Source organism: Aeromicrobium flavum (assembly GCF_007992115.1).
GTDB lineage: Bacteria > Actinomycetota > Actinomycetes > Propionibacteriales > Nocardioidaceae > Aeromicrobium > Aeromicrobium flavum.
Genome location: NZ_BJZQ01000012.1, coordinates 1 through 53,916, shown reverse-complemented (window position 1 = coordinate 53,916; position 53,916 = coordinate 1). Strand labels below are relative to the sequence as shown.

The 53,916-nt window shown below is 72.3% G+C and carries 61 protein-coding genes (1 of these 61 only partly in view); 6 read left to right on the top strand and 55 right to left on the bottom strand.

Annotation, left to right across the window (positions count from 1 at the left end; all coding sequences use genetic code 11):
- The 8 genes in view from AFL01nite_RS11290 to AFL01nite_RS11255 are tightly spaced (at most 54 nt apart) and all read right to left on the bottom strand, a layout consistent with a single transcriptional unit that may run on beyond the window.
- Positions 1-733: the 5' portion of a GNAT family N-acetyltransferase gene (locus AFL01nite_RS11290; RefSeq protein WP_146827781.1), read on the bottom strand. The gene continues 134 nt to the left of window position 1, outside the view; the window shows 733 of its 867 coding nt (coding positions 1-733); the start codon lies at positions 731-733; the stop codon falls past the left edge of the window.
- A 42-nt stretch (positions 734-775) separates the two neighbouring features.
- Positions 776-1,906 carry a flavodoxin-dependent (E)-4-hydroxy-3-methylbut-2-enyl-diphosphate synthase gene (ispG, locus tag AFL01nite_RS11285; RefSeq protein ID WP_146827841.1) on the bottom strand — a complete coding sequence of 377 codons (1,131 nt, stop codon included), beginning with the start codon at positions 1,904-1,906 and terminating at the stop codon, positions 776-778.
- A gap of 17 nt (positions 1,907-1,923) precedes the next feature.
- Positions 1,924-3,225 carry a M50 family metallopeptidase gene (locus tag AFL01nite_RS11280; RefSeq protein ID WP_146827780.1) on the bottom strand — a complete coding sequence of 434 codons (1,302 nt, stop codon included), beginning with the start codon at positions 3,223-3,225 and terminating at the stop codon, positions 1,924-1,926.
- Positions 3,222-4,442 (bottom strand): 1-deoxy-D-xylulose-5-phosphate reductoisomerase, encoded by a 1,221-nt coding sequence (gene dxr / locus AFL01nite_RS11275; protein WP_222593505.1) that lies wholly within the window; start codon positions 4,440-4,442, stop codon positions 3,222-3,224. Before dxr ends, AFL01nite_RS11280 begins: the two co-directional genes overlap by 4 nt.
- Before the next feature lie 54 nt (positions 4,443-4,496).
- A complete protein-coding gene (locus AFL01nite_RS11270; RefSeq protein WP_146827778.1) occupies positions 4,497-4,955 on the bottom strand; it encodes an AMP-binding protein in 459 nt (152 codons plus the stop codon).
- Positions 4,955-5,680, bottom strand: a complete 726-nt coding sequence (locus tag AFL01nite_RS11265) for an enoyl-CoA hydratase (protein WP_146827777.1) — start codon at positions 5,678-5,680, stop codon at positions 4,955-4,957. The genes AFL01nite_RS11270 and AFL01nite_RS11265 overlap by 1 nt, the downstream gene beginning before the upstream one ends.
- Before the next feature lie 43 nt (positions 5,681-5,723).
- On the bottom strand, positions 5,724-6,551 hold the full coding sequence (locus AFL01nite_RS11260; protein WP_146827776.1) for an ABC transporter permease: 828 nt from the start codon (positions 6,549-6,551) through the stop codon (positions 5,724-5,726).
- Complete coding sequence (locus AFL01nite_RS11255) at positions 6,548-7,459, bottom strand: ABC transporter ATP-binding protein (protein ID WP_186813924.1); 912 nt, start codon at positions 7,457-7,459, stop codon at positions 6,548-6,550. The genes AFL01nite_RS11260 and AFL01nite_RS11255 overlap by 4 nt, the downstream gene beginning before the upstream one ends.
- A gap of 130 nt (positions 7,460-7,589) precedes the next feature.
- On the opposite strand from AFL01nite_RS11255, the gene AFL01nite_RS11250 reads away from it, so the two are divergent.
- Together AFL01nite_RS11250 and AFL01nite_RS11245 are read left to right on the top strand one after the other, a co-directional pair.
- The gene (locus AFL01nite_RS11250; protein ID WP_246119692.1) at positions 7,590-8,747 is read left to right on the top strand and encodes a sensor histidine kinase; all 1,158 of its coding nucleotides are present in this window, start codon (positions 7,590-7,592) and stop codon (positions 8,745-8,747) included.
- Positions 8,735-9,394, top strand: a complete 660-nt coding sequence (locus AFL01nite_RS11245) for a response regulator (RefSeq protein WP_146827773.1) — start codon at positions 8,735-8,737, stop codon at positions 9,392-9,394. The genes AFL01nite_RS11250 and AFL01nite_RS11245 overlap by 13 nt, the downstream gene beginning before the upstream one ends.
- A gap of 118 nt (positions 9,395-9,512) precedes the next feature.
- Here AFL01nite_RS11245 and rlmN read toward each other — a convergent pair whose 3' ends face one another.
- From rlmN to rpsB, 9 genes are all read right to left on the bottom strand, one after another.
- Positions 9,513-10,658 carry a dual-specificity RNA methyltransferase RlmN gene (gene rlmN, locus AFL01nite_RS11240; protein WP_146827772.1) on the bottom strand — a complete coding sequence of 382 codons (1,146 nt, stop codon included), beginning with the start codon at positions 10,656-10,658 and terminating at the stop codon, positions 9,513-9,515.
- A 53-nt stretch (positions 10,659-10,711) separates the two neighbouring features.
- Entirely contained in the window at positions 10,712-11,704 is a 993-nt protein-coding gene (locus AFL01nite_RS11235) for a zinc-binding metallopeptidase family protein (RefSeq protein WP_146827771.1), read from the bottom strand.
- A 50-nt stretch (positions 11,705-11,754) separates the two neighbouring features.
- Positions 11,755-12,630, bottom strand: coding sequence for a transglutaminase family protein (locus tag AFL01nite_RS11230; protein WP_146827770.1), 876 nt, complete (start codon positions 12,628-12,630; stop codon positions 11,755-11,757).
- Positions 12,627-15,098, bottom strand: coding sequence for a circularly permuted type 2 ATP-grasp protein (locus AFL01nite_RS11225; protein WP_146827769.1), 2,472 nt, complete (start codon positions 15,096-15,098; stop codon positions 12,627-12,629). Before AFL01nite_RS11225 ends, AFL01nite_RS11230 begins: the two co-directional genes overlap by 4 nt.
- Positions 15,099-15,102: 4 nt before the next feature.
- Entirely contained in the window at positions 15,103-15,951 is an 849-nt protein-coding gene (locus AFL01nite_RS11220; protein WP_246119691.1) for a phosphatidate cytidylyltransferase, read from the bottom strand.
- On the bottom strand, positions 15,941-16,462 hold the full coding sequence (frr, locus tag AFL01nite_RS11215) for a ribosome recycling factor (protein WP_371862827.1): 522 nt from the start codon (positions 16,460-16,462) through the stop codon (positions 15,941-15,943). The genes AFL01nite_RS11220 and frr overlap by 11 nt, the downstream gene beginning before the upstream one ends.
- Positions 16,463-16,532: 70 nt before the next feature.
- On the bottom strand, positions 16,533-17,237 hold the full coding sequence (gene pyrH / locus AFL01nite_RS11210; RefSeq protein WP_146827767.1) for a UMP kinase: 705 nt from the start codon (positions 17,235-17,237) through the stop codon (positions 16,533-16,535).
- A 114-nt stretch (positions 17,238-17,351) separates the two neighbouring features.
- The gene (tsf, locus tag AFL01nite_RS11205) at positions 17,352-18,167 is read right to left on the bottom strand and encodes a translation elongation factor Ts (protein WP_146827766.1); all 816 of its coding nucleotides are present in this window, start codon (positions 18,165-18,167) and stop codon (positions 17,352-17,354) included.
- A gap of 66 nt (positions 18,168-18,233) precedes the next feature.
- Positions 18,234-19,187 (bottom strand): 30S ribosomal protein S2, encoded by a 954-nt coding sequence (gene rpsB / locus AFL01nite_RS11200; RefSeq protein ID WP_146827765.1) that lies wholly within the window; start codon positions 19,185-19,187, stop codon positions 18,234-18,236.
- Positions 19,188-19,500: 313 nt separating this feature from the next.
- Between rpsB and AFL01nite_RS11195 the strand changes: the two genes are divergently transcribed.
- Positions 19,501-20,382 (top strand): peptidoglycan DD-metalloendopeptidase family protein, encoded by an 882-nt coding sequence (locus AFL01nite_RS11195; protein WP_146827764.1) that lies wholly within the window; start codon positions 19,501-19,503, stop codon positions 20,380-20,382.
- A gap of 3 nt (positions 20,383-20,385) precedes the next feature.
- Here AFL01nite_RS11195 and AFL01nite_RS11190 read toward each other — a convergent pair whose 3' ends face one another.
- Genes AFL01nite_RS11190 through AFL01nite_RS11170 form a run of 5 tightly spaced genes read right to left on the bottom strand, consistent with a single transcriptional unit; the run spans position 20,386 to position 24,302 of the window.
- Positions 20,386-21,303 (bottom strand): tyrosine recombinase XerC, encoded by a 918-nt coding sequence (locus AFL01nite_RS11190; RefSeq protein WP_146827763.1) that lies wholly within the window; start codon positions 21,301-21,303, stop codon positions 20,386-20,388.
- A 44-nt stretch (positions 21,304-21,347) separates the two neighbouring features.
- Positions 21,348-22,382, bottom strand: coding sequence for a sulfate/molybdate ABC transporter ATP-binding protein (locus AFL01nite_RS11185; protein ID WP_246119690.1), 1,035 nt, complete (start codon positions 22,380-22,382; stop codon positions 21,348-21,350).
- Positions 22,376-23,161 (bottom strand): ABC transporter permease, encoded by a 786-nt coding sequence (locus AFL01nite_RS11180; RefSeq protein WP_146827762.1) that lies wholly within the window; start codon positions 23,159-23,161, stop codon positions 22,376-22,378. Before AFL01nite_RS11180 ends, AFL01nite_RS11185 begins: the two co-directional genes overlap by 7 nt.
- On the bottom strand, positions 23,158-23,901 hold the full coding sequence (gene modA / locus AFL01nite_RS11175) for a molybdate ABC transporter substrate-binding protein (protein ID WP_146827761.1): 744 nt from the start codon (positions 23,899-23,901) through the stop codon (positions 23,158-23,160). Before modA ends, AFL01nite_RS11180 begins: the two co-directional genes overlap by 4 nt.
- Positions 23,898-24,302 carry a TOBE domain-containing protein gene (locus AFL01nite_RS11170; protein WP_146827760.1) on the bottom strand — a complete coding sequence of 135 codons (405 nt, stop codon included), beginning with the start codon at positions 24,300-24,302 and terminating at the stop codon, positions 23,898-23,900. Before AFL01nite_RS11170 ends, modA begins: the two co-directional genes overlap by 4 nt.
- Positions 24,303-24,347: 45 nt before the next feature.
- Here AFL01nite_RS11170 and AFL01nite_RS11165 point away from each other — a divergent pair, with 45 nt between their 5' ends.
- Genes AFL01nite_RS11165 through AFL01nite_RS11155 form a run of 3 tightly spaced genes read left to right on the top strand, consistent with a single transcriptional unit; the run spans position 24,348 to position 26,561 of the window.
- Positions 24,348-25,571: a molybdopterin molybdotransferase MoeA gene (locus tag AFL01nite_RS11165; protein WP_146827759.1), complete on the top strand. Its 1,224-nt coding sequence runs from the start codon at positions 24,348-24,350 to the stop codon at positions 25,569-25,571.
- The gene (gene moaC / locus AFL01nite_RS11160; RefSeq protein WP_146827758.1) at positions 25,568-26,059 is read left to right on the top strand and encodes a cyclic pyranopterin monophosphate synthase MoaC; all 492 of its coding nucleotides are present in this window, start codon (positions 25,568-25,570) and stop codon (positions 26,057-26,059) included. The genes AFL01nite_RS11165 and moaC overlap by 4 nt, the downstream gene beginning before the upstream one ends.
- The gene (locus tag AFL01nite_RS11155; protein WP_146827757.1) at positions 26,052-26,561 is read left to right on the top strand and encodes a MogA/MoaB family molybdenum cofactor biosynthesis protein; all 510 of its coding nucleotides are present in this window, start codon (positions 26,052-26,054) and stop codon (positions 26,559-26,561) included. The genes moaC and AFL01nite_RS11155 overlap by 8 nt, the downstream gene beginning before the upstream one ends.
- Before the next feature lie 17 nt (positions 26,562-26,578).
- Here the strand turns inward: AFL01nite_RS11155 and AFL01nite_RS11150 are convergent, their stop codons facing one another.
- The 33 genes from AFL01nite_RS11150 to AFL01nite_RS10990 form a co-directional block, all read right to left on the bottom strand.
- Positions 26,579-27,250, bottom strand: a complete 672-nt coding sequence (locus AFL01nite_RS11150) for a class I SAM-dependent methyltransferase (protein WP_222593504.1) — start codon at positions 27,248-27,250, stop codon at positions 26,579-26,581.
- Between the two features lie 4 nt (positions 27,251-27,254).
- Positions 27,255-28,373: a DNA-processing protein DprA gene (dprA, locus tag AFL01nite_RS11145; protein ID WP_146827756.1), complete on the bottom strand. Its 1,119-nt coding sequence runs from the start codon at positions 28,371-28,373 to the stop codon at positions 27,255-27,257.
- Entirely contained in the window at positions 28,370-29,947 is a 1,578-nt protein-coding gene (locus AFL01nite_RS11140) for a YifB family Mg chelatase-like AAA ATPase (protein ID WP_186813923.1), read from the bottom strand. Before AFL01nite_RS11140 ends, dprA begins: the two co-directional genes overlap by 4 nt.
- A complete protein-coding gene (locus AFL01nite_RS11135; RefSeq protein WP_146827755.1) occupies positions 29,947-30,309 on the bottom strand; it encodes a YraN family protein in 363 nt (120 codons plus the stop codon). The genes AFL01nite_RS11140 and AFL01nite_RS11135 overlap by 1 nt, the downstream gene beginning before the upstream one ends.
- A gap of 94 nt (positions 30,310-30,403) precedes the next feature.
- Positions 30,404-31,747 carry an MFS transporter gene (locus AFL01nite_RS11130; RefSeq protein ID WP_146827754.1) on the bottom strand — a complete coding sequence of 448 codons (1,344 nt, stop codon included), beginning with the start codon at positions 31,745-31,747 and terminating at the stop codon, positions 30,404-30,406.
- 5 nt (positions 31,748-31,752) lie between these two features.
- Complete coding sequence (locus tag AFL01nite_RS11125; RefSeq protein WP_146827753.1) at positions 31,753-32,061, bottom strand: DUF2469 domain-containing protein; 309 nt, start codon at positions 32,059-32,061, stop codon at positions 31,753-31,755.
- Complete coding sequence (gene rnhB, locus AFL01nite_RS11120) at positions 32,058-32,780, bottom strand: ribonuclease HII (protein ID WP_222593503.1); 723 nt, start codon at positions 32,778-32,780, stop codon at positions 32,058-32,060. The genes AFL01nite_RS11125 and rnhB overlap by 4 nt, the downstream gene beginning before the upstream one ends.
- Complete coding sequence (gene lepB / locus AFL01nite_RS11115; RefSeq protein WP_146827751.1) at positions 32,777-33,433, bottom strand: signal peptidase I; 657 nt, start codon at positions 33,431-33,433, stop codon at positions 32,777-32,779. The genes rnhB and lepB (AFL01nite_RS11115) overlap by 4 nt, the downstream gene beginning before the upstream one ends.
- Positions 33,434-33,483: 50 nt before the next feature.
- Positions 33,484-34,146, bottom strand: coding sequence for a signal peptidase I (gene lepB, locus AFL01nite_RS11110; RefSeq protein ID WP_146827750.1), 663 nt, complete (start codon positions 34,144-34,146; stop codon positions 33,484-33,486).
- A gap of 72 nt (positions 34,147-34,218) precedes the next feature.
- Complete coding sequence (gene rplS, locus AFL01nite_RS11105; protein ID WP_146827749.1) at positions 34,219-34,569, bottom strand: 50S ribosomal protein L19; 351 nt, start codon at positions 34,567-34,569, stop codon at positions 34,219-34,221.
- Positions 34,570-34,747: 178 nt separating this feature from the next.
- Entirely contained in the window at positions 34,748-35,974 is a 1,227-nt protein-coding gene (locus tag AFL01nite_RS11100) for an ammonium transporter (protein ID WP_146827748.1), read from the bottom strand.
- Between the two features lie 116 nt (positions 35,975-36,090).
- Entirely contained in the window at positions 36,091-36,780 is a 690-nt protein-coding gene (gene trmD / locus AFL01nite_RS11095) for a tRNA (guanosine(37)-N1)-methyltransferase TrmD (RefSeq protein ID WP_146827747.1), read from the bottom strand.
- Entirely contained in the window at positions 36,780-37,295 is a 516-nt protein-coding gene (gene rimM, locus AFL01nite_RS11090; RefSeq protein ID WP_146827746.1) for a ribosome maturation factor RimM, read from the bottom strand. The genes trmD and rimM overlap by 1 nt, the downstream gene beginning before the upstream one ends.
- Before the next feature lie 8 nt (positions 37,296-37,303).
- Positions 37,304-37,555, bottom strand: coding sequence for an RNA-binding protein (locus AFL01nite_RS11085; protein ID WP_146827745.1), 252 nt, complete (start codon positions 37,553-37,555; stop codon positions 37,304-37,306).
- Positions 37,556-37,557: 2 nt separating this feature from the next.
- Positions 37,558-38,034: a 30S ribosomal protein S16 gene (gene rpsP / locus AFL01nite_RS11080; RefSeq protein ID WP_146827744.1), complete on the bottom strand. Its 477-nt coding sequence runs from the start codon at positions 38,032-38,034 to the stop codon at positions 37,558-37,560.
- A 184-nt stretch (positions 38,035-38,218) separates the two neighbouring features.
- Positions 38,219-38,878 carry a (d)CMP kinase gene (cmk, locus tag AFL01nite_RS11075; RefSeq protein ID WP_146827743.1) on the bottom strand — a complete coding sequence of 220 codons (660 nt, stop codon included), beginning with the start codon at positions 38,876-38,878 and terminating at the stop codon, positions 38,219-38,221.
- A 10-nt stretch (positions 38,879-38,888) separates the two neighbouring features.
- A complete protein-coding gene (locus AFL01nite_RS11070) occupies positions 38,889-39,953 on the bottom strand; it encodes a prephenate dehydrogenase (RefSeq protein WP_146827742.1) in 1,065 nt (354 codons plus the stop codon).
- The gene (locus tag AFL01nite_RS11065; protein WP_146827741.1) at positions 39,950-40,678 is read right to left on the bottom strand and encodes a pseudouridine synthase; all 729 of its coding nucleotides are present in this window, start codon (positions 40,676-40,678) and stop codon (positions 39,950-39,952) included. The genes AFL01nite_RS11070 and AFL01nite_RS11065 overlap by 4 nt, the downstream gene beginning before the upstream one ends.
- Complete coding sequence (gene scpB, locus AFL01nite_RS11060; protein WP_146827740.1) at positions 40,671-41,360, bottom strand: SMC-Scp complex subunit ScpB; 690 nt, start codon at positions 41,358-41,360, stop codon at positions 40,671-40,673. Before scpB ends, AFL01nite_RS11065 begins: the two co-directional genes overlap by 8 nt.
- Positions 41,347-42,228, bottom strand: coding sequence for a segregation and condensation protein A (locus AFL01nite_RS11055; RefSeq protein ID WP_246119689.1), 882 nt, complete (start codon positions 42,226-42,228; stop codon positions 41,347-41,349). Before AFL01nite_RS11055 ends, scpB begins: the two co-directional genes overlap by 14 nt.
- An 8-nt stretch (positions 42,229-42,236) precedes the next feature.
- Positions 42,237-42,551 carry a hypothetical protein gene (locus AFL01nite_RS11050; protein WP_146827738.1) on the bottom strand — a complete coding sequence of 105 codons (315 nt, stop codon included), beginning with the start codon at positions 42,549-42,551 and terminating at the stop codon, positions 42,237-42,239.
- Positions 42,536-43,387 carry a ParA family protein gene (locus AFL01nite_RS11045; RefSeq protein ID WP_146827737.1) on the bottom strand — a complete coding sequence of 284 codons (852 nt, stop codon included), beginning with the start codon at positions 43,385-43,387 and terminating at the stop codon, positions 42,536-42,538. Before AFL01nite_RS11045 ends, AFL01nite_RS11050 begins: the two co-directional genes overlap by 16 nt.
- A 17-nt stretch (positions 43,388-43,404) precedes the next feature.
- Positions 43,405-44,337 (bottom strand): site-specific tyrosine recombinase XerD, encoded by a 933-nt coding sequence (gene xerD / locus AFL01nite_RS11040; RefSeq protein WP_246119688.1) that lies wholly within the window; start codon positions 44,335-44,337, stop codon positions 43,405-43,407.
- A complete protein-coding gene (locus AFL01nite_RS11035; RefSeq protein ID WP_146827736.1) occupies positions 44,334-44,933 on the bottom strand; it encodes an NUDIX domain-containing protein in 600 nt (199 codons plus the stop codon). Before AFL01nite_RS11035 ends, xerD begins: the two co-directional genes overlap by 4 nt.
- The gene (gene pyrG / locus AFL01nite_RS11030; protein WP_246119687.1) at positions 44,930-46,591 is read right to left on the bottom strand and encodes a CTP synthase; all 1,662 of its coding nucleotides are present in this window, start codon (positions 46,589-46,591) and stop codon (positions 44,930-44,932) included. Before pyrG ends, AFL01nite_RS11035 begins: the two co-directional genes overlap by 4 nt.
- Positions 46,592-46,765: 174 nt before the next feature.
- Positions 46,766-47,632 carry a copper transporter gene (locus AFL01nite_RS11025; protein WP_186813922.1) on the bottom strand — a complete coding sequence of 289 codons (867 nt, stop codon included), beginning with the start codon at positions 47,630-47,632 and terminating at the stop codon, positions 46,766-46,768.
- Complete coding sequence (gene steA, locus AFL01nite_RS11020) at positions 47,629-48,795, bottom strand: putative cytokinetic ring protein SteA (RefSeq protein WP_146827733.1); 1,167 nt, start codon at positions 48,793-48,795, stop codon at positions 47,629-47,631. Before steA ends, AFL01nite_RS11025 begins: the two co-directional genes overlap by 4 nt.
- 88 nt (positions 48,796-48,883) lie before the next feature.
- Positions 48,884-50,551: a DNA repair protein RecN gene (gene recN, locus AFL01nite_RS11015; RefSeq protein WP_146827732.1), complete on the bottom strand. Its 1,668-nt coding sequence runs from the start codon at positions 50,549-50,551 to the stop codon at positions 48,884-48,886.
- Entirely contained in the window at positions 50,551-51,471 is a 921-nt protein-coding gene (locus AFL01nite_RS11010; protein WP_146827731.1) for an NAD kinase, read from the bottom strand. Before AFL01nite_RS11010 ends, recN begins: the two co-directional genes overlap by 1 nt.
- Positions 51,468-52,304: a TlyA family RNA methyltransferase gene (locus AFL01nite_RS11005; protein ID WP_146827730.1), complete on the bottom strand. Its 837-nt coding sequence runs from the start codon at positions 52,302-52,304 to the stop codon at positions 51,468-51,470. The genes AFL01nite_RS11010 and AFL01nite_RS11005 overlap by 4 nt, the downstream gene beginning before the upstream one ends.
- A gap of 4 nt (positions 52,305-52,308) precedes the next feature.
- Entirely contained in the window at positions 52,309-52,488 is a 180-nt protein-coding gene (locus AFL01nite_RS11000) for a hypothetical protein (protein ID WP_146827729.1), read from the bottom strand.
- Positions 52,485-53,480, bottom strand: a complete 996-nt coding sequence (locus tag AFL01nite_RS10995; protein WP_146827728.1) for an HAD-IIA family hydrolase — start codon at positions 53,478-53,480, stop codon at positions 52,485-52,487. The genes AFL01nite_RS11000 and AFL01nite_RS10995 overlap by 4 nt, the downstream gene beginning before the upstream one ends.
- Positions 53,477-53,824 carry a single-stranded DNA-binding protein gene (locus AFL01nite_RS10990; RefSeq protein ID WP_146827727.1) on the bottom strand — a complete coding sequence of 116 codons (348 nt, stop codon included), beginning with the start codon at positions 53,822-53,824 and terminating at the stop codon, positions 53,477-53,479. Before AFL01nite_RS10990 ends, AFL01nite_RS10995 begins: the two co-directional genes overlap by 4 nt.
- Between the last annotated feature and the right edge of the window lie 92 nt (positions 53,825-53,916).

Below are 53,916 nucleotides of genomic sequence, written 5' to 3'. Positions count from 1 at the left end.
CCGAGGCCAGGGCGGGGGCGGCGACGCCGGTGCCGCGCAGGTCGGGGTGCACCCAGACGCCCTGGAGCTGGCACCCGGTGTCGGTCGCGGCGCCGACCTCGGTCTTGAACAGGACGGTGTCGTTCTCGATGATCGCGTAGGACCAGCCCATCGACACGAGCTGCGTGACCCGGGCCCGGTAGCCGCTCGGCGAGCCGACCGACTCGGGGTGGACGCCGACCTCCTCGGTGAACATCGCCACGCACGCGGGGTAGAGGGTGTCGACCTGGTCGATCCGCACCGGCTTGACCCGCGGGTCGAGCGGGACGTCGCTGTCGTGCTTGAGCACCATGAAGGGCTGCGCCGGACGCGGCGACCGCGCCGGGCCCCACGCGTCCTTGACGAGGTCCCACAGCGGCAGCACGGCCCGGGCGGGGCCGACCAGCGAGCTGGGCTTGTGACCGTGTGAGAGCAAGCGGCTGCCGAAGGCCTCGATCGCGGCCGGCGTGGCCTGCGCCGGGACGACGTTGGCGCCGACGTGCAGCAGCGACACCGCCGCACCGTCCTCGAAGTAGCCCCACAGCTCGGCCCCGAACCACCGACGGTCGAGGCGGGTGGAGTCGACCCGGTGGCGCACGAACATGTCGACGAGCGGCTCGCGCTCGAGGACCTCGTGGATGAGCTCGAGGTCGGCCCGCCCCAACGGCCTCACGTACGAGGACGTCGCTGCGGGTGTGTCGCAGACCTCAGTCATGGGAAAAGCGTAACCGGCGGTCCGGTGGGCGACACGGCTCCGTCAGGAGACGGAGACCGAGGCGCCGCCGCCCTCGACCGGCTCCATCGTCTCGGCGATGCGCATGGCCTCTTCGATGAGGGTCTCGACGATCTGGCTCTCGGGCACGGTCTTGATGACCTCGCCCTTGACGAAGATCTGGCCCTTGCCGTTGCCGGACGCGACCCCGAGGTCGGCCTCGCGGGCCTCGCCCGGGCCGTTGACGACGCAGCCCATGACGGCGACGCGCAACGGCACCTCCATCCCCTCGAGGCCGGCGGTGACCTGCTCGGCGAGCGTGTAGACGTCGACCTGCGCGCGGCCGCACGAGGGGCAGGAGACGATCTCCAGCTTGCGCGGTCGCAGGTTCAGCGACTGCAGGATCTGGATGCCGACCTTGACCTCCTCGACCGGCGGGGCCGAGAGGGAGACGCGGATCGTGTCGCCGATGCCCTTGCTGAGCAGTGCGCCGAACGCGGTGGCGCTCTTGATCGTGCCCTGGAACGCCGGGCCGGCCTCGGTGACGCCCAGGTGCAGCGGCCAGTCGCCGCGCTCGGAGAGCATCTCGTAGGCCTTCACCATGACGACGGGGTCGTTGTGCTTGACCGAGATCTTGAAGTCGTGGAAGTCGTGCTCCTCGAACAGCGACGCCTCCCACACGGCCGACTCGACGAGCGCCTCGGGCGTGGCCTTGCCGTACTTCTCCAACAGGCGCTTGTCGAGCGATCCGGCGTTGACTCCGATGCGCAGCGAGACGCCCGCGTCCTTGGCCGCCTTGGCGATCGCGCCGACCTGGTCGTCGAACTTGCGGATGTTGCCCGGGTTGACGCGGACGGCGGCACAGCCGGCGTCGATCGCGGCGAACACGTACTTGGGCTGGAAGTGGATGTCGGCGATGACCGGGATCTGCGACTTGCGCGCGATCGCGGGGAGCGCCTCGGCGTCGTCCTGGCTGGGGCACGCCACGCGCACGATGTCGCAGCCGGCGGCGGTGAGCTCGGCGATCTGCTGCAGCGTCGAGTTGATGTCGGACGTGAGCGTCGTGGTCATCGACTGGACCGAGACCGGGGCGTCGCCGCCGACGTCGATCGAGCCCACCTTGATCTTGCGGGTGGGGCGGCGAGGCGCGAGGACCGGCGGCGGAGCCTCGGGCATTCCGAGGTCGACCCCGGTCACGAGATTCTCACCGGATTGACGATGTCGGCATAGATCAGGACCACACCCATGACTATAAGGAGGACCCCCACGACGTAGGCCACGGGCAGCATCTTGGCGACATCGACGAAGCCCGGATCGGGCCGTCCGCGCAGGCGCGCGAACGTGCGACGGAGCTGCTCCCAGAGGGCCCCGGCGATGTGGCCGCCGTCGAGCGGCAGCAGCGGGATCAGGTTGAACAGCCACAGGAACAGGTTCAGGCTCGCCAGCAGGCTGATGATGCGCTGCGCGCGCTCGCCCCAGGTCGGGTCGTCGTACGTCACGAGCTCGCCCGCCACGCGGCTGGCGCCCACGACGCTGACCGGGCCGTCCGCCTCCCGCTCGGCGCCGAACGCGGCCTGGACGACGCCGACCATGCGCACCGGCAGGTGCACCAGCGCGTTGGCGGTGGCGCCGATCATCTCGCCCATCTGGTCGACCACGAAGAGGGGTCCCTGGCGCTCGGTCACGAACTCCGGCGAGACGCCGAGGAAGCCGACGTTCTCGACCCGCTCGGGGTCGTCGATCGACGCACGCGCCAGTACTGAGGTGTTGACGGTGACCTGCTGGGCGGTGCCGTCGCGCTCGAAGCCGATCGTGGCCTCGCGGTCGCCGTTGCGGCGGATCAGCGTGGTGAGCTCGGTCCAGTCGTCGAGCCGCTCGCCGTTGAACGTGGTGAGCACGTCCCCGGGCTCGAGGCCGGCCTTCCGAGCGGGCGTGATCGGATCGGCGTCCGTGCAGGCGCGCCCGGCCTCGGCGTCGGTGACGGCGCAGTCGGACACCTGCGAGACGGTGGTGGTCGGCGTGGGCACCCCGAACGCCATGAACGAGATCGCGAACAGGACCGTGGCGATCAGCAGGTTCACCGTCGGGCCGCCGGCCATCACGATGACCTTCTGCCACCACGGCCTGCGGTAGAACAGCCGGTCCTCGTCGGCCGGGTCGACGTCCTCGTACTCGGCGGCCCGTGCGTCGGTGGCCATCTGCGTGAACATGCCCGTGTTGGAGGAGCGCACGACGAGGTGCCCGTCGTGGTCGCGCTCCTCGCGCTCGGGCGGCAGCATGCCGACGAGCTTGACGAAGCCACCGAGCGGGATCAGCTTCAGCCCGTACTCGGTCTCGCCCCGCTTGACGGACCACACGGTGCGGCCGAAGCCGACGAAGAACTGGGTGACCTTGACGCCGAACCTCTTGGCCGGCCACATGTGCCCGACCTCGTGCAGCGCGATCGAGACGGCCACGCCGATGAGGAAGACGATCACGCCGAGCGCGTACATCATCGGCTCGTCACCTCCGCGCGCCCGGCGACGACCTCGCGGGCGCGGTCGCGCGCGGCGGCGTCGGCGGCCAGGACCCGCTCGACGGTCAGGTCGCCGGTGGCCCACACCGGATCGACCAGGTGCTCGTCCACGATGGCGGCGACCGTGTCGACGATGCCGAGGAAGTCGAGGTCGCCGGCCATGAAGGCGGCGACGCAGACCTCGTTGGCGGCGTTGAACACCGCCGGGGCCGTGCGGCCGAACGAGCCGGCCCGCCGCGCGACGGAGATCGCCGGGAAGGCGGTCTCGTCGAGCGGGAAGAACTCCCACGCCGTGGGCGAGGTCCAGTCGCAGGCGGGCACCGCGCCGGGGACGCGGCGGGGCCAGGACAGGCCGAGGGCGATCGGCAGCCTCATGTCGGGCGGGGACGCCTGGGCCATGGTCGATCCGTCGACGAACTCGACCATCGAGTGCACGACGGAGGTCGGGTGCACCACGACGTCGATCCGCTCGTACTCGATCCCGAACAGCAGGTGCGCCTCGATGACCTCGAGCCCCTTGTTGACGAGGGTGGCCGAGTTGATCGTGATGACCGGGCCCATGTCCCAGGTGGGGTGGGCCGCGGCCTGCTCGGGCGTCACGTCGCGGAGCTCGTCGCGGGTGCGGCCACGGAACGGGCCGCCGCTGGCGGTCAGCACCAGGCGGCGGACGTCCTCGGGGTCCTCACCGCGCAGGGCCTGCGCCAGGGCGGAGTGCTCGGAGTCGACGGGCACGAGCTGTCCCGGCTTCGCGGCGTCGAGCACCAGGCTGCCGCCGATGATCAGCGACTCCTTGTTGGCCAGCGCGAGCGTGGCACCGGTCTCGAGCGCCGCGAGCGTCGGCAGCAGGCCGACCGCTCCGGTCATGCCGTTGAGCACGGTGTCGGCGGGGACGCGAGCGGCCTCGGCGGCGGCATCGGGCCCGGCGAGGAGTCGCGGCAGCCGGTACTCCCCCGCCGACCAGCCACGGCGCTGCGCCTCGGCGTAGAGGGCCAGCTGAACGTCCTGGGCGGCGGTCGCATTGGCGACGGCGACGACCTCGACGCCGAACTCGAGCGCCTGCGACGCCAAGGTCGACGGATCGGCGCCCCCGGCGGCCAGCGCCACCACGTCGAACCGGTCGGGATTGGCTCGCACCAGGTCGAGCGCCTGCGTGCCGATCGACCCGGTCGAGCCCAGAACGACCACGCGCGAACTCATGGGGCCCATTGTGGCACCGGCCGCCGAACCGCGGACCCTCGCGGCGGAACCGGCTCAGGTCAGCGTGCCACCGTGCAACAGCGTCGCCAGGACGTCGCCGAACCGGCGCTCCATCCGCTCGCCGTAGTCGCCCTCGTCGTGGACGGACGAGGGCGCCGGGTCGACGCGCCCCGCGCGCAGGACCAGGTCGAACTCGTACTCCTCGTCCGCGGCGCGGATCATGACCGGATCGCCCGTGATCGTGAACGACGCGTCGGGGTCGGGCTCGGCGCCCAGGCGGACGATCGCCAGCACGCTGACGACCCAGAGGTGGCGGTCGGGCACGTCCAGGTGCACCGGAGCCCCGGCACGCAGTCCGAGGTCACGCAGGCCGCCGGCCAGCGACGCCGACTCGTGCAGCAGCTGGGCGTACGACAGCGTGCCCGACGCCGTGGACAGCGCGGCCTCGTCGGCCCGGCCGGCGACGACGTGGCGGTCGAGCGCCCGGAACGCGACGCTCTGCGGCCGTCCCATCAGTGCCCCCGGAAGATCGGGTCGCGCTTCTCGGCGCGAGCGGTGGCGGCTTCCTTGACGTCCTCGCTGGCCCAGACGTCGGCGAAGCTCTGCGCGATGCGCTCGTCGTCGGTGCTGCCGTTGAGGACGAGCTTGTTGTGGGCCAGGGTCAGCGGCGCCAGCGTGGCGATCTCGTGCGCCCACGCCACGGCGTCCTCGAGCCTGCCGGCGCGATCGGCCAGGCCGCACGAGAGGGCCTCGTCCCGGTCGATCGTGTCCGCGGCGAGCATCACCCGCCGGGCGCGGCCCGAGCCCGCGAGCTGGGCCAGGGTGCGGATCGTCCACGCGTCGACGGCCATGCCGTTGCGTGCGGTGGGCACCGCGAAGCGAGCACGCTCGTCGACGACGCGCAGGTCGCACGCGATGGCCAGCTGGGTGCCTGCCCCGATCGCCGGGCCGTTGACGGCCGCGATGACCGGGACCGGGACCTCGGCCAGGTGGTGCAGCATCCGGTACAGCGCCTCGATGAACTCGTCGCCGTACACGCCGTCGAGGTCGGCGCCGGCGCAGAAGGCCGATCCGTCCCCGGTGACCACGAGGGCGCGAGCCTCCTGGTCGACGGCGTCGACGACGGCCTCGTGGATCTCGCGGCACAGCGCCAGGTTCAGCGCGTTGCGCCGGTCGGGACGGCCGAGGGTCAGCACGACGACGTCGCCGTCGCGCGCGATGGTCAGCAGGTCGGGCATGTGACCCAACCTAGCGAGCGACCATCGCGCGGACGGCTCGGCCTCACTTCACTTCGGTGCGCTGGATCCGCAGGTAGCCCAGGACGCCCGGCACCACGACCCACAGGAAGATCGTGAACGCGAACCGCACGTACTCGACGGGACCGACGTCCACCGCCTCTCCGAAGAAGTTCTCGCCGCTGATCAGGGGCATCGCCGCGTAGTTGAAGTCCACCCAGGGCAGCAGGTCGCGCGCCCACTCGAAGATGAAGCTCAGGACCGGGTAGACCATGACCGGCAGGATCAGCGCGACCACGTAGAAGACCGCGATCGTGGCGGGCGTGTTGAGCAGCAGGGTCGCGAGGGCGAAGGCCATCCAGAAGAAGACCAGCTGCAGCACGACCGTCCAGAACAGCTGCTTGCCCGAGACGTTCCACACCGCATCGTGGTCGGTGATGAGCCCGTAGACGACGTTGCCCACGGCGCCGAGGGCGACGGCCAGGACGATGGTGCCGACGGCGAGCAGGGTGACCGAGACGAACTTCGCCGCCACCACCCGACCGCGGTTCGGCTGCAGCGTGAACGTCGTCAGGTGCGTGCGTTGGCTCCACTCGCTGCTGACCGTCAGGATCGCGAAGATCGGGACGAGGATCGAGACCGGGATCGTCATGACGTCCGAGAACCCGGAGGCGGTGATCGTGACCTCGTCGTTGAGCGCGACGACGAGCAGCGTGAGACCCATCGCCAGGACGATCAGCAGGCCGGTGATGATGAACAGCCACCGGCCACCGCGGGTGTCGAACATCTTGCGCGTCTCGACGCGGACCTCGCGCCCGAACGGGATCGCCGGTCGGGTCGTGTCGATCGTGGGCTGGTTGGTGAGCGTGCTCATGCCTGGACTCCTTCGGGGGCGATGACGTCGCGCTGGTCCTCGGCGGTCAGCTGGAGGAACATGGCCTCCAGGCCGGCGCCGTCGGCCTCGCGCAGTTCGATGAGGGGCACGCCGGCCGCGGCCGCGGCCAGGCCCACCTGCTCGGGCGTCGCGGTGGAGGTGACGGCGTCGGACGCCTGGCTCGCCTCCAGTCCGGCGGCCTCGAGCGCACGGACGAGAGCGGCGTTGTCGCGCGCCCGGACGCGGCTGCCGGCGGTGCGGAGCAGGTCGTCCTTCGTCCCCATGGCGACGATGCGGCCGTGGCCGATGACGATCAGGTCGTCGGCGATGATCTGGATCTCGTGCAGCAGGTGCGACGAGAGCATCACGGTGCCGCCGCGGTTGGCGTACTCGCGCAGCAGCTGGCGCATCCAGTGGATGCCGGCCGGATCGAGTCCGTTGACCGGCTCGTCGAGGATCAGGACCCGCGGATCGCCCAGCAGCGCGTGGGCGATGCCGAGCCGCTGGCGCATGCCGAGCGAGTAATTGCGCACACGCCGCTTGGACTCCTTGGGCGTCAGGCCCACCAGCGCGAGCATCTCGTCGACGCGCTCGGCGGGGAGCCCCATCGCCCGCGCGCCGATGGTCAGCACCTCGCGGCCCGTGCGGCCGCCGTGCTGGGCCGACGCGTCCAGCAGGACGCCCACCTGCGCGGCGGGGTTCGGGATGTCGGCGTAGGCGACGCCGCCGATCGTGGCGGTGCCGGAGGAGGGACGGGTCAGGCCCGTGATCATCCGCATCGCGGTGGACTTGCCGGCGCCGTTCGGGCCGAGGAAGCCGGTGACGCGACCCGGCTGGCACACGAACGAGACGTCGTCGACGGCGCGGAAGTCGCCGTACGACTTGGAGAGATTTCGGACTTCGATCATGGACTCCACCCTGCCGTGTCCGGCGGCTCCGGCGCTGCATCCGACACGCCAGACCCGATGGCCGAAAGTAGGGGGTGCGTCGGCCGCCGGTCCGATGCCTCCCCGCGTCGAGCGCACCTATCCTGAACCGGTGACGACGCCCGCTCCCCCGATCTCCCGGTGGGGGTACACGTGGCGGATCGGCCTGGTGATGCTGATCTCGGCCATCGCGTGGTCGCCCCTGGTCGAGTACCAGTGGGAGCAGGCCCGCTGGTGGTTCTGGCTCGACCTCCTGCTGGGCGCCGCCAGCTTCGTGGCCGTCTTCTGGCGCCGGCGCTTTCCCGTGGCGGTGGCCCTGTCGACCAATCTCGTCGCCGGGTTCTTCCTGTCGGCGGGCGGACCCGCGACCCTGGCGCTGTTCTCGCTCTCCACGCGGCGCCGCTGGCGGGAGATCCTGCCGGTCAGCGCCGCCAGCGCCCTGTCCGGGGGTGGCTTCATCCTCTTCGGCGACCCCTCGGGCCAGGGCCGCGAGCTGATCCTGGTCGACCTCGCGCTGCTGACGACGATCATCGCGATCACGGTGGGCTGGGGCATGTTCGTCGGCTCGCGACGCGAGCTGCTGGCCACCCTGCGCGACCGGGCCGAGACCGCCGAGTCCGAGCAGGCCGCGCGCGTGGCCCAGGCCCGGATCGCCGAGCGCGCCCGGATCGCGCGCGAGATGCACGACGTGCTCGCCCACCGGATCTCGATCGTGACGATGCACGCCGGCGCCCTGTCCTACCGCGACGACCTCTCCGCCGACGAGGTCAAGGCGACGGCCGCGACGATCGAGCAGAGCTCCCGGCTGGCGCTGGTCGAGCTCCGCGAGGTGCTGGGCGTGCTGCGTGAGGACGCCGGGGACGCCGAGCCCGAGCCGCCGCAGCCCACGGCCGCCGCGATCCCCGACCTGCTGGGGCACTTCCGGGGCACGGGCATGAACCTCGTCGCCGAGCTCCTGGTCGACCCGTCCGCGGTCCCGGGAGGGATCGGCCGCACCGCGTACCGCGTGGTGCAGGAGGGCCTGACCAACGCGGCCAAGCACGCTCCGTACGCGCGCGTGCACCTGGCCGTGTCCGGCGGGCCCGAGGACGGGCTCGTCATCGAGGTGTCGAACCCGCTGCCCGCCGGGCAGGCCCCGTCGAGCCTGCCCCCGTCGGGCCTGGGGCTCGTGGGCCTGGCCGAGCGGGCCGAGCTCGCCGGGGGCCGGTTGCACCACGCGACGCTGTCGGACCACCACGTCCTGAGAGTCTGGTTGCCATGGAACGCGTGACCCGGGTGCTGCTGACCGACGACGACCCTCTGGTGCGGGCGGGGCTGGCCCTGATCCTGGGCGGCTCCCCGCACGTCGAGGTCGTGGCCGAGGCGGCCGACGGGCGCGAGGCGCTGGCCGTCCTGCGCGAGCGGCCCGTCGACCTCGTCCTGATGGACCTGCGCATGCCGGTGATGGACGGCATCGAGGCCACCCGGGCGATCACCGCGGAGCCCGACGCCCCGAAGGTCCTCGTGCTGACGACGTTCGACGCCGACGACCACGTCGTCGCGGCGCTGGCGGCCGGCGCCGCGGGCTTCCTGCTGAAGGACACTCCTCCCCCGCGCATCGTGCAGGCGATCGAGGCGGTGATGGCCGGAGAGCCGATGCTGTCGCCCGCGGTGACCGAGAACCTCATCCGGCAGGTCACGGCGGACACCACCGACCACCGCCGCACCGACGCCGCCCGGCTCGTGGACACCCTGACCGAGCGCGAGCTGGACGTCGCCCGAGCGGTCGGACAGGGCCGCTCCAACGCCGAGATCGCGGGCGAGCTCTTCATGAGCCTGGCCACCGTGAAGGCGCACATCTCGCGCATCTTCGCCAAGCTCGACGCCACCAACCGGGTCCAGGTGGCGATCACCATGCACGACGCCGGCTGCCTCTGAGGCTCGCCTCCGACCAGCCCGTGACAACTTTTGGAACCGGATCCACGTCTGAGCACTCCGTCGACGTGAAACGAGTTCCAAAAGTGGGGTGGGAGAGGCGATTGCGCCCCCGGAGGTCCTACTCGGCGGCGGCCAGCTGGCCGCAGGCGCCGTCGATGTCGGAGCCGCGGGTGTCGCGGACCGTCGTCGGGATGCCCTTGGCCTCGAGGCGGCGGACGAACTCGCGCTCGTCCTCGCGACGCGAGGCGGTCCACATGGAGCCGGGCGTCGGGTTCAGCGGGATGAGGTTGACGTGCACCCAGCCCCAGTCGCCGTAGGAGTTCAGGACGTCGCCGAGCATGTCCGCACGCCACGCCTGGTCGTTGATGTCGCGCATCATCGCGTACTCGATCGAGACGCGGCGCTTCGTCGTCTTCGCGTAGTTCCAGGCGGCCGCGACGGTCTCGGCGACGCTCGAGCGGTTGTTGATCGGCACCAGCTCGTTGCGCAGCTCGTCGTCGGGCGCGTGCAGGCTCAGCGCGAGGGTGACCGGGATGCCCTCCTCGGCCAGCTGCAGCATCCGCGGCACGAGGCCCACGGTGGAGACGGTGATGTTGCGGGCGCTCATGCCCAGCCCGTCGGGAGCGGGAGCCACCATGCGGCGCACGGCGCCGATGACGGCCTTGTAGTTGGCCATCGGCTCACCCATGCCCATGAAGACCACGTTCGACAGCCGGCCCGGGCCGCCGGGGATCGCCCCGGAGGACATCTGGTGGGCGGCGTCGACGACCTGGTCGATGATCTCGGCCGTGCTCATGTTGCGCTGCAGACCGCCCTGGCCGGTGGCGCAGAACGGGCAGGCCATGCCACAGCCGGCCTGGCTGGACACGCAGATCGTGGCGCGGTCGGGGTAGCGCATCAGCACCGACTCGACGAGCGCGTTGTCGAACAGGCGCCACAGGGTCTTGCGGGTCGTGCCCTTGTCGGCCTCGAGCACGCGCACCTGCGACAGCAAGGGCGGCAGCAGCGCGCCCACGATGGCGTCGCGCTCCTTCGCGGGGAGGTCGGTCATCTGCTCGGGGTCGCGCTCGTGCCGCGCGTAGTAGTGGTGCGCGACCTGCTTCACGCGGTACGGCTGGAGTCCCAGCTCCTCGGCGGCCGCCTTGCGCTCGTCACCCGAGAGGTCGGCCAGGTGGCGCGGCGGCTTGCCCCGCCCCTTCGCCGGTGCCATCACGAGGGGCAGCGGCTTCGGATTGACGTCCGCGACATTCACCTCGTTGGCCATGACTCCAGTGTCCCAGACGAGCCCCACCCGCAACGAATCCGCGCGACCGCGGCTCAGAGTGCCTGGTACCGCGGCGACAGCGAGGCGACGAACTCCAGCTTGTCCAGCACGGGACCGGCGATCACGAACGGGTAGAGCGGATCCTTGCCCATCGACCGGTTGATCTGGTTGAGCGCGACCGACAGGGGGATCCACACGCCCGTCACGAGGTCCCGGAACGAACGGAACGCCGCGATGTCGACCGACGTGAGGCCGAACGAGCAGGCCGTGTCGATCGTGTCGGTGATGTGCAGGAAGTGCGCGAAGGACTCCGCGAAGTCCTCGAAGGGGTGCATCGTGGCGTAGGCGCTGATGTAGCGGTCGCGCCATCCTGCGGGCGGCCCCTGCTCGTAGTGCCGGTCGAGCGCCTCGGCATAGTCCTCGCGCTCGTCGCCGAACAGCTCCCGCGCGGCCTCGAGGCGGTCGCCGCGGACGAGGAGCGCCTCGTAGTAGTGGCCCGTCTCGTGCCGGAAGTGGCCGAGCAGGGTGCGGTACGGCTCGTCGAGGTCGCGCCGGAGCCGTTCGCGGTGCACGCTGTCGCCCTCGGCCAGGTCGATCGTGACGATGCCGTTCTGGTGTCCCGTCGTGACCTGCTTGTTCGCGCTCGACAGCAGGTCGAACGCCAGCCCGTTCTCGGGGTCCTCGGCGCGGGTGACGATCGGCAGCTCGAGCGCGTCCAGCTCGACGATCAGCCGGCGCTTCGCCGACTCGGCACCGGGGAACGCGCGCATGCCGGCTGCATCGGCGTCGTTGGGGCGCGTGCGCGTGAGGGAGCAGTTGGAGCACAGCGTCCCCTCGAAGCGGGTGAGCCACGTGCAGGCCGACAGGTCGCGGTTGCTGCACAGCCACCACACGAGACCCTCGGCGTCGACGTACCGGCCCTGCGCGTCGACGGGGACGATCGCCCGCTCCTCACGGGAGAACCCGAGTCGCGCCCCGCACGCGACGCACGTGGAGTTCTCGAAGTAGAGGGGGTTGCCGCACTGACGACACTCGAAGGCACGCACGCTCCCACCCTGTCGCCGCCGGGCGGCTCGCGCCACCTCGGCGGCTCAGATCACACCAGCGGCGCGACGTCGACCTGCACGTCGAGGGTGGACGACTTGGCGTCGGTGTAGATGATGCCCTTGACCGGCGGGACGTCCTTGTAGTCGCGCCCCCGGGCCACGGTGACGTAGCGGTCGTTCGCCCACTGGTCGTTCGTCGGGTCGAGCGCCAGCCAGCTGCCGTCCGGGAGCCACACGGCCGCCCACGCGTGCGACGCGTCCGCACCGACGACACGCTCGCGCCCCGGCGCCGGGGTCGTCGCCAGGTAGCCGCTGATGTAGGCCACCGCGAGCCCGTGCGATCGCAGGCACGACAGCGTCAGGTGGGCGAAGTCCTGGCAGACCCCGGCGCGCTGGGCGAACACGTCGTCGATCCGGCTCGTGACCGTCGTGGCGCCCTTGTCGTACGTGAAGTCGGCGTGGATCCGGTGCATCAGGTCGGTGACCGCCTCGCCGACGGGACGGCCGGGGACGAGCGACTCGGCGGCGTACGCCCGCGCCTGCTCGGTCTGGTCGACCAGGGTCGAGGGCAGGGAGAAGTCGACGGCCCGCCACGCGCCGTCGACGTCGGGTCGGTCGGCCGGGCGCGCCTGCTCCCACGGGGTCGCCAGCACCGCCGGGTCGTGGACGGGCGGGACGACCTCGACCTCGCTCGTCGCGTCGACCACGAGCGTGCGGTGCGGGGACGTCACCTGGAAGTACGTGACCGCGTTGCCGTAGTAGTCCATGTCGCGCGTGGCATCGCCCGGCGTCGGCTCGATCCGGACGTCCACCGACTCGACGTGCTGCGTCGGCGAGGCGCGCGGCACGACGTGCGCGAGCCCGTAGCTGTTCGACACGTCCTCGTCGTACGTGTAGGTGGTGCGGTGCCACACGCGGTACCTCATGCGCCGGCTCCGACGGTCGAGAACGCGAGCGACCGCGGTACGGGTCCGGTGGCGAAGTGGACCTCGCCGACGGCGTCGGACAGCCGCATGAGGTGCTGGGCCGTGGCGTGGGCGAACCGCGCGAGGTTCGGCCGGTGGTCGCCCTCGGTGGCCAACAGGTCCGCGACGTCCAGCCGGTCGAGCTCCTCCAGCAGGTCGTCGACGAGCCGCTCGGGGCGCGTGGAGCCGCTGGAGCCGGGCAGCGTCGCCAGGGACGCGTCGATGGCGCGCAGGTTGAACAGCAACGAGCGCGGGTTGGTCTCGTCGAGCAGCAGCAGGTCCAGCACGGACGCCCCGCGCACCACGCCGCGGTGACGGCGGCGGTGCGTGATCGCGCTCTCGGACGCCTGCAGGACGGCGTGGTGGAGGTCGCGATCGACGTCGAGTCCGCGCCGCGCGGACAGCGTCGGTCCGATCACGTGGCACAGCTGGAGGCTGCGCTCGATCCCCCGGCCGATCTCCATGAGGTGCCAGCCCTCGTCGCGGACCATGTTGCCGGTGACCCCGTGCAGGGCCAGGACGTCGGTGAGCATCCGGCCGGCACTCTCGCCGATCTGCCAGCCGTGGGGGTTGGCCGCCAGCGCGCCCCGGGCGCGGTCCATCGCACCGAACACCCGGAACAGGTCCGGCGACACCTGGTCGCGCACACTCTGCGCGATCTCCTTGAGCCGCGCCACGGTCTGCGCCACCGACCCCGGCCGCCGCGCGTCCAGCAGCAGCGAGCGCAGGTCGCCCTCGAAGTCGGCGCGGTCGTACGCCGACGGACTGAGCGACCGCAGCGTGCCGGCGACGACCGAGAGCGTCTGCCCGCCGCTGGAGTGCGGACGGCCCTGGAAGTCCTCGGCGAGCTCGTGCGTGACGATCGCGAGGCGCAGCAGGTCCTCGACCCGCTCGGCGTAGCGGCCGAGCCAGAAGAGGTCGTCGAGCACGCGCGGCACCTGCGTGACGGGGGCGCGGGCCTGCGAGACCGGCAGCTGGTCCAGCAGGCCCTGGTCGGGCTCGTCCGGCGACTCCTTGAGGACCCACACGTCCTTGCTGACGCCCACCTGGTCGGGCGCGGTGCCGATCGGGGCGGCGGTGGCGAGGCCGCCGATCATGGGGCGGTAGCTGGAGCCGTGACGCAGGGTGAACGCCCGCAGGGTCAGCGCGTGCGGCTGCAGGATGCCGCGGTCGAGGGTCGGCGAGACCGAGACGGTCGCCCGCTCCTGCCCCACGAAGCGGTACGGCTCGGCCACGATCGCGGCCACCAGCGCGTCACGCGCCAGGTCGACCTCGAACGGCGGGTCGATGCGGCGGACGTCCAGCGCGTCGAGTCGGTCGATCACCTGGTCGCGCCCCTCGGGCGTGCCGGCCCAGACCGTCGGCACCCCGGCCAGGCGCAGCGGCTCGTCGAGCAGCTGCTCGCACATCGCCGACATGAAGGGCAGCAGGGCCGGGTTCTCCAGGACACCGGACCCGAGGCCGTTGACGACGGTGACCGAGCCGCGGCGCACCGCCTCGGTCAGGCCCGTCACGCCCAGCTGCGACTCACCGCGCAGCTCCAGCGGATCGCTCCAGTCGGCGTCCACCCGCCGCAGGATCACGTCGACGCGCTCGAGCCGGCCCAGCACCCGCATCCACACCGCGCCGTCGCGGGTCACCAGGTCGCTACCCTCGACCAGCGGGAAGCCCAGGGTCGTCGCGATGAAGGCCTGGTCGTACGCCGTCTCGGACGTCGGGCCCGGGGAGAGCACCACGACACGGGGGTTGTCCCGCCCGTGCGGGGCCGCCTGCGTGAGCGAGACGCGCAGCGCCTGGAAGAACGGGGCCAGGCGGTGCAGGCCCGCCTCGCGGTACGCGACGGGGAGCACGCGCGACAGCACCCGGCGGTTCTCCATCGCGAAGCCGATGCCGGACGGGGCCTGGGCGCGGTCGGCCAGGACCTGCCACTCCCCCGTCGGCGTCCGCCCGAGGTCGGTGCCGGTGATGACGAGCTGGCGCTGGTGGTCGACCCGGGTCCGGGCCACCACGCGCAGGAACCCGCTGTGGCCGAAGACGATGCTCGGCGGCAGCGTGCCGCGCGACAACAGCTCCTGCGGGCCGTAGAGGTCGAGCTGGATCGCGTTCAGCAGCTCGGCGCGCTGCGCGAGGCCCTTCTCGAGCACGGCCCACTCGTCGGCGGCGATGACCAGCGGCACGGGATCCAGGCGCCAGGAGCGCTGCTCGCCACCGGGCGGGGTGTAGACGACCGCCTCGTCGCCGAGCAGACGCGTGATCTCGCCCCCGACCCGGTTGAGCTCGGGAAGGGTGAGGTCGACGGCCTCGGCCGCGAGCCGCTTCCACGCCGTGCGCAGGGTGCCGTCGGGGCTGGCGACCTCGTCGAAGAGGGCCGCCGACTGGCCGAGCGACGGTTGCGTCACCGACGCGGCGTAGTCGCGAAGGACGGTCATGGCGTCAGACCAGCAGGTACATCACCAGGTACGCGACGGGCGCGACGGCGATGAGCGAGTCGAGCCGGTCCATGAGGCCGCCGTGTCCGGGGAGGAGGTCGCCCATGTCCTTGATGCCGAGGTCGCGCTTGATCAGCGACTCGCACAGGTCGCCCAGGGTCGCGAAGCACACGCCCGCGACGCCGAGCACGAGCCCGGCCCACCACGGGCCCTCGAGCGCGTAGACGACGATGAGGACGCCGCACGCGATGCCGGCGAGCAGCGAGCCGGTGAAGCCCTCCCAGGACTTCTTGGGCGAGATCGTCGGCGCCATCGGGTGCTTGCCGAAGAGCACGCCCGCGGCGTAGCCGCCGATGTCGGAGGCGATCGTCACGAGGATGAACGCCACGACGCGCCAGACGCCGTCGTCGACGGCGAGCATGCGCATGACGAACGTGCCCATGAGGAACAGGTACGACAGCAGGAAGATGCCGGCCGTCGCGTCGCGCACGAAGCCGTCGCTGCCCTCGCGCAGCCGCCACGCCATCGTCGCGATGACGGTGAGGGCCATGATCGCGGCCGCGGTGTCCATGTCGTCGTAGAAGCCGACGACGAGCATCGCGACGCCGCCGGTGAGCACCGGCACCAGCGGCACCTTGATGCCCGCCGTGGCGAGGGCGCGGGCGATCTCGAGCGCGGCCACCACGAGGGCGACCGCGGCCACGGCGAGGAACAGGTCCTTCACCCAGAACAGGGACAGCAGGACCATCGCCACGAGGCTGACGCCGACGGTGATCGCGGCGCGAAGGTCGCGTCCGGCGCGGCCGGTCTTCTTCTCCCCGGCCGCGTCGGGAGTCGGGACGTCAGACGTCAAGGAGCTCTGCCTCTTTGAGCTTCAACGCCTCGTCGATCTGGTCGACGTGCTTCTTCGTCACGGCGTCGAGGCGCTTCTCGGCGCCGGTGACGTCGTCCTTGCTGATCTCGGAGTCCTTCTCGGCCTTGTCGAGCGTCTGCTTGGCGCTGCGACGCACGCCGCGCACGGCGATGCGGCCGTCCTCGGCCTTGGACCGGGCGAGCTTGATGTACTCCTTGCGACGCTCCTGCGTCAGCTCGGGGAGCGTCACGCGCAGCACCTTGCCGTCGTCGGACGGGTTGACGCCCAGGTCGGAGTCGCGGATCGCCTTCTCGATGGCCGCCTTCGCGCCGATGTCGAACGGCTGGATGATGACGGTGCGCGCCTCGGGCACCTGGAACCCGGCCAGCTGCTGCAGGGGCGTGGGCGTCCCGTAGTAGTCGGCGGTGATCTGGGCGAACATCGCGGGGTGCGCGCGGCCCGTCCGGATTCCCTCGAATTCGTCGCGAGTGTGCTCGACCGCCTTCTTCATCCGGGTCTCGGCATCGCGCAGTGTCTCGTCGATCACGTCATGCTCCGTTGCATCGTCGGGGTGCCCACGCTCAGGCGTGGACGAGTGTTCCGATCATCTCACCACGCAGGGCACGGGTGACCGCACCCTCGTCGTTCATGTTGAACACCATCATGGGCAGGTTGTTCTCCATGCACAGCGCGAACGCGGCCGCGTCGACGACCTGCAGGTTGCGCTGGAGGGCCTCGGTGAAGGTCAGGCTGTCGAAGCGCGTGGCCTCGGGGTTGCGGCGGGGGTCGGAGTCGTAGACCCCGTCGACGCCGTTCTTGCTCATCAGGACCACGTCGGCCTTGATCTCGAGCGCCCGCTGCGCCGACACCGTGTCGGTCGAGAAGTAGGGCATGCCGGCGCCGGCGCCGAAGATGACGACGCGGCCCTTCTCCATGTGGCGGATGGCGCGGCGCGGGATGTACGGCTCGGCGACCTGCGACATCGCGATCGCGGACTGCACGCGGGTCTCGACGCCCTGCTTCTCGATGAAGTCCTGCAGGGCGAGCGCGTTCATGACGGTGCCCAGCATGCCGATGTAGTCGGCGCGGGCGCGCTCCATGCCGCGCTGGCTCAGCTCGGCCCCGCGGAAGAAGTTGCCGCCGCCGACGACGATCGCGACCTGCACGCCGTCACGGACCGCCTGGGCGACCTGGGCCGCGGCGTCGTTGACGACGTCGGGGTTGATGCCGACCGCCCCTCCACCGAAGACCTCACCGGACAGCTTGAGAAGGACGCGGCGAGCCATGGGACGAGATTATCCGATGCCGCGGACGCCGGTGCACGCACGTCGACACCGGCGCCCATGCACGAGGGCCCCGTGGATCACTCCACGGGGCCCTCGGTGCGATCGGGGTGCGACTCAGGCGCCGACCTCGATGTGGCTGAAGCGCTTGATCGTGATGCCGGCTTCCTCGGCGACCGCCTTGACGGTCTTCTTGTTGTCCGTGACGCTCGACTGCTCGAGCAGCACGTTCTCCTTGAAGAACCCGTTGACGCGACCCTCGACGATCTTGGGCAGCGCCTGCTCGGGCTTGCCCTCCTCCTTGGCCGTGGCCTCGGCGATCTCGCGCTCCTTGGAGACGATCTCGGCCGGAACCTCGTCGCGCGTCAGCCAGCGCGGGCGCATGGCCGCGATCTGCATCGCGACGCCGCGCGCGGCGGCCTCGTTGTCACCCTCGTACTCGACGAGCACGCCGACGGCCGGCGGCAGGTCGCTGGCACGACGGTGCATGTAGGTGGCGACGTTGCCGGTCAGCGAGCTGACCCGGCCCAGTTCGAGCTTCTCGCCGATGACCGCGGCCAGGGCGCTGATCGTCTCGGCGACGGTCTTGCCGTCCTCGAGCTGGACGTTCGCGAACTCCTCCGCGTTGGCCGGCTTGGCGGCGTCGGCGGCGACGGCGAGACGCTCGGCCAGCTCGATGAACTGGTCGTTCTTCGCGACGAAGTCGGTCTCGGAGTTGAGCTCGACGAGCGCCGTGCCGACGCTGGCGACGAGGCCCGACGAGGCCTCACGCTCGGCGCCGCGCTTGGCGGCCTTGGCGGCACCCGAGATCCGCAGGACCTCGACGGCCTTGTCGAAGTCGCCGTCGGCCTCGGTGAGGGCCTTCTTGGCGTCCATCATGCCCGCGCCCGTGGCGTCGCGGAGCTTCTTCACATCGGCAGCGGTGATTGCCATGTTTCAACCTCGGTTCTGGTGTTGCCGGCCCGACGGATCGCGTCGGGCCGGCAGATGGTCAGTGGCTCAGGACTCGGCGGGCGTCTCGGCCGGCGCCTCGGCGGCCGGGGCCTCCGTGGCGGGGGCCTCCGTGGCGGGGGCCTCGGCGGCGTCGGCCGCGGGGGCCTCGGCAGCAGGAGCCTCGGCAGCGTCGGCAGCGGGGGCCTCGGCAGCGGGGGTCTCGGCGGACTGCTCGGCCGCCTTCGAGGCCAGCAGCTCCTTCTCCCAGTCGGCCAGCGGCTCCTCGGCGCCGAGCTCCTCGCCCGGGGTCTCCTCGCCGGTCTTGGCGCCACCACGCGACATGAGGCCGTCGGCCACGGCGTCGGCGATGACGCGCGTCAGCAGGCCCACCGAGCGGATGGCGTCGTCGTTGCCCGGGATCGGGTAGTCGACGTCGTCGGGATCGCAGTTGGTGTCGAGGATCGCGACGATCGGGATGTTGAGCTTCCTCGCCTCGTCGACCGCGAGGTGCTCCTTCTTGGTGTCGACGATCCACACGGCGTTGGGAACGCGGCCCATGTCGCGGATGCCGCCGAGCGTACGGCTGAGCTTGGTGTACTCCCGACGCATCTGCAGGAGTTCCTTCTTGGTGCGGTTCGAGCCGGCGACGTCGTCGAAGTCGACCTCCTCGAGCTCCTTCATGCGCTGCAGGCGCGCGGACATCGTCGTGTAGTTCGTGAGCATGCCGCCGAGCCAGCGCTGGTTCACGAAGGGCATGCCGACGCGCTTGGCCTGCTCCTCGACGGGCTCCTGCGCCTGGCGCTTCGTGCCGACGAAGAGGATCGTGCCGCCGCGGGCGACGGTGCTCTTGACGAACTCGTACGCCGAGTCGATGTAGGACAGCGACTGCTGCAGGTCGATGATGTAGATGCCGTTGCGCTCGGTCATGATGAATCGCTTCATCTTCGGGTTCCAACGACGGGTCTGGTGCCCGAAGTGAACGCCGCTCTCGAGCAGCTGACGCATGGTGACGACGGCCATGGCCGTACTTCCTTTCAAACCAAGTTGACGCACCGCCGGTCGGCGGCGCCCTGGTGTCCGACGCGGGCCAACCCGACGGATCGGGACCCGGGCCGCGCCCCGTTCGGTTCTCACGTCACGGGAGAGGACACGCGAATTTCCGCCCCGGAGGGCAGATGGGACCAGTCTAGTCCACCGCCCCTCCCCCGAGGAAATCGGCATCACCGGAGTCCGAACGGCCGGTGTCCACAGGCCGGGAGGACGCCGGGAGCGTCGTCCACAGGGGCCACGTCGAGGATTCCCGCACCGGTCGCGCGACGGGTTGGCTCGCACCATGTCCCGCGCCCTCCGCCTGCTCGTCGTGACCCTCACCGCCCTGGCCGCCGCGTCCCCGGCCGCCGCCACGCCGTGGACCTGGCCGCTGGGCGACCACCGGATCGCCCGGCCGTTCGACCCGCCCGACTCCGACTACGGGGCGGGACACCGTGGCGTCGACCTGCCCGGACGGCCCGGGCAGACCGTGCGCGCCGTGGCCGCGGGTCGCGTCACGTTCGCGGGCCGGGTGGCCGGGGTGTGGACGATCACGATCACCCACGGCGCCGAGCGGTCGACGTACCAACCCGTCTCCCCCGTCGTCCGGGTCGGTGACGCCGTCACGGCGGGCCAGCCGATCGGCCGCCTGCTGGGTCGCCACCCCTCGTGCCGCCGCACGTGCCTCAACCTCGGCCGCCTCCGCGGCGACGCGTACCTCGATCCCGCCGACCTGCTCGGCTCGACGGGGTCCTACCGGTTGATCGACCCCGACGGGTCGCCACCGGACCCACCCGACCTCGGGGGCGGCGACCTGCCGATCGCAGGCCCGGTCACCTCCGCGTTCGGGATGCGGGTCCACCCGGTCACCGGCGTGCGCAAGCTCCACGACGGCGTCGACATCGGCGCAGCGTGCGGCACGGCCGTGCCGGCGGTGGCCGCGGGCGAGGTCACGCGCGCGGGCACGAACGGGCCGTACGGACTGCAGGTCGAGGTCCGGCACGCCGGCGGCACCCGCACCTCGTACGCCCACCTCGCGTCGGTCTCCGTGCGCCCGGGGGCGTCGGTCGGACGCGGCACGGTCGTGGGCCGGGTCGGCTCCACCGGCAGCTCGACCGGGTGCCACCTGCACTTCATGCGCCTCCTCGACGGGCGGCCCGTGGACCCGCTCGGCTCGGGTGGGTGACGGTCAGGCGCGCGGGTGCGCCTGCGTGTACGCCGCGCGCAGCCGGTCGGCGCTGACGTGGGTGTAGATCTGCGTGGTCCCGAGCGAGGCGTGGCCCAGCAGCTCCTGCACCGAGCGCAGATCGGCGCCGCCCTCGAGCAGGTGGGTGGCCGCCGTGTGGCGCAGCCCGTGCGGGCCGACGTCCGGCGCGTCGGGCACGGCGGCGACGCGCTCGTGCACGATGCGACGCACGACGCGGGCGTCGATCCGTCCGCCGCGCGCGCCGAGGAACAGCGCGGGTCCGCTGCCGGCGACGGCGAGCGCGGGACGACCCCGCTGCAGCCACGCCGTGAGCGCGTCATCGGCGGGCAGGCCGTAGGGGACCATCCGTTCCTTCGAGCCCTTGCCCAGCACCCGCAGCACCCGGCGCGACGTGTCAAGGTCGTCGACGTCCGCACCCACCAGCTCGCCCACGCGGACCCCGGTGGCCCACAGCAGCTCGATGATCGCCAGGTCGCGCAGACCGGTCGGCTCGTCGTCCTCGATGGACGCGACGATCGCGTCGACCACGCCACGCATGTCGCCCTGGTTCAGGGCGGGCGGCAGGGTGCGATGGGCCTTCGGGGCGGCCAGCAGCGCACCGGCGTCGGTCGTCGCACGTCCGGTGCGCTCGAGCCAGGCGCTGAAGACTCTCGCTGCCGTCGACCGGCGCGCCATCGTCGTGCGGGCCCGCCCCCGGGTCTGCAGGTTCGCGAGCCAGCTGCGCAGCGTGCGGATGCTGAGCTCGGCCGGGTCGACGTGCAGCAGCGTCGCGTGCTCGGCCAGGCCCGCCAGGTCGGTCAGGTACGCCCGCACGGTGTGGGCCGAGAGGTCGCGCTCCTGCACCAGGTGCCGCTCGTAGTCGGCCAGCGTGCGGGCCCACGCCTCGGAGAAGTCACCCACTCCCCCACTCTCGCACCGGTCGCCCGTCGATCCCGGGAGGCCGCTCAGGTCGGGTCGAGCCGCACCTCGGTGGCCTTGATGCTGAGCCAGACGTCGCGCCCGGGCTCGAGGTCGAGCTCGGCCGCCGCGGCCGTCGTCACGTCGGCCAGCCAGCCCGAGGCCTCGACCCGACACGTGCCACCCCGGAGCTCGACGGCCGCCACGACGGCCGGCACGACGTTCCGCGGGCTGCCCCCCGGCCGCACCCGATGGACGGCGACGGCGGTGGGCGCGAACGTCGCGGTGGCTCCCGACCCCGGCGACAGCGGCGTCAGCGCGGTGCCGGTCAGCTCACGACCGTCGGCCACCCGCAACCGGTCCGGACCCACCGCCACCCCCTCCACGAGGTTGACGCCCGCCAGGGCCGCACCGAACGCACTCCGCGGGTGGAGCAGGACGTGCCGCGCGGCCCCGAGATGGACGACGCGGCCCGCCTCGACGATCGCGACCTCGTCGGCCAGGGCCAGGGCGTCGAGCGGGTCGTGGGTGACCAGCACCGTCGTCCGGTCGGCGAGCACCTGCCGCAGGACACGCCGCAGCTCGGGGACGGCCTCGACGTCGAGCGCGGCCAGCGGCTCGTCCAGGAGCACGACGTCGGGCTCCACCGCGAGGGCGCGCGCGATGGCCACCCGCTGCGCCTGACCACCCGAGAGCTCCGCGGGGCGCCGATCGGCCCACTGCTGCGCGCCGACCCGCTCCAGCCATCGGTCGGCCGGCGCGGTGTCGGCCCTGCCTCGGGCACGCAGCCCGAACGCCACGTTCTCGCGCACGGTCAGGTGGGGAAAGAGCCGGGGGTCCTGACCCAGCAGGGCCACCGATCGACGATGCGGCGCGACCCACGTGCCGTCGCCGGCGAGCAGCCGCTCGCCCACGCGGACGTGTGCCCCGGCCGGGCGGTGCAGGCCGGCGATCGTCCTCAGCACCGTCGACTTGCCGGCGCCGTTCGGACCGAGGACGGCCAGCGTCGCACCCGCCCGGACCGCGATCTCGAGCGCGACGCCCCGCTCGGGGTCGCGGACCCGCGCTTCGAGCGTCACCACGGCGACCTCCCCGGCCGGTGGACGAGCGCGATCACGGCCACCGCGACGGCGACGAGCAGGAACGACAGGGCGATCGCGGCATCAGGATCGACCTCGCGCTGCAGGTAGATCTCGGTCGGCAGGGAGCGCGTGACGCCCTGGAGGCTGCCGGCGAACGTGACCGTCGCGCCGAACTCGCCGAGTGCGCGCGCGAACGACAGCACCGTGCCGGCGACCAGTCCCGGAGCCACGAGCGGCAGGGTCACCCGGCCCAGCACGCGGCCCGGCGCGGCGCCGAGCGTCGCGGCCACGTCGGCGTACCCGGGGTCCGCGGCGCGCAGGGCGCCCTCGAGCGTGACGACCAGGAACGGCAGCGAGACGAACGCCTGGGCCAGGACGACCGCGACCGTGGTGAACGCGATCTCGATCCCGAGGACCTCCAGGTGCTGCCCGAGCCAGCCCCGCCGGCCGAAGGTGGCGAGCAGGGCGATACCCCCGACGACCGGTGGCAGCACGAGCGGCACGAGCACCACCGCCCGGACCGCCGAAGCCCATCGCGCCGTCGACCGCGCCAGCACGAGCGCGAGCGGGACACCCAGCAGCAGGCACAGGACGGTGCTGGCCGAGGCCGTTCGCAGGCTCAGCCACAGCGCAGCGCGCGACGCCTCGGTGGTGACGAGGGAGCCGAAGTCACGCCAGTCCACGCGCAGCACCAGCCCGACCAGCGGCAGCGCCAGCAGCGCCCATCCGATCAGGGCCGGCGGGACGATCCAGGCCGGGACGTCGGGTCGGGTCCTCACGGTGTCCCGAACCCCGCCGCGTCGAGGGTCGCCCGGGCCTCCCGACCCGAGACGAAGGCCACGAACTCCGCCGCCAGTGCCTCGTCGGCCGGACCGTCGAGGGCGACGACCGGGCACCGGGTGACGACCCGCGCCGGGCCCGGGAGCTCGAGACCCGTCACGCGGTCGCCCGCCGCGAGCACGTCGGTGCGGTAGACGACTCCGGCGTCGGCCTCGCCGCTCGCGACCTTGCCCAGCACGTCCGCGACCGACTGCTCCTCGCTGACGGGCTCGACCTCGATCCCGGCGGTGTCGAGGGCCTCGCGCGCGGCCGCACCGCACGGCACCTGGGGCGCGCACAGGACGACCTTCACCCCGGGCCCGACGAGGTCCTGGAGCGACTTCACGGGACCGTCCCGCCGCGCGGCGACCTGCACCGTGTTGGTGGCGAAGACCACCGCCTCCGCCCGGGCGACGCCCACGTCGGCCACGAGCGACATCGTGCGCTCGTCGGCCGCGGCGAAGACGTCCGCGGGCGCCCCTTCGGCGATCTGGGCGGCGAGGCTGGACGAGCCCCCGAAGGACAGCCGGACGTCGACGCCCGCATGCTCGTCCTCGAACTCGTCGGCCAGCTCGGTGAAGGCCGTCGCGAGCGACGCCGCGGCTAACACCGTCAGCGTGCGCTCCGTGGACGCGGGGCCGGCGCCGCATCCGGAGAGCGCCAGCACCGACGCGAGGATGGCCGCGGCGTGAGCCCTCACGCGCGCGTGCCGGGGATCTCGAGGGCGACGTTCGTCGCCTTGACCACCGCGACCGCGACGACGCCGGGCTCGAGCCCGAGCTCGCGCACCGACTCGGTGCTGACGAGGGAGACGACCCGGTGTGGGCCGCACTGCAGCTCGACCTGGGACATGACCCGGTCGCTGACCACCTCGGTGACGATGCCGACGAACCGGTTCCGCGCCGAGCGCCCCACGGTGGTCGGGTCGGCGACGGACCGCCCCTCGGTCCGCACATACTCGGCCAACGCTCGACCGTCCACGACGGTCCGACCCGAGCCGTCCTTCGTCGACGGCAACCGGCCCGAGCCGATGAGGCGGCGTACGGTGTCGGTGCTGACACCGAGGAAATCCGCGGCGTCCGAGACACGCACCTGAGACATGAAGACGATGTTAACGGCTCAGGTGCGACACCGACAGGAGCGACGATGGGCAGATCGGTCGACGAGCACGTCCACCAGGTGGCCGCAGTGATCCGCGGCGCCGCCCAGCGGCGGGCGCAGGATCCCCCGCTCGAGTGCCGGGTCGTCCCCGGCCTCACGGGCCGGCTCGCGGCGCCGGCGGTGTCGACCCTCGACGTCCCGGGCTTCGACAACAGCCAGATGGACGGCTTCGCCGTGTACGCGGCGGACCTCGACCGGGCCGGCGACCTCCCCGTGACCCTGCCGACCGTCGCGCACGTCGTCGCCGGCGACACCGCTCCGCCCCGGCTCGACCCCGGCACCGCCGCGCCGATCATGACGGGCGCGCCGGTCCCCCCGGGAGCCGACGCCGTCGTCCCGGTGGAGCGGACGCGCCCCGGCGACTTCGGCCCGGTCGCCGGCGGAGGCCTCGTCGAGTTCTCCGGGCCGGTCGCCTCCGGCACCTTCGTCCGCCCGCGCGGCGCCGACGTCCGGACCGGCGAGGCCGTCCTCGAGCCGGGCGCACCCCTGCACGCCGCGGCCGTCGGCGCCCTGACCGTCGCCGGCGTCACCACGGTCGAGGTCGTCCCGCCCCTGCGCGTGGCCATCGTCGCCACGGGTGCCGAGCTGGTCAGCGGGGCCGTCCCCGACTCCAACTCGCGGGCGTTGCTGGCCCACGCCCACGAGCTCGGCCTGGCGGCCACGGCCCACGTCGTCGAGGACGACCCGGCCGCGCTCGAGGACCTGCTGAACCGGCTGGTCACCGATCACGACGTCATCCTGACCACCGGCGGAGTGAGCGCCGGCACGCGCGAGGTGGTCCGCCAGGTCCTGGAGGGACGCCCCGGCGCGTGGTTCGGCCACGTCGCGGTGCAGCCCGGCGGACCGCAGGGCCTGGCCCGGTGGAGCGACGGAGCGCGCGAGGTGCCGGTCGTGTGCCTGCCCGGCAACCCGGTCAGCGTGCTGGTCTCGTTCGAGCTGTTCCTGCGGTCCCCGCTGGCGCAGGCCGCCGGTCGCGTCGCGTGGCGTCCCTCGGGCACCGCCGTCCTGACGGAGCCGCTCACGTCACCGGCAGGCCGGGTGCAGGTACGTCGGGGCCGCATGGAACCCGACGGCCGCGTGAGCCTCGTCGGCGAGGCGGGATCGCACCTGGCCGTGTCCTACGCCCGAGCCGACCTGCTGGTGTTCGTGCCCGAGTCGGTCACGGCGCGCGAGGCCGGCGATACCGTGGAGTGGTGGAGGATCGCATGAGTGACCAGGCGCCGGAGCCCTCGGGCCTGTCGCACTACCGGCCCGACGGCAGCGCGCACATGGTCGACGTGTCCGGCAAGGCCGCGACCCGGCGCCGGGCGACCGCGTCAGGACTGCTGCGGACGCGGACGGACGTCGTCGAGCGCATCATGGCCGGCGACCTGCCCAAGGGCGAGGCACTCGCGACCGCGCGCATCGCCGGGATCCTGGCCGCGAAGCAGACCCCGTTCCTCGTGCCGATGTGCCACCCGCTGCCGCTCTCGTCGATCACGATCGACTTCCACGCCTTCGACGACACCGTGCGGATCGAGGCCACGGTGGCCACGACGGCCCCCACCGGGGTCGAGATGGAGGCGCTCACCGCGGTCTGCGTCGCGGCCCTCACGCTCTTCGACATGGTCAAGGCCGTGGACGCCACGGCGGTGATCGACGCGGTGCGGGTCGAGGCGAAGTCCGGCGGGACCCACGACTGGCAGCGCGATGACTGAGCCTGCCGCCCGTCCCCTCCTCGGCGTCGTCGTGTCGTCCACCCGGGCGGCCGACGGACGGCGTGAGGACCTGACCGGTCCGCGCATCGCCGCGTGGGGGCAGGCGCGCGGGTTCGAGGTGACCGGGCCGCACGTCGTGGCGGACGGCCCCGAGGTGGGCCTGCTGCTGCGCCGGCTGGTGGACAACGGCTGCGCCCTGGTCCTCACCACGGGCGGCACCGGGTTCACCGCCGACGACCACACCCCCGAGCAGACGTCCGCCCTGATCGACCGGCCCGCCCCCGGCGTCGCCGAGGCGATCCGGGCGCGCGGGCTGGGCACGACGCCGCACGCGGCCCTCTCACGCGGGGTCGCCGGGATCTGCGGCGCCACGCTGCTGGTGAACCTCGCCGGGTCGACCGGGGCGGTCCGGGAGGGACTCGAGGTCCTCGACGGGTTCATCGACCACGCCCTGGAGCAGCTCGGCCACGCACGACCCACCGCTCCCCCGCTGCACACCTGAGAGCGGGAGCCCGCGGGTCAGGCGCTGCGCCGGAGCAGCAGGACGCCGTCGCGCAGCACGACCTGCTCGCCGTCCGGAGAGAAGGCGGGCCGGTCGCGCACCTCGGCGATCACCGTCTGCCACGCGTCGGCGGGGAGGTCGAGCATCGCCAGGTCGTCCTGCGGCGAGGGGAACTCGGCGCGTCCCTGCGAGGCGTGCTCGTGGTCGTGGTCATGGGCCCACGGCGGCGCCTCCGCGTGGGCGACGATCAGGAGGTGCCCGCCGTCGACCACGCGGTCGGCCGCGGACCTCAGGATGCGGGCGCGGTCCAGCGCGACGGTCGACTGCAGGAACGACGCGGTCACGAGGTCGAAGCGGAGCTCGCTGCTCCAGCTCTCGAGGTCGGCGGCGATCCAGGTGACCCGCTCGGTGAGCCCGGCTCGGTCGGCGGCGACCTCGGCCCGCGCCAGCGCGGTGGGCGAGATGTCGACTCCCGTCACGTCCCAGCCCCGCTCGGCCAGCCAGAGGGCGTCCCCGCCCTCGCCGGACCCCAGGTCCAGGGCCGTCCCCGGAGCCAGGTCGGCTGCGACGCGGGACAGCGCAGCGTTCACGTGACCGGACCACACACCGTCCCGGGAGCTGTACCGCTCCTCCCAGTGGGCGAAGACCTCGTCGGCCTGTGCGGGGTCCACGCCCGACGACTCGTTCACGTCTTCAACCTACCCGTCCGTCATCGCCGGAGTGGCCGATGTGACGCGACCATCCCCGCTCGCCCGCGGACGCCACGCCGTGACGCGCCAGCTCGCGCAGCGCCCGGTGGACGGCGACCGGACTGAGCCGCAGCGCCGCCGCGATCTGCTCGGCCGGCACGGGCTCCGCGCCGAGCCGCACCCACACCCGGCGGGCTCCCGGGCCGACCTGCGGGAGATCGTCGTCGACCAGGCCGAACGTGTCGGCGACGACGTCGCGTCCGGAGGTGACGAGCAGGGCCTTGCCGTCGCGCACGGCACGATGGGTGCCGCAGGACGCCTGGGACGTGATCGGTCCGGGGACGGCCATCGTCGTCCTCCCCAGCTGGTCGGCCCAGTGCAGCGTGTTGAGCGAGCCGCTGCGCGCGGCCGCCTCGACGACCACCACGCCCACGCTGAGCGCCGCGATGATCCGGTTGCGCACGAGGAACCGGTGCCGCTGCGGCTCAGAACCCGGGGGGAACTCACTGATCACGAGTCCCTCCTCGGCGATGCGGTGGAGCAGGGCGGCGTGGGCCCGCGGGTAGTCGACGTCGACCCCGCACGCCATGACCGCGACCGTCGGACCGCCGCCGAGCAGGGCGCCGCGATGCGCGCAGGCATCGATCCCGAACGCGGCACCGCTGACGACCGCGTATCCCTGGTCGGCGCAGTCGGCGGCGATGTCGCTGGCGGCCTCGGCACCGTAGGTGGTGCACCCGCGCGCCCCGACGACGGCGATCGGCGCGGCCGCGATGGTGGTGAGGTCGCCGCCGCCGCGCACCCACAGGCCCAGCGGCGACCCGGTCACCTGCCCGATGCCCTCGAGGTGGTCGAGGTCCTCCAGAGCCACCGGCCACCCCGGAGTCCCGGCGGCGATCCAGCGCGCTCCGCAGCCCTCGGCCCGGCGGAGCGCGGCGTCGGCGGCACGGACCGCGTCCGCCGCGGCGTCGTGCCATCGGTCGGGGATGCCGACGCCGCCCCGGACGACCGCCTGCCACAGCTCGGCCGGGTCGCACCGCTCACGCCAGACGACCAGGCGAGGGTCTCCGGGCTCGGCGACGAGCGAGAGCCTCAGGGCCGCCCGGGACCGACTGCCGGTCATGCTGCCTCCAGCAGGCGCACGACGTCGCCGCCGATCGGGCTGCCGCGGCGCAGGTCGAGCGCGGTCTGCACGTCGTCGACGGTGGGCCGGCCGTGCCCGCACAGGTCGGCGATGCTCCACGCGAGGCGCAGGACCCGGTCGGCGGACCGAGGGGTCACCTTGTGCCCGCGGACCTGCTGCTCGAGCAGCCGCGTCCCCTCGTCCTCGGCGGGCCACGTCTTGCGCAGGTCGACGCCCGGGACGGCGGCGTTGACCCGCCACGGAGTGTCGGCCAGCCGGCGTCGTTGGCGGTCGCGGGCGTCGGCGACCCGTGCCGCGAGCTCGCTCATCGCCGGTCGCGCACCGAGGCCGTGCACGAGCTCGCGACGGGACGGTTCGACGAGCGTGCGGTGGATGTCGATGCGGTCGCGGATCGGGCCGGACAGCCGGTCGGCGTAGCGCCGCCGGGTCGCGGCCGTGCACTCGCACCGCTGCATGACCGAGCCGGCGTGGCCGCACGGGCACGGGTTCGCGGCCAGCACCAGCTGGAACCGCGCGGGGAACACCGCGGTCTGAGCCGATCGCGACACCACGACCTGTCCGCTCTCGAGCGGCTGTCGCAACGCCTCGAGCACGTTGATGGCGAACTCGGGAGCCTCGTCGAGGAACAGCACACCGTGGTGCGCCAGGGACATCGCCCCGGGCCGGACGACCCGGCTGCCGCCACCGACGACCGCCGCGGCGCTCGCGGTGTGGTGCGGCTCCAGGAACGGCGGCCGGACGAGCATCGGCAGGTCCGACGGCAGGACGCCGGCGAGCGAGTGCAGGGCCGAGACCTCGAGCGAGTCGTCGGGGTCGAGGTCGGGCAGCAGCGCGGGCAGGCGCTGGGCGAGCATCGTCTTGCCCACGCCGGGCGGCCCGGTGAGCAACAGGTGGTGGCCCCCGCTCGCCGCGATGACCGTGGCGAGGCACGCGTCGTCCTGGCCCACGACGTCGGTGAGGTCGAGGTGGTCCGACGGCACGACGCGGCTCCATCCCGCGTCGCCCGACTCGTCCAGGGGCGGGACGGGCGGGTCGTCGGGCTCCTCCTCGCCGCGCAGGAGGGCCACGACCTGCCGCAGGGACCGTACGCCCACGACCTCGACCGAGGGGACGAGGCGGGCCTCGGCCACGTTGGACTCGGGCACGAAGACCCGCTCGAACCCGGCGTCGGCCGCGGCGAGGGTCGCCGGCAGGACGCCTCGCACCGCCCGCAGGCGTCCGTCGAGCGCGAGCTCGCCGAGGAAGACCGTGCGCGCGAGGGTGTCGGTGGGCACGATCGACTTGGCGGCGAAGACCCCCAGCCCCATCGCCAGGTCGTAGTGCGGTCCGCTCTTCGGCAGGTTCGACGGGGCCAGGTTGATCGTGACGCGGGTGTCCGGCCACGCGGTCCCGGAGTTCACGACGGCCGAGCGGACGCGGTTGCGTGCCTCGCTGACGGTGGTGTCGGCCAGCCCGACCATGACCGTGGCCGAGAGCCCGGAGGCGATGTCGACCTCGACCTCGACAGGACGACCCGCGAGGCCGTCGAGGGCGATCGCGTGGATGGACGCCATCAGGCCACCCCGGCGATCCGGTCGACGCGGGGTCCACCGCTCGTCGGCACCCACACCGTGACGACGTCAATGCGGATGCCGTCCGGGTGCACGTCGAACGCCTCGAGCCACTTCGACAGCGAGCGACGGAGCTGGGTGAGCTTGCGACCGGTCACGGACTCGAGCGCCGTGCCGTGCGTCGTGCTGGTGCGGGTCTTGACCTCGCAGACCACGAGCGTGTCGCCGTCCCGGGCCACGATGTCGAGTTCGCCGTGCTGGCAGGTCCAGTTCCGGGCCAGGATCACCATCCCCAGGCTCCGCAGGTGGTCGGCGGCGATGCGTTCTCCGTAGGCACCGATGGCCTGGTTGCGCGCGTAGGTCATGGAACGAGCCTCGCGGCGCGTGACCGCCGCGAGTAGGGGTCCGAGGGCCCCTGTGGACACGTGCTCGCCCGACGACCCGCCTGTGGACGGACCGTCAGGTGTCCGCGGTCGCGCCGGTCCGGTAGCGCTCGGACAGCACCCGGTAGGACCGCGTGCCGAACGCTGCGAGGGAGATCACCAGCATGACCAGCCCGGCGAAGAAGAAGATCAGCGCGATGCCGCGCGCGTCGCCGGCACCGACCAGCCAGCCCCACCGCTGCGCGCCGGCGTCGGACTCCATCATCGGGATCACCCAGAACTCCGCGATCGGCGCGATGAGGAACGAGGTCACCGGAGCCGACCCCGCCTCGAAGGCCTGCGCGAAGCCGAACACCCGACCCTGCGTGGCGAACGGCACGACGCGCTGGATGATGGTTTGCTCCGCGGCCTCCACCGCGGGCATCAGCAGCAGGAACACCCAGATCCCCGCGACGACCAGCCAGGGCCACTCGCGCAGCGTGAAGGTCGCGTTGACGACGCTCAGCACGGCCAGGACCACCAGCATCGTGCGCAGGGGGTTGTCACCCAGGCCCCAGCGGGCGATCACGAGGCCGCCGATGATGAACCCCGTCGACGCCACCCCGAACACGAAGCCCCACTGCTCGACCGTGAAGAGCGTCAGCCCGTACGGGTCCATCAACGCCATGAAGACGCCCTCGACGAGGTTGTTGAAGGTCGTGAGGACGATGAGCGCGAACAGCCCCGGCACCAGCGCGATCGCCGCGAGCGCGCCGCGGACGTCGACCGTCGGGCGGCGACCGTCCACGTCGACTGCGGGACGCTCCTCCGGTATCCGTACGAAGAACAGGTGGATGACGGTGCAGACCGTCAGGGCGTTCGCGATCAACAGGGTCCAGCCCATGCCCAGCTGCCCGATCGCGAGCCCGCTGAAGACGCTGGTGACGATGAAGGCGAGGCCCTGGACCGTGCCCACCAGTCCGTTGGCGCGGTCCCGTCGGTCCTCGGGGATCAACAGCGTCACGAGCGTCGAGAGCGCGATGTTGCGCAGGCTCTCGACGACCGAACCGAACAGCACGATGCCCGAGAACAGCCAGAACCACGGCCCCGTCATGTCGACGATGGCATCGGGGCCCACCCCGGCGTACAGCGCTCCGGCCGCGACGAAGGCGGCCATCGTCACGAGGCTCGACCCGAGCAGCACGTCGCGCTTGCGGTGCCGGTCGACGAGTGTGCCGAAGTACATCGAGAAGACCGCGAGCATCAGCATGTACGCTCCGCCGACGACGCCGGTGGCCAGGACCGAGCGGGTCTCGAGGTAGACCCAGAAGGTCAGGGCGAACCACAGGAAGCTCGTCGTGACGTTGGCGACGAGCGTGTTCACCAGGACATGGCCGAAGGTCCGCGCGCCGTCGGCGGGTGCACGGGGATCGGACGACATGACCGTCAGGCGGTGGGCAGCTTCACGTCGGAGTCCTGCAGCTCCTCGACGTTGACGTCCTTGAAGGTCAGCACCTTCACGTTCTTGGCGAATCGGGCGGGGCGGTAGATGTCCCACACCCACGCGTCGGCCATCGTCACCTCGAAGTAGGCGTCGCCGGACTCCGAGCGCACCTTCACGTCGACCGCGTTGCACAGGTAGAGCCGGCGGTCGGTCTCGACGACGTACTTGAAGATCGAGACGACGTCGCGGTACTCGCGATAGAGCGCGAGCTCCATCTCGTTCTCGTACCGCTCCAGGTCCTCGGCGCTCACCCGGCCACCACCTCCCGCGTCGTCGTGTCGGTCATCGTAACCGGCGCCTCCGGCTGCGGACCGCACCCCGGCAGCGACCAGGAGCGGCGGTGGTGGACGCTCGGCCCGTGCTCCGCGAGCGCCGCGATGTGCTCGGGCGCGGAGTACCCCTTGTTGACGTCCCAGCCGTACTGGGGATGCTCGGCCGCGAGCGCGACCATCATCGCGTCGCGCGTCGTCTTGGCCAGGATGCTGGCCGCGGCCACGGCGGCGCAGCGCAGGTCGGCCTTGATCATCGTGGTCACCGGCGGCACGTCGTCGCGCAGGTCGGGCGGACCGAACAGGGCCGACTGGCCGGGGACGGTGAGGTAGTCGTGGTTGCCGTCGAGCAGGACCGCGTCGGGGCGCACCGCCAGCTGGGCCAGGGCGCGGTGCCCGGCCAGGCGCATCGCCGCGATGATGCCGTACTCGTCGATCTCGGCCGGGCTGGCGTGCCCCACGGCGTGGATCGGTGCCCAGCGGCGGATCCTCGGCACCAAGGCCTCGCGCGCCTGGGGCGTCAGCAGCTTGCTGTCGCGGACGCCCTGGGGCGCGGTGCGCGTCTGCTCGGTGACGACGACCATGCCGATCGTGACGGGTCCGGAGAGGGCGCCGCGGCCGACCTCGTCGCTGCAGGCCAGCGCGGTGCGCCCCTCGCGCAGCAGGCGACGCTCGACCCGCAACGACGGCGCCGCGCTCACGGGACCTCGTCGAACGCGTCCGAGCCGGAGATCACTCCGAAGCGGTTGAACGGCCACACCCTCAACCATGCCTTGCCGACCACGTCGTCGTCAGCGATGAATCCTCCCCCGGGCTCTCCGAGATGGGCGCGCGAGTCGGCCGAGTTGCCGCGGTTGTCGCCCTGGACCCACAGGTAGCCCTTCGGCACCTTGATGTCGAAGGTCTGGTCGGCGTTGGCGTCCTGGTCGGCCAGGTAGGGCTCGTCGACGGGCTCGCCGTTGACCGTCGTGCGTCCCTCGGCGTCGCAGCACACGACCCGGTCGCCACCGACGCCGACGACCCGCTTGATCAGGTGGCCGCCGGACGGGAACAGGCCGACCAGCTCCAGGCCGCGCTGGACCGCGTTGGACGACTCGTCGGCGAGGTCCTCACCGAGCCAGTTGCCCGGGTCCCGGAAGACGACGATGTCGCCGCGCTCGGGTCCGCCGGACCAGTACGACCACTTCTGCACGAGGAGCTTGTCGTCCTTGACCATCGTCGGGACCATCGAGTCCGACGGGATGTAGAACGCCTGGAAGAAGAAGGTCTTGACGATCAGGGCCAGCACGAGGGCCGTCGCCACCAGGAGGAGGGACTCCTGCCAGAGCGGCAGTTGACGTTTCTCCTCAGGCACCCAATGAGCCTACCGGCTGGGTCAGGACGATCCGCGCAACGGTGGCCGCGTCACGGACGCGGGACGTCGTCGAACGCGTCGGTCCCGCCGGTCCGGCCGAAGCGGTCGAGCGGCCACGTCCGCCACCACAGCCGGCCGACCACGAGGTCGGTCGCCACGAAGCCGTCGTCGCCCGCTTCGAGGCGGTACCGCGAGTCCTGCGAGTTCCCGCGGTTGTCGCCCTGGACCCACAGCCGACCGCGCGGGACCGTCACCTGGAACGTCTTCCGCGCGTTGGCGGCCCGGGAGGCGAGGTAGGTCTCGTCGACCGGCGACCCGTTGACCAGGGTGCGGCCGCGCGCGTCGCAGCAGCGCACCTCGTCGCCGGCGACACCGATCACCCGTTTCACGAGGTGGCCGCCCGCGGGCATCAGGCCGATCGCCTGCAGTCCGCGCTGCCAGGGCGCGGGCGGGCCCTCGTCGGGCAGCCAGCCGCCCGGGTCGGCGAACACGACGACGTCGCCCCGGCGCGGTGCGTCGTTCCAGTACGACCACTTCTCCACGACGATGCGGTCGTTCTTCGCCAGGGTCGGGACCATCGAGCCGGACGGGATGACGAACGCCTGCAGGACGAACGCCCTGACGCACAGGGCCAGGACCAGCGTGCCGGCGACGAACCCCACCGACTCGAGCCACCGCGGCAGCCGACGACGAGCGGCACGCGGGTGGGTCACGCCGCGATCCTAGCCACGCAACGACAACGACCCCGCTCCTTCGCAGGAGCGGGGTCGTCGGGAGGGCGGGGATCAGACCTCGCGCTTCTCCTTGATCTTGGCGGCCTTGCCGCGCAGGTTGCGCAGGTAGTACAGCTTGGCGCGACGGACGTCACCGCGGGTGAAGATCTCGATCTTCTCGATCACGGGCGAGTGCAGCGGGAAGGTGCGCTCGACGCCGACGCCGAAGCTGACCTTGCGGACCGTGAAGGTGCGGCCGATGCCCGAGCCCTGCACCTTGATGCAGACGCCCTGGAACATCTGCACACGCGAGCGGTTGCCCTCGACGATGTTGACGTGCACCTTGAGGGTGTCGCCGGCGCGGAAGTCGGGCACGTCGTCACGCTTGCTCTGCGCGGCGATCTGGTCGATGACGTTCGTCATGGTTCTCTCCTCGCCGGTGCCACAAGTCACCTGGCGGATGTCGGTGTTGCTCGAAGATTTCGGGTGGTGCTGCGTGGGGACTCCCTCGTGGCAGAGTCGTCCGGCACCAGCACTCCATGATGCCACAGCGCCCCGCCCCCGAGGAAATCGGGGACGGGGCGTCGCGGGTGGTGCGTGATCAGTCGAACTTGTAGGCGGCGCCGCCGTGCAGGACGTTGTCCAGACCGGCGACCTCCTCGTCCTCGGTGACCCGGAAGCCGATCGTGGCGTCGATCGCTTTGCCGAGGCCGAAGGCCACGGCGAAGGAGTAGACCGCGACGAACACCGACGGGATGATCTGGGCGACGAGCTGCTCCAGGTTGCCACCGGTGAACAGGCCCGTGTCCGTGGCGAAGAAGCCCAGGTACAGGCAGCCGATGAAGCCGGCGACCAGGTGCAGGCCGACCACGTCGAGCGAGTCGTCGTAGCCGAGCTTGTACTTGAGGTCGATCGCGAAGCAGCAGACCGCACCGGCCAGCAGGCCCAGGACGATCGCCCAGAACGGCGACAGGTTGGCGCACGACGGGGTGATCGCGACCAGGCCGGCGACGATGCCCGAGGCGGCGCCGACGGCGGTCGGCTTCCCGTCCTTGAAGTGCTCGACGACGATGTAGCCGAGCACGCCCGCGGCCGGCGCGGCGATCGTGTTCAGGAAGATGAGCGCGCCGAGGCCGCTCTCGGTCGCCGCGCCGGTGTTGAAGCCGAACCAGCCGAACCACAGGATGGCCGCGCCGATGAGGACGAGCGGGACGTTGTGCGGCTCGGCGGCGTCCTTGCTGAAGCCGACCGTGCGCTTGCCGAGCACCAGGGCGAGGGCGAAGGCCGCTGCGCCGGCGCTGATGTGGACGACCGTGCCACCGGCCCAGTCGATCGGGACGGCGTCACCGATCGTGAGCGTGCCGATCCAGCCGGTGAGACCCTCGTCGTCGAAGCCCCAGACCCAGCCCTGCGAGGGGAAGTAGACGATCGTGGCCCACAGGCCCGAGAACAGCATCCACGGGAAGAAGCGCGCGCGGTCGGCGACGGCACCCGAGATCAGCGCCGTCGTGATCACCGCGAACGTCGAGCCGAAGGCCACGCCGGCCAGGCCGGACGCGCCGTCACCGGTCGCGAGGTCCTGCAGGGCGAAGTCCGAGAACGGGTTCGCCAGCCAGCCGTCGATGAGGTCGGACTCGCCGGCCGAGCCCATGTTGAAGCCGTAGAGGATCCACAGCACGAAGACCAGGCCCATCGCACCGAAGCTCAACATCATCATCGAGATGACGCTCTGGGCCTTGACGAGTCCGCCGTAGAAGAACGCCAGGCCGGGCGTCATGAAGAGAACAAGTGCTGCGCAGATCAGCAGCCAGATCGTCCCGGGTTCCATATCAACCTCTTCGCAGTAGGTAACACGTGAGCAGCGCGCGAACTCCCTTGTCGCAACGCTGAACCGATACTGCTCATGGCCGATTACGTCCGGCCTCCGCCGCCGTTACGGGCGTGTTACTCGCCGGCGTCGTGTGTTAAATCGGGACGACGCTGCCGCGTGCGCGCCCGGGACTGCTCGCGGCGCCACGCGGCGATCCGGCCGTGGTCGCCCGACAGCAGGACCTCGGGGACGTCGAGGTCACGCCAGTGCGCCGGCTTGGTGTAGACGGGGTACTCCAGCAGGCCGTCGGCGTGGGACTCCTCGGCGAGGGACTCGGGGTTGCCCATGAAACCCGGGATCAGGCGCACCACGGCCTCGATGATGGCCAGAGCCGCGACCTCTCCGCCGTTGACGACGAAGTCGCCCAGCGAGATCTCGCGGACCTGCCAGCGCGTGGCGGCGTGGTCGATGACGCGCTGGTCGATGCCCTCGTAGCGGCCACAGGCGAACACGAGGTGCTCGGCACCGGAGAGATCGACGGCGTCGGCGTGGGTGAAGGGGGCGCCGGACGGCGTGGGCACGATGAGTACGGCAGCGTCGGTGCAGACGGCGTCGAGCGCCTCACCCCAGGGCTCGGGCTTCATCACCATGCCGGCGCCGCCGCCGTAGGGCGTGTCGTCGACGGTGCGGTGGCGATCGGTGGCCCAGCCGCGCAGGTCGTGGGCCGTGAAGTCGACCAGGCCGGCGCGGCGCGCCTTGCCCGGCAGCGACAGGTCCAGCGGCGCGAAGTAGTCGGGGAAGATGGAGATCGCGTCGATGCGCACTAGCGCACCTCGTCCGCGTCCTCGGGGTTGAGCAGGCCGGGGCGGTCCTCGACCGTCACGGTGCCGGCGTCCAGGTCGACGTCGGGCACGAGGGCCTCGACGAACGGGACCTGGACCTCGCGGCCGTCGAGGTCGAGCACGAGGGTGTCGTGCGCCGGCAGGTGCAGCACCTCGGTGACCGTGCCGCGGGTCTGGCCGTCGACGAGGACGGTCAGGCCGATCAGCTGGCGGTCGTAGTAGGCCTCGTCGTCGTCGGGGACCTCGTCGGGGTCGACCTCGACCTCGAGCAGGGCGCCGTGCAGCTGCTCGGCGGCGGTGCGGTCGGGGACCTCGGCGAACGACACCAGCAGCCGGCCCGAGTGCTCACGGGCGGAGGTGATGGTCAACGTGCCACCACGACACAGGACCGACGAGCCCACGGCGAAACGCCGTTCGGGCTCGTCGGTCCTGGTCTCGACGGTGAGGTCGCCGCGGATGCCGTGGGCACGGCCGATCCGACCGACGACGACGCGCATGATCGTGCTCAGCGGCGCCGGTCGACGTCCACGAAGTCGATCCGCGCTCCGTCGGCACCGGCGATGGCCGATGCGACGGTGCGGATCGCCGTGGCCGTACGACCCTGACGACCGATGACCTTGCCGAGGTCGTTCGGGTTGACCCGAACCTCGAACAGCTCGCCGCGGCGGGTCTGCTTGGAGCGGACCTGGACCTCGTCGGGGTTGTCGACGATGCCGGCGACGAGGTGCTCGACGACCTCCTGCATGACGGCGGCCATGATCAGGCCTCGTCGGCCTTCGTGTCCTCGGCCTTGGCCTCGTCGGCCTTCGGCTCCTCGGCGGGCGCCTCGTCGGCCTTGGGCTCCTCGGCGGGGGGCTCGTCAGCCTTCGCGTCGGCCTTCTTGGCCTTCGTGGTGGCGGACTTCTTCGGCTCGGCGTGCAGCTCCTTCAGCGCGGCCTGGAACGCCTCGGCCTTGTCGGCCTTGGGCTCGGGCTGCTTGAGGGTGGCGTTGCCGCCGATGTCGCCGGTCAGCTTGAGGATCGCCGCGACGGCCTCGGTCGGCTGCGCGCCGACGCCGAGCCAGTACTGGGCGCGCTCGGAGTCGACGTTGATGGTCGACGGCTCCGTCTTGGGGTTGTACGTGCCGATCTCCTCGATGACGCGGCCGTCACGCTTGGTGCGGCTGTCGGCGACGACGATGCGGTAGAACGGCGTGCGGATCTTGCCCATCCGCTTGAGGCGAATCTTGACTGCCACGAGTGTGGTGTCTCCTTGAAGTATCGATCTGTGGGTGATTCGGAACCGGCGTGTGGGGCATGCCGGTCGTCGTCTGGGGCCGGGTCCGACGGGAGAGAGGGCCCATCGGTTCCGGACGCAATCCCCCATTCTGCCAGACGTCGGCCCCGGGCTCCAACCCGCGTCGCGCGGGCGGCCGACCGCGTCAGGCCGACGCGGTGGCGAGGCCGACGATGCGGTCGATGACCTCGTCGAGCGTGAGGTCGGTGCCGTCGACCACGACCGCGTCGTCGGCCTGCGCCAGGGGCGACGCCGCACGGTTGGAGTCGATCGCGTCGCGCCGGGCCAGGGCTTCGCGCATCGCCTCGGCGTCCTCGACACCCAGCTCGGCGGCACGCCGCTGCGCGCGGGCGACGGGGTCGGCGACGAGGTAGATCTTCAGCGACGCGTCCGGGGCGACGACCGTGCCGATGTCCCGCCCCTCGACGACGATGCCGCCCGTCGCCCGGGCGATCGCGTCCCGCTGGAGGGCCACGAGCTGCTCGCGGACCTCGGGCACCGTCGCCACCGGGCTGACCGCCGAGGTGACCTCGTCACCGCGGATCGGCTCGGACACGTCGACCCCGTCGGCGGCGATGGTGGGCGCGGCCGGGTCGGTGCCCGAGGTCAGCACGACCTCACGGGCCGCGGCGGCCACGGCGGCGGGATCGTGCACGTCGACTCCCCGCTGCAGCAGCGCCCAGGTCATCGCGCGGTACATCGCCCCCGTGTCCAGGTAGGCGAAGCCCAGCCGCGAGGCGACCCCGCGCGAGGTGCTGGACTTGCCCGACCCGGAGGGGCCGTCGATGGCGATGACGTCGGTCATGGATCTCTCCTCAGCGGAACGCGGCCCAGCCGCGTTCGGTCAGGGCGGTGAGCAGGTGCTCGGCGACGCCGGCCTGCACCACGACCTCGACGACGCCGACAGGGCGGCCGAGCTCGTGGTCGATGCGCATGTCCTCGATGTTGACCCCGGCGTTGCCGACGGCGGCGAACAGGCGAGACAGCTCGCCCGGGGTGTCGTCGATGGAGACGAAGACGGTGGCGATCTCCGCGGGCTGATCGCCGTGCTTGCCCGGCACGCGGGCGACGCCGGCCCGGCCGCGGTCGAGGTGCTCGCCCACCGAGCCGTCGGCGTTGCGCACCGCCGACCGCAGGTCGTCGAGACGCGTGGCAAGGTCGTCGAGGATGCCCCCCACCTGGTCGGCGTTGCTGCCGATGATGTCCACCCACAGCCCGCGGTCGCTGCCGGCGATCCGGATGACGTCGCGCAGGCCCTGGCCGGCGAGCGCCAGGTCGTCGCTGGGGGCCTCGGTCAGGAGGCCGGCGGTCAGGGCGGAGACGAGATGCGGCACGTGCGACACGAGCGCCACGGCCCGGTCGTGGGACTCGGCGTCCATCCGGCGGACGACGGCTCCGACCGAGGTCGCGACTCGCTCGACGAGCGCCTGCGCCTCGGGATCGGTGTCGGCGGTGGGGACCACCGCCCACGCACGGCCCTCGAAGAGCAGGCCGGAGGCGGCCATGGGGCCGGAGCGCTCCTTGCCCGCCATCGGGTGACCGCCGACGAAGCGCGGATCGGTGACGGCCGCGCAGATCGGGCCCTTGACGCTGGCGACGTCGGTGACGACGGCCTCGGGGAACTCCGCGAGCGCCGCGCGCACGGCGTCGACGACGGCCGCCGGCGGCACCGCCACGACGACGAGCGCCGGGGACACCACCGGATCGGGGCTGCCGGCACCGACGGAGGCGGCGATCTCGACGTGCGAGGCGCTGGCGTCACGCAGGTGCACGGTCACCCCCAGGTCGCGCAGCGCAAGGGCGACGGAGGTGCCGATCAGGCCGCAGCCGACGACGAGGACCGGACCCGGCACGACGGCGTCAGGACGGTCGGCACTCATGCCTCCACGCTATCGAAGAGCGCTCCGAGCTCCTCACGGGACAGGTCGCGCAGGGCTCCGGACCGCAGGTCGCCCAGGCGCAGCGGACCGAACGCGGTGCGCGTCAGCTCCAGCACCGGGTGGCCGACCTCGTGCAGCAGCCGGCGCACGATCCGGTTCTTGCCGCTGTGCAGGTCGAGCTCGACGAGGCTCTTGCCGCGGCTGCGGTCGAGGACGTGGAAGCGGTCGACGGCGGTGACGCCGTCCTCGAGCTCCACTCCCCCGCGCAGCTTCCGGCCCAGGGCGGAGGCGACCGTGCCGTCGACCAGGGCGACGTAGGTCTTGGTGACCTCGAAGGACGGGTGCGCGAGCTGGTGCGCGAGGTCGCCGTCGTTGGTGAGGATCAGCAGCCCGGAGGTGTCCGTGTCGAGCCGGCCCACGTGGAAGAGCCGGTCGGTGCGGTCCTCGAGCAGGCCGGACAGGTCGGGCCTGCCCTGCTCGTCGGCCATGGAGCTGACGACACCCCGGGGCTTGTTGAGCATCACGTAGGCGTGGTCGGACGGCGGTGGGATGCGCTTGCCGTCGACGCGGACCACGTCGCCCACGGGGTCGACGCGCGCGCCCAGCTGGGTGACGATCTCGCCGTTGACCTCGACGCGGCCCTCGACCATGAGCTCCTCGCAGCGGCGACGGCTGGCGACGCCGGCGGCCGCGAGCACCTTCTGCAGGCGGATCGGCTCAGCCATCGGTGCCCTCCTTCGACTCGGTGCCGGCCTCGGGCGCGGCCTCGCCCTCGGCGGGAACGGCCTCGCGCTCGGCGGTCTGCTGGGCGACGCGCTCGAGCTCGCTGTCGAGGTCCTCCAGGTCGGGCAGCATCGGAGCGAGCTCGGGCAGCTCGTCGAGCCCGCCCAGGCCCATCCGCTCGAGGAAGTAGTTGGTGGTGCCGTAGAGGATCGCGCCGGACTCGCCGTCGTGCCCCAGCTCGGTGATGAGCCCGCGGGTGACCAGCGTGCGCACGACGCCGTCGACGTTGACGCCGCGGATCGCGGAGATGCGCGAACGGCTGATGGGCTGGCGGTACGCCACCACGGCGAGTGTCTCGAGCGCCGCCTGGCTGAGTTTGGCCTGCTGTCCCTCGAGCACGAAGGCCGCGACGACGTCGGCGTAGTCCTCGCGGCTGTAGAACCGCCAGCCGCCGGCCAGCTCGCGCAGCTCGAAGCCGCGGCCCTGCTCGGTGTACTCGTCGGCGAGCGCGCGCAGGGCCTGCTCGACGTCGGCCGGCGGGTGCCCGACGGCCTGCGCGAGCACGAGGTGCTCCAGCGGCTCGTCGGCGATCATCAGCACGGCCTCGAGGGCGGGGCGCAGCTCGACCGGCGGTCGCTCGGGCTCGGCGGGCGCGGTGAGGCCCTGGTCGTCAGTCTCGGTCATCGTCACTTCCGGTCGTCTCGTCCTCCGCAAGCGGTGCGGTACCGGCGTCGTCGTCGGCCGACAGCGGCTCGTCGAACTCGTCGCCCACGTCGATGTCGCCGTCGTCGCTGCCGGTCCAGCGGACGGTCAGCTCGCCGAGCGGTTCGGCCTGCTCGAACGACAGCATCCCCTCGCGGAACAGCTCGAGCAGCGCGAGGAATCGCGCGACCTTCGTCTGGCCGTCGGGCGCGTCCTGGGTGATGGCGCGGAACGTGAGCGAGCGCTCGCGGCGCAGCCGGTCGACCACGAGGTGCGCCTGCTCGCGCACGCTGACCGACGGCGCGTGCAGGTGCGCCAGCGACACGAGCGGCACCTGCTTGGGCGCCAGCGCGGCGGCCGCGAGGGCGGCGAGGTCCTGGGCGGTGGCACGGATCTCGACCTCGGGCAGCAGCGACGCGAACCGGGGCTCGAGCGTGACGGCACGGGGGTGGCGCAGCAGCGCGTTCTCGAAGCGCTCGGCCAAGATGGCGGCGACGGTCTTGAAGGCGCGGTACTGCATGAGCCGGGCGAACAGCAGGTCGCGGGCCTCGAGCAGGGCGAGGTCCTCCTCGTCCTCGACCTCGGCCTGCGGCAGCAGCCGCGCCGTCTTGAGGTCGAGCAGGGTCGCCGCGATCAGCAGGAAGTTCGTGGTCTGCTCGAGGTCGTCCTCGAGCTCACGCGTGTAGGCGATGAAGTCCGACGTGACGACGGACAGCGCCACCTCGGTGATGTCGAGCTGGTGCTTGGAGATCAGCTGCAGCAGCAGGTCGAAGGGCCCCTCGAAGTTGCCCAGCGTGACCGAGAAGCCGGCGTCGGGCGCGTCGGTGGGTGCCGGCTCGGCGACGGACACCGCAGGCCTCATTCCTCGCCGAGCCGACGGGCGAGCTCGCTGTCGCCCCCACGGGTGTCGAGGTCGGCCAGCGCACCGGCGATCGCCGCGCGCACCAGGCGGCCACGGTCGACCTTGCGGCCCAGCACGGAGCGCAGCTCGAGGCGCGCCTGCTCGATCGCGAGGAGCTCGTCGCTGGTCAGGTAGACGGTCATCTTCTCGTCGTGCTTGACCCGGCCGCTGCCGGAGGCCGGCACGGCGGGGGCGTCATCGTTACGGGAGCCACTGGGAACGGTCGGCCGGAACAGCTCGTCCGCCCCGGGCAGGTTCACGCGTCGGGACACCGCTGCAGCACTTCCCTGGCCAGCTGTCGGTAGGCCTCGGCACCCGGCGACGTCGGCGCGTACTCGGTGATCGGCTCGCCCGCGACGGTGGAGTCGGAGAACTTGACCGTGCGGCGGATGACGGTGTGGAACACCGCGTCGCCCCAGCCGTCGACGAGGGTCTGGAGGACCTCGCGACCGTGCAGCGTGCGGCTGTCGAACATCGTGCCCAGCAGGCCGATGACCCGCAGGTCGAAGTTGGTGCGGTCGCGGACCTTCTCGATGGTCTCGTTGAGCAGCGCCACGCCGCGCAGGGCGAAGTACTCGCACTCCAGCGGGATGAGGACGCCGTCGGACGCGGTGAGGGCGTTGACCGTCAGCAGGCCCAGCGACGGCTGGCAGTCGATGAGGATGACGTCGTAGTCGCGGCGCACGTCGCGCAGGGCGCGGGCGAGGACCTGCTCGCGGCCGACCTCGGTGACGAGGCGCATCTCGGCGGCCGACAGATCGATGTTGGCCGGCACGAGGTCGAGGTTCTTGACGGAGGTCTCCATGATGATCTCCTTCATGGAGAGCTCACGGTCCATCAGGACGTGGTAGATGCTCTGCTCGATCTCGTGGGCGTTGTAGCCCAGTCCGACCGTCATCGAGCCCTGCGGGTCGAAGTCGACCAGGAGCACCCGGCGACCGGTCTCGGCCAGCGCGGCGCCAAGGTTGATCGTGGTGGTGGTCTTGCCCACGCCGCCCTTCTGGTTGCACATCGAGATGACGACGGCGGGGCCCTGCGTGGTCCGTGGTCCGGGGTCCGGGAGCTCGGGCATGGGGCGACCGGTGGGTCCGAGATCCGAACGTGGCATGTCGGTCACTGTACCGCTCACCTCAGCGCTCGGGGATGGGACGCCGCGTACGTCTCCCGCAGCTTGTCGATCGTCACGAGCGTGTAGATCTGGGTGGTCGTGACGGAGGCGTGGCCGAGCAGTTCCTGCACCACGCGGACGTCGGCGCCGCCGTCGAGCAGGTGGGTCGCGAACGAGTGGCGAAGCGTGTGCGGCGACACGTCGGCCGTGAGGCCGGCGCGGCGCGCGGCCCTGGTCAGGACCGTCCAGGCGCTCTGGCGCGAGAGCCGTCCGCCGCGGGCGTTCAGGAACATCGCCGGGCCGCTGCCGCTGGTCGTGGTGAGGTGCGGCCGGGCCTTGGAGAGGTAGGCCTCGGTGGCGTCGCGCGCGAACGACCCCAGCGGCACGATGCGCTGCTTCGAGCCCTTGCCGGTCAGCAGCACCGACGACTGCTCGAGGTCGACGTCGTCCACGTCGAGCCCGACGGCCTCCGAGATCCGGGCGCCCGTCCCGTAGAGCACCTCGAGCAGGGCCCGGTCGCGCAGCGCCAGCGCGGTGCCGGCCTCCCCCGCCGCGTTCAGCAGCGCCTCGACGTCCTCCAGCGGCAGGGCCTTCGGCAGCCGCGAGGCCGGGCGTGGCGGACGCACCGCCGCGGTGACGTCGTTCTGGACGATCTGCTCGCGCAGGCAGAACTTGTGGAAGCCGCGGATGGCGACCACCGTGCGGGCGACGCTGGCCGTGCCGAGCGCCGGATGGTCCTCGTCGCCGGCCCGCAGCGCCGCGGCGAACCCGAGGACGTCCTCCTCGCTGATGACCGCGGGATCGGTGACACCCCGGTCGGTCAGGTACGCGGTGTAGCGACGGAGGTCGCGGCGGTACGAGGCGAGCGTGTTCTCGGCCAGTCCCCGCTCCACCGCGAGGTGGGACAGGTACTCGGCCACGACCCGCTCGACCGCCGCGCCCTGCGTCACGCCCGTGCCACCGCCAGGATCGCCACGATGGTCTTGGCGTCGAAGATCCGCCCGTCGAGGCACGCGGCCACCGCGTCGTCCAGGTCGACCCACCACTGCGCCATGTCGGCCTCCTCGGCCTCGCGCTCGGTGCGGTCGGCGTCGGGCACCGGCGTCAGGCCGGTCGCCTGGAAGAGCGTGATCGTCTCGGTGGAGTAGCCCACCGTCGGGGCGATCGTCATCAGCTCGCGCCAGGTCTCGGCGACGACGTCGGTCTCCTCGGCCAGCTCGCGCGCCGCGGTCTGCAGCGCCTCCTCGCCGTCGACGTCCATCAGCCCCGCCGGGATCTCGAGCATGCGGCGGCCCATCGGGTGCCGGTACTGCTCGACCAGCAGGATCCGCCGCTCGTCGTCGACCGCGACCACGCCGACGGCGCGTCGCGGCCGGACCACGACGCGCGGGTGCGTGTCGCCGTCGGGACCGACGATCGTGTCGATCGTCAGCGTCAGGTACGCGTTCTGGAAGCCGGTCTCGGACCCGCTCTGCGGCCAGGTGCCCGCTGCGGCGGCGATGGACGGGTCCGCGACCAGCCCCGGCAGGCGCGGGTGGCTCGTCATGCTCCCTCGACGGGCAGCCGCATCTCCAGCTTGCGCTTCAGCGACGCCGCGACCAGGCCCGAGAACAGCGGGTGCGACCGCGTCGGACGCGAGCGCAGCTCGGGGTGGGCCTGCGTGGCCACGTAGAACGGGTGCTCCTCGCGGGGCAGCTCGACGAACTCGACGAGGGTCGAGTCCGGCGACGTGCCGGAGAAGACCATGCCGGCCTGCTCGAGCTGCTCGCGGTAGGCGTTGTTGACCTCGTAGCGGTGACGGTGCCGCTCCTCGATCTTGTCCGATCCGTAGAGCTCGCTGACGATGCTGCCGGCCTTGAGGCTGGCGGGGTACAGGCCCAGGCGCATCGTGCCACCGAGATCGCCGGCGCCCTCCACGAACTCCTGCTGCTCGGCCATCGTGGCGATGACCGGGTGCTCGGTGGCGGGGTCGAACTCGGTGGAGCTGGCGTCGTCGATGCCCAGCTGGGTGCGGGCGTACTCGATCACCATGCACTGCAGGCCCAGGCACAGGCCGAGCGTCGGGATCTGCTGGGTGCGCGCGTACGTGAGGGCGCCGAGCTTGCCCTCGATGCCGCGGATGCCGAAGCCGCCGGGCACGCAGATGCCGTCGACGTCGCCGAGCTGCTCGGCGGCGCCGGCCTCGGTGGCGCACTCGTCGGAGGGCACCCAGCGCAGGTGGATCTTGACGTCGTTGGCGAAGCCGCCGGCGCGCAGCGCCTCGGCCACCGACAGGTAGGCGTCGGGCAGGTCGATGTACTTGCCGACCAGCGCGATCGTGACGTCCTCAGCGGGGTCGTGCACGCGGCGCAGGAGCGCGTCCCACTCGGTCCAGTCGACGTCGCGGAACGGCAGGTCCAGCCGGCGCACGACGTACGCGTCGAGGCCCTCGGAGTGGAGCACCTTGGGGATGTCGTAGATCGACGGCGCGTCGACCGCGGTGACCACGGCGTCCTCGTCGACGTCGCACATCAGCGAGATCTTGCGCTTGACGCCGGCGGGCACGGGACGGTCGGAGCGGCACACGATCGCGTCGGGCTGGATGCCGATGGAGCGCAGGGCGGCGACCGAGTGCTGGGTCGGCTTGGTCTTCAGCTCGCCGGCCGGGCCGATGAACGGGATGAGCGAGACGTGCAGGAAGAAGACGTTGTTCCGGCCGACCTCCTGACGCACCTGGCGGGCCGACTCGAGGAACGGCTGGCTCTCGATGTCGCCGACCGTGCCGCCGATCTCGTGGATCACGACGTCGACGTCGGGACCGCCCATCGACAGCATCCGGTCCTTGATCTCGTTCGTGATGTGCGGGATCACCTGGACCGTGTCGCCGAGGTAGTCGCCGCGACGCTCGCGGGCGATGACGTCGGAGTAGACCTGGCCGGTCGTGACGTTGGCGCGGCCGACGAGGTCCTCGTCGAGGAAGCGCTCGTAGTGGCCGATGTCGAGGTCGGTCTCGGCGCCGTCGTCGGTCACGAAGACCTCGCCGTGCTGGAACGGGTTCATCGTCCCGGGATCGACGTTGAGGTAGGGGTCGAGCTTCTGCATCGTGACGCGCAGCCCGCGCGACTTGAGCAGTCGACCCAGGCTCGAGGCGGTCAGGCCCTTGCCGAGCGACGAGACGACTCCGCCCGTGACGAAGACGTGCTTGGTGACGGCATTAATGGCCAACGTGACTCCCGTGGTTCCGATTCGAGTGAGGAACCGGGCGGTGCCTGCGGCCGCACCCGTGGTCTGAGGAACCATCCGTGAGGATCGGTTCGACTCTGGGTTCCACGGAACTCCAGCCTACCATCGAGCGCCGACGCCGGGGACCACACACGCGGACCGACCCGGCTTCCGAGGTCAGTTCGGGACCGGCCCGTCGGCGGCACGCGACGTGCCCCAGGCGCCCGACTGGCCGTCGGACTCCCGGACGAGGCCCAGGACAGCGGCGACGCGCCCCGTGCCGGTGTCGGTGACGTCCACGGTGGAGACGTTGGCCGCGGCGTCGCTGCCCCGCACGGCGTTCACGACGCCGCTCTCGCCCGATGACACCGGACCGACGACGGCCACCCCCTGGCTGCCGGCGTCGAGGCTCTCGACGATGCTGGAGACGACGGTGCCCTCTCCCCCGGCCGACGCGCCGGACGGCCCCGAGACGACGAGCGCCAGCTGCGCCGACGTCTCGGGGTCCTGCTCGGGCTCGAGGAGACCGCCCTCGACGAAGGCCGAGCGGATGGTGCGCGCCGTCTCGTCGAGCGCCCCGTCGCCCTGGGTGAGGTAGCCGCGTGCGATCGCCGCGCCGACCTTGCCGTAGTCGCTGGAGGCGTCCGCCGCCTCCGGGTCGGACTGCGTGGCGACACCCTCGACGAACTGGCGGTTCGAGGGCGACAGGAGCTTGGTCGTGAGGCCGACCTGCCCCGTGACCCGCGCACCGGCGGTGGTGAGGTTCTCGATCAGCGAGTCGACCTCGTTGTCGCGCGCGCCCGGGGTGGTCAGCAGCAGGACGGTGCGGTCCTTGAGCTTGTCGCGCAGCAGAGCCGGCGAGGTCAACGCGGCGTAGCCCGCGTCGAAGCCGGCCACGGCCGGGCTGACCTCAGCCTGGTTCGTGTCGGAGGCGGTGGTCGCGGCGTCGCTCTCGTCGAGCAGCCCGGCCCCGACCGCGATGCCCGCGGCGAGGGCCAACAGCACGGCGGCCAGCGAGATGACGTGGTAGCGGAGGTTGATCACGAGACGAGTCCTTCGATCCAGGAGGAGACACGGTCGGCCACGGGCGCGAGCCACTCATGACCGAGAGGGGTGGTGGCCACGGCGGCGACGACGGCGACGACGCCGGCCAGCAGCAGCAGCAAGGGCGTGAACCAGCTCAGGCGCTGGCGGGCGAACCACGCCACGGCCTGCGCGTCGACGACGCGCGAGCCGGCGCGGAGCCGGGCGATGAAGGTGCCCGCGGCGTCGGCGGTGTCACCGTCGACGACGTCGACCAGACGGGACGGGGCGCCGACCTGCACGATGACGGCGGCCTCGTTCTGGTCGGCGAGCAGGACGGCCAAGTTCTCGGGGGTGCCGGCGGCGGTGAAGACCACCGGCTGACGGCCGTGCGCCTCGTAGTGCTCGGGGCGGTCGAGGCGGCCGGAGGCCGAGACGATGACGACCTCGCCGGCCCGCTCGATCATGCGGCCGGTGATGTCGTCGTCGCGACCGACGACGAGGTGCGGCCGCAGGCCGGCCGCGATGAGGCGCTCGGCCCCCGCGGCCACGCCGATCAGCACGGGGTCGTGGTCGTGGATGAAGGCGCGGACGGACCTGAGGTCCTTCTCCGCGTCGGGGCCCTCGGCGACGATGACGACCGGACGACCCTTGATCTGCGTGGAGACGGCCGGGATGCCCGCCCCCTCGAGCAGCATGGCCCGATCGCGCCGCAGCGTGTCGGCCGCGTTGGTCACGATGGAGTCGAGCTGGTTCGACAGTCCCGAGGACGCGGCGTCGAGCTGGTCGCGGACGCGCGACGCCGTCATCTCGATGCCCGTGGCCACCGTGGTGTCGCCCAGGTGCACCACCCCGTCGTCGATCCGGACGACGTCACCGCTGCGCAGCGACTGCCACACGCCCTCCCCCACCCGGTCGACGAGCAGGATGCCGGCGCCGGCCAGCACCTGCGGGCCGAGGTTCGGGTACCGCCCCGACGAGGAGGACGAGACGTTGAGGACGGCTGCGACGCCGCGCTCGACCAGCTGCTGGGCCGTGTCGGCCTCCAGATCGGTGGAGTCGAGGACGACGACGTCGCCGGAACGCACGGACGACAGGTCCGCGGATCCGCGACACAGCCGCGCCGGGCCGACGACGCCGGGCCCGTCGGGCACGGCAGGGTTCCTGCGCTTCAAGATGGGCATGATGCCCTCCATGGAACCGCTGGATCATGAGAATGCGCCCCCGACACGCCGTGGGGGCGCGATCTGAGTCCCCCGTCACCCCTGGCGGTCAGGGCGTGCGGGCGAGCTCGAGCAGCTCGCGGGCGTGCTCCTGGGCGGCCGACGAGTCGTCGACCCCGGCGAGCATCCGGGCCAGCTCGTCGACGCGTCCGGCGTGGTCCAGGCCGATGACGCTGCTGCTGGTGACGGTGCCGTCGTCGGACTTGCTGACGATGAAGTGGGAGTCGGCGAACGCGGCCACCTGCGGCAGGTGGGTGACGGCGATGACCTGCGCGTGCTGGGCCAGGCGGGCCAGCCGACGACCGACCTCGACCGCCGTGCGCCCGCCGATCCCGGCATCGACCTCGTCGAACACCAGGGTCGGCACCGGATCGCGTCCGGCCAGGACCACCTCGATCGCGAGCATCAGGCGCGAGAGCTCGCCGCCGCTCGCGGCACGTGCCAGCGGGCGGGGCTCGGCGCCGCTGTTGGCGGCGAACCAGATCTCGACGTCGTCGGCCCCGTGCGGCCCCGGCTCGCCGCGGACCACCCGGATCTCGAGCCGCGCCGACGGCAGGGCGAGGTCGGCCAGCTCGCGACCCACCTCGGCGGACAGCTGCTCGGCGGCCCGCGTCCGGGCTTCGGTGAGCCGCTTGGCGAGGTCGACCACCGTCTGGCGGACGTCCTGCACCTCCTGCTCGAGGCGTTCGATCGCCGTGTCGTCCAGGTCCAGCTCCAGCACCTCGGCCCGCGACCGCTCGGCCCACGCGATGACCTCGTCGAGGCTCGGACCATAGCGACGCTGCAGGGCGGTGAGGGCGGCACGGCGGTCCTGCACCGTCGCCAGTCCGCTGGGGTCGAGCTCGATGTCGGCCGCATAGGCCGCGAACTCCGAGGCGATGTCGGTGAGGTCGATCGCCGCGCGCCGGAGCCGCTCCGCGAGCGCCTCGAGACGGGGGTCGTTCCCGGTGACCGGGTCGACCACCGACTGCGCGGCGGCGATCGCCGCCGCGGCGGAGCTCTCGTCCTCGGACAGCACGGCGGACGCGCCGCTGGCGGCCGCGGCGAGCGACTCGGCGTGCGCCAGGCGGTTCTCGCGCTGGACGAGCTCCTCGTCCTCCCCCGGCTGCGGGTCGACCGCGTCGATCTCGTCGAGTGCGTGCCGCAGCAGGTCGAGCCGCTGCAGGCGCTCGCCGGCATGGGTGCGCAGGTCGGTCAGGCGCGCCTGGAGGGCGCGCAGGCGCTCGTAGGCGGGCTGGTACTGCTCGAGCAGGCCTGACACCTCGGCCCCGGCGAACCGGTCGAGCGCGCCGCGCTGCTCCTGCGGGCGCACCAGCCGTTGCTGGTCGGACTGGCCGTGCACGGCGACCAGCGAGTCGGCCAGCCGGGCGAGCAGTGCGGCGGGCACCGTCGAACCGCCGGCCAGCGCACGGCTGCGGCCCTGGCTGGTCAGGACGCGCGCGAGCACGAGCTCGTCGTCGTCGACGTGACCTCCGGCCTCCTCGACCAGCGCGGCGACCTCGGGCGTCGCCACGACGGACGCCTCGATGCGCGCCCGGTCGGCACCGCGGCGGATGAGGGCCAGGTCGGCCCGCTCACCGCGCAGCAGGCCGAGCGCGGTCACGACCATCGTCTTGCCGGCTCCGGTCTCGCCGGTGATGACGGTGAAGCCCGGACCGAGCTCGAGCTCGGCCTCCTCGATGACGCCCAGGGACTCCAGGCGCAGGTAGCGCCACATCAGCGCTCCCCGGCGGCCCGGCGCGCCGCCTGGGACGAGCCGCGCCACCCGGCGACGGGCAGCTCGAACTTGCGCACGAGTCGGTCGGCGAACGAGGCGGGGTGCACCCGCGCGAGCCGCACGGGCTCGGCTCCACGCCGCACCTCGACACGAGCGCCGATCGGGAGCTCGGCGGCACGCCGGCCGTCACACCACAGGATCCCGGAGGTCGTCTCGCCGACCACCTCGACCGCGAGCGTGGACTCGGGCGACACCACCATCGGGCGGGCGAACAGCGCGTGCGCGCTGATCGGCACCATGAGCAGCGCCGAGACCTCGGGCCAGACGACCGGTCCGCCGGCGCTGAAGTTGTAGGCGGTCGATCCCGTGGGGGTGGCGCAGACGACGCCGTCGCAACCCATCCGCGACACGGGGCGGCCGTCGATCTCGACGACCACCTCGAGCATGCGCTCACGGGAGGCCTTCTCGACCGATGCCTCGTTGAGCGCCCAGTTCGTGGCCACGACGTCGCCGTTCTGCCAGACGAGCACGTCGACGGTGAGCCGCTCCTCGACGGTGAGTCCCCCGGCGATGACGCGCTGGGCGACGTGGTCGAGGTCCTCCTCGTCGGCCTCGGCCAGGAAGCCCACGTGGCCGAGGTTGACGCCGAGCAACGGCGTGCCGGTGCCGCGGCACAGCTCGGCGGCGCGCAGGATCGTGCCGTCACCGCCGAAGACGACGGCCAGCTCGCAGTCGGCGGCGGCACCGGGCTCGGCCGGCACCGACACGAGGTCGACGGCGCCGGCCTCCTCGAGGGCCTCCGCCTCACCGACGATGGCGCGCACCTCGATCCCGGCGGCCTGGAGCGTCGCTGCGAAGTCGGCGGCGATCTTGGGCGCACCCGGGCGGAGCACATGGACCGCGAGCAGCACCCTCCTCATGACCCGCTTCCTTCCTTCTGGTTCCCGCCAGCCAGGGGGCCGGCCGCGACCGCGGCACGGGCCGCCGCCTCGTCAGGGGCGGGGGCGTCGGTCCTCAGCCAACAAAAGTACTCGACATTCCCGGCCGGGCCCGGCAACGGACTGGGAGCCAGGCCGCGGGTCCCCCACCCGCCGGCCCAGGCGGCGGTCGTGACGCCGTGGACGGCCGAGGCGTGCAGGTCGGGGTCGCGCACGACGCCGTTCTTGCCGAGGTTCTCGCGGCCCACCTCGAACTGGGGCTTGACCATCAGCACCATGTCGCCGTCCGGCCGGCAGACGCTCATCAAGGCCGGCAGCACGAGGGTCAGGGAGATGAAGGACAGGTCGGAGACGACGAGGTCGACCGGACCCCCGATCAACTCGGTGTCGATCGCGCGGATGTTGGTGCGGTCGAAGACGTGGACGCGGGAGTCGGACTGCAGCGACCAGACCAGCTGGCCGTACCCGACGTCGACCGCGACGACCTCGCCGACGTCGCGGCGCAGCAGCACGTCGGTGAACCCGCCGGTCGAGGCACCGGCGTCGAGGGCACGGCGGCCGGCGACGGTGAGGCCCTGGGGCTCGAACACTTCGAGCGCTCCGAGCAGCTTGTGCGCCCCGCGGGAGGCCCACCCGGGGTCGTCGCCCTCCCGGACCACGATCGCCTGGTCGGTCGTCACCTGGGTCGCGGCCTTGCTCGCGGCGTTGCCGCCCACGAGGACGCGCCCCTGCTCGATGAGTCCGGCCGCCTGGTCGCGCGAGCGCGCGAGGCCGCGGCGCACCAGCTCGGCGTCGAGCCGCACCCGGCGGCTCATCGGGTCACCCGCGGGTCCCGGCCGGGCCGGCGAGCTGGTCGCGCAGGACCCGGTGGACGGCTTCGAACACCTGCGGGTGCTGGGCCACCTCGAGCTCGCCGAGCCGATCGAGCATCGCGACGGCCTCGTCGATCGACGAGGGGTCGGGGCGTCCGGCGGCGTCCGCGGTGGGTTCGGTGGTCATGCGTCGATTGTCGCATCGACGGTCACGCTGATTCCCGATGCGTCCCGGCACGCCCAGCCGAGTCCGACCACCGCGCGCAGCGTCTCGGTGGGCTCCCCCGGCGACGTCACGGCGATGGCACCGTCCCGGATCTCGGCCGAGGCCGACCCGCACCGTGCGCGCTCGCCGTCGACCACGACCTCCGGGTGCGCGTCGTGCAGCGCGGCCAGGTCGTGACCCACGAAGTCGGGACGCTCGTCGGCGATCGCGTTGACGACGTCGGACAGGCTGTTCACCCCCGTGAGCACGAACAAGGAGGCGATCCCCGCGCGGCGCGCCCCGCTGATGTCGGTGTCGAGCCGGTCGCCCACCATGAGCGGCGACCCGGGGGCGATCCGCTCGATCGTCTCCTCGAACAGCGGCGCGTAGGGCTTGCCGGCGACGACCGGCTCGCGCCCGACGGCGAGGCCGACGGCATGGACGAGCGCACCGTTGCCGGGGGCGATGCCCTCGGCGGTCGGGATGGTCAGGTCGGTGTTGCTCGCATACCACGGCAGCCCCGACTGGACGGCGTACGCAGCCTCCGCGAGGTCGCGCCACCCGAGGTCGGGCGTGTAGCCCTGCACCACGGCCGCCACGCCCTCGGCATGACGATCGGCGACCGGGACGAGCCCGCGCTCACGCAGGGCCGCCCGCAGACCCTCACCGCCCACGACCAGCACCGGCGAGCCGGCGGGCAGGTCATGGGCCATCACCCCGGCGATCGCCTGGGCGGAGGTGACGATGTCATCCACGGACACGTCGAGGCCGAGCTCGACCAGGTGGTCGGCCACGGCCCGCGGCGGACGGTTCGCGTTGTTGGTCAGGTAGGCCAGGCGTGCCTCGGTGACAGCGGTGAGGGCTTCGACCGCTCCGGGCACCGCCTCGCCGCCGCGATAGACGACCCCGTCGAGATCGAGCAGGATCGCGTCGTGGGAGGCGACCAGCGGACGGTCGGTCGCGGCCAGGGTCATGCGTTCGAGGCTACCGGTGGGTCGGGCAGGCGGGTCAGCGACCCGAGGTCGACGTAGACCCGGCTGGAGACGCCCGATCCGGCCCGGGAGAACAGCCGGCGCAGCTCGCCGCTGACCTCGACGCGGTCGCCCGGACCGAGGCGCAGCGCCTTGCCGCGCAGGCGTGCGGTCCACGCCGAGCAGTCGAACGTGTCGACGCTCTGGCTCGAACGGCGCTTCGCCGCCGGACTGCGATCGACGATCAGGCGGAAGGAGACGATCTCGTCCCCGCTGGGCAGGGTCCGGGTCTCGGCGGCATCAGCCACCCGTCCGCGGAGCAGGACGTGGTTGTCGGCGTCGTTCATGGCGCCAGCCTCCCGCTCGGGGCAGGAACGACGACAGGGTCCACGCGCAGCCTGTGGACGGCGCGCGTGGACCCTGGCAGGGCTGTGGACGC

What these genes read in the sequence shown, in the direction of transcription:
- AFL01nite_RS11270 (WP_146827778.1), bottom strand. Translation starts at nt 4,955, where the DNA reads ATGGGACGGCCGCAGAGCGTCGCGTTCCGGGCGCTCGACCGCCACGTC.
- AFL01nite_RS11195 (WP_146827764.1), top strand. Translation starts at nt 19,501, where the DNA reads ATGTCCCGCGCCCTCCGCCTGCTCGTCGTGACCCTCACCGCCCTGGCC.
- steA (WP_146827733.1), bottom strand. Translation starts at nt 48,795, where the DNA reads ATGCCCATCTTGAAGCGCAGGAACCCTGCCGTGCCCGACGGGCCCGGC.
- AFL01nite_RS11085 (WP_146827745.1), bottom strand. Translation starts at nt 37,555, where the DNA reads ATGGCCGCCGTCATGCAGGAGGTCGTCGAGCACCTCGTCGCCGGCATC.
- AFL01nite_RS11280 (WP_146827780.1), bottom strand. Translation starts at nt 3,225, where the DNA reads ATGATGTACGCGCTCGGCGTGATCGTCTTCCTCATCGGCGTGGCCGTC.
- dprA (WP_146827756.1), bottom strand. Translation starts at nt 28,373, where the DNA reads ATGACCGGCAGTCGGTCCCGGGCGGCCCTGAGGCTCTCGCTCGTCGCC.
- AFL01nite_RS11260 (WP_146827776.1), bottom strand. Translation starts at nt 6,551, where the DNA reads ATGAGCACGCTCACCAACCAGCCCACGATCGACACGACCCGACCGGCG.
- recN (WP_146827732.1), bottom strand. Translation starts at nt 50,551, where the DNA reads ATGTGGCGCTACCTGCGCCTGGAGTCCCTGGGCGTCATCGAGGAGGCC.
- AFL01nite_RS11035 (WP_146827736.1), bottom strand. Translation starts at nt 44,933, where the DNA reads ATGACGAGCCACCCGCGCCTGCCGGGGCTGGTCGCGGACCCGTCCATC.
- AFL01nite_RS11155 (WP_146827757.1), top strand. Translation starts at nt 26,052, where the DNA reads ATGACTGAGCCTGCCGCCCGTCCCCTCCTCGGCGTCGTCGTGTCGTCC.
- AFL01nite_RS11230 (WP_146827770.1), bottom strand. Translation starts at nt 12,630, where the DNA reads ATGAGGTACCGCGTGTGGCACCGCACCACCTACACGTACGACGAGGAC.
- pyrH (WP_146827767.1), bottom strand. Translation starts at nt 17,237, where the DNA reads ATGGCTCGCCGCGTCCTTCTCAAGCTGTCCGGTGAGGTCTTCGGTGGA.
- moaC (WP_146827758.1), top strand. Translation starts at nt 25,568, where the DNA reads ATGAGTGACCAGGCGCCGGAGCCCTCGGGCCTGTCGCACTACCGGCCC.
- tsf (WP_146827766.1), bottom strand. Translation starts at nt 18,167, where the DNA reads ATGGCAATCACCGCTGCCGATGTGAAGAAGCTCCGCGACGCCACGGGC.
- rimM (WP_146827746.1), bottom strand. Translation starts at nt 37,295, where the DNA reads ATGCGCGTCGTCGTCGGTCGGATCGGCCGTGCCCACGGCATCCGCGGC.
- AFL01nite_RS11165 (WP_146827759.1), top strand. Translation starts at nt 24,348, where the DNA reads ATGGGCAGATCGGTCGACGAGCACGTCCACCAGGTGGCCGCAGTGATC.
- AFL01nite_RS11135 (WP_146827755.1), bottom strand. Translation starts at nt 30,309, where the DNA reads ATGACCTACGCGCGCAACCAGGCCATCGGTGCCTACGGAGAACGCATC.
- dxr (WP_222593505.1), bottom strand. Translation starts at nt 4,442, where the DNA reads ATGAGTTCGCGCGTGGTCGTTCTGGGCTCGACCGGGTCGATCGGCACG.
- cmk (WP_146827743.1), bottom strand. Translation starts at nt 38,878, where the DNA reads ATGACCGACGTCATCGCCATCGACGGCCCCTCCGGGTCGGGCAAGTCC.
- AFL01nite_RS11245 (WP_146827773.1), top strand. Translation starts at nt 8,735, where the DNA reads ATGGAACGCGTGACCCGGGTGCTGCTGACCGACGACGACCCTCTGGTG.
- AFL01nite_RS11010 (WP_146827731.1), bottom strand. Translation starts at nt 51,471, where the DNA reads ATGAGGAGGGTGCTGCTCGCGGTCCATGTGCTCCGCCCGGGTGCGCCC.
- AFL01nite_RS11065 (WP_146827741.1), bottom strand. Translation starts at nt 40,678, where the DNA reads ATGGCTGAGCCGATCCGCCTGCAGAAGGTGCTCGCGGCCGCCGGCGTC.
- AFL01nite_RS11170 (WP_146827760.1), bottom strand. Translation starts at nt 24,302, where the DNA reads ATGTCTCAGGTGCGTGTCTCGGACGCCGCGGATTTCCTCGGTGTCAGC.
- frr (WP_371862827.1), bottom strand. Translation starts at nt 16,462, where the DNA reads ATGAAGAAGGCGGTCGAGCACACTCGCGACGAATTCGAGGGAATCCGG.
- AFL01nite_RS11005 (WP_146827730.1), bottom strand. Translation starts at nt 52,304, where the DNA reads ATGAGCCGCCGGGTGCGGCTCGACGCCGAGCTGGTGCGCCGCGGCCTC.
- ispG (WP_146827841.1), bottom strand. Translation starts at nt 1,906, where the DNA reads ATGCCCGAGGCTCCGCCGCCGGTCCTCGCGCCTCGCCGCCCCACCCGC.
- rlmN (WP_146827772.1), bottom strand. Translation starts at nt 10,658, where the DNA reads ATGGCCAACGAGGTGAATGTCGCGGACGTCAATCCGAAGCCGCTGCCC.
- AFL01nite_RS10990 (WP_146827727.1), bottom strand. Translation starts at nt 53,824, where the DNA reads ATGAACGACGCCGACAACCACGTCCTGCTCCGCGGACGGGTGGCTGAT.
- AFL01nite_RS11130 (WP_146827754.1), bottom strand. Translation starts at nt 31,747, where the DNA reads ATGTCGTCCGATCCCCGTGCACCCGCCGACGGCGCGCGGACCTTCGGC.
- AFL01nite_RS11070 (WP_146827742.1), bottom strand. Translation starts at nt 39,953, where the DNA reads ATGAGTGCCGACCGTCCTGACGCCGTCGTGCCGGGTCCGGTCCTCGTC.
- rplS (WP_146827749.1), bottom strand. Translation starts at nt 34,569, where the DNA reads ATGACGAACGTCATCGACCAGATCGCCGCGCAGAGCAAGCGTGACGAC.
- AFL01nite_RS11000 (WP_146827729.1), bottom strand. Translation starts at nt 52,488, where the DNA reads ATGACCACCGAACCCACCGCGGACGCCGCCGGACGCCCCGACCCCTCG.
- AFL01nite_RS11265 (WP_146827777.1), bottom strand. Translation starts at nt 5,680, where the DNA reads ATGCCCGACCTGCTGACCATCGCGCGCGACGGCGACGTCGTCGTGCTG.
- AFL01nite_RS10995 (WP_146827728.1), bottom strand. Translation starts at nt 53,480, where the DNA reads ATGACCCTGGCCGCGACCGACCGTCCGCTGGTCGCCTCCCACGACGCG.
- rpsB (WP_146827765.1), bottom strand. Translation starts at nt 19,187, where the DNA reads ATGGCCGTCGTCACCATGCGTCAGCTGCTCGAGAGCGGCGTTCACTTC.
- AFL01nite_RS11225 (WP_146827769.1), bottom strand. Translation starts at nt 15,098, where the DNA reads ATGACCGTCCTTCGCGACTACGCCGCGTCGGTGACGCAACCGTCGCTC.
- AFL01nite_RS11255 (WP_186813924.1), bottom strand. Translation starts at nt 7,459, where the DNA reads ATGATCGAAGTCCGAAATCTCTCCAAGTCGTACGGCGACTTCCGCGCC.
- scpB (WP_146827740.1), bottom strand. Translation starts at nt 41,360, where the DNA reads ATGACCGAGACTGACGACCAGGGCCTCACCGCGCCCGCCGAGCCCGAG.
- AFL01nite_RS11100 (WP_146827748.1), bottom strand. Translation starts at nt 35,974, where the DNA reads ATGGAACCCGGGACGATCTGGCTGCTGATCTGCGCAGCACTTGTTCTC.
- AFL01nite_RS11140 (WP_186813923.1), bottom strand. Translation starts at nt 29,947, where the DNA reads ATGGCGTCCATCCACGCGATCGCCCTCGACGGCCTCGCGGGTCGTCCT.
- AFL01nite_RS11045 (WP_146827737.1), bottom strand. Translation starts at nt 43,387, where the DNA reads ATGCCACGTTCGGATCTCGGACCCACCGGTCGCCCCATGCCCGAGCTC.